Below are 57,671 nucleotides of genomic sequence, written 5' to 3' on the forward strand. Positions count from 1 at the left end.
GTCCACGTGGAAGCATTGCCGCGCTGCAAAGGCAATAGTCATCTCAGTAAAGAAGAGCGGTTAATTTTAAAAGCTTACACAGACCTGCGCCTGTGTAATGTACTTGAATTAACCCAAACTACCGAAAATAAAGCTATTTATATTGATTTTGAAAAGTTACTGGCAAATACGACTGATTTGTTATGGAAATTTGCAGAAGTTATTGCCGATGCTTATTTCAGCCATTCGCAGACTTCGGAGCTGATGATACTCAATACCCCTGAGGATGAACTGTGAAATACCGAATTACTCACAGCACCTTGTATCACTATAGTCAGTCAGTCGGATTATGCCAGAATGAAGTCAAATTACAGCCACGTAATTTCTGGCGTCAGCATTGTCACAACAGCCGTTTTGACATTAAGCCGACACCAATGGATTTTCGCGAGCGAACTGATTTTTTCGGCAATCGCGTGACTTATTTCGCTATCCAGCAGCCTCATTCGCAACTGATCGTTACCGCAATCAGTGAAGTAACCATATTTCCCAGAGAAAACAATCTGGATTTATTTAATCAGTTAACCTGGGAGCAAGTGTGCAGCCTGTTACAAGGAACGCCGCTGCAAATACCATCACAAAGTGAGCAAAGTCCAAGTCAAACTCAAAGCCAGGTACAAATTCAGGATAATAATCTTGAAATACTGGACGCACGGCAATACGTTATTGACTCGCCAATGGTGACCATTATTCCTGAGCTTGCTGACTATGCGCGCAGCTCGTTCCTCCCCAACCGGGCGTTGGTGGATGTTGTGCATGATTTAATGGGGCGCATATACAAAGACTTTACCTACGACCCAACCTTTACCACTATCGCGACACCCTTATCTGAGGTACTCAATTTTCGTCGAGGTGTCTGTCAGGATTTTGCGCATTTGGCTATTGGTTGTTTGCGTGCCTATGGCATCGCTGCGCGTTACATCAGTGGTTATGTTGAAACGCTTCCTGAACCCGGCAAGCAGCGTTTGACAGGTGCTGATGCTTCCCATGCGTGGTTTTCTGTCTATATTCCCGGTACTGGTTGGCTGGATTTTGATCCTACCAATAATACCATTCCGCTGGATCAACATATCACACTGGCCTGGGGCCGTGATTATGCCGATGTAACACCGCTTAAAGGCATTGCTTTTGGTGGCGGGCAACATACATTGTCGGTATCAGTGGACGTGTTAAGGCTGGAATAACCGAGAAACAAGCAATCATAAACTTAAAAAATCACACCACGAAGAATCACGAAGAAAAGATCAAGCCCTGGTCTACGATACTGGTAGGGAGTCGAAGTTGCAAACTACAAACAAAAGGTTTGAAGACTTTAATCACTTTTAAAACGTGAGCAACGTGGTTACAAAACGCGTCATAGTTCAACACGAAAAAAGATCAAGGTAAAAACTTCGTGCCCTTCGTGTCTTCGTGGTGATAATTTTTTAGATTTTTTACACCTAACTAACTTTTAACTTAAAGGCATGACTATGAGTACCATTCATTTTATCGGCGGCGAAAAAGGCGGCGTCGGAAAATCCGTTGTTGCCCGTCTACTGGCACAATACATGATTGATAAAGATATTCCCTTTATCGGTTTTGATACCGATAGATCACATGGCTCGTTACTACGCTTTTACACTGACTATGCATCACCGACTGTTATCGATGATTACCAAAGCCTGGATGCTATTATAGAAACCGCTTCGGCAGAACCTGAGCAGCATATTTTAGTTGATCTTGCTGCACAAACCCATCATCCATTAGGTAAATGGATAGAAGAATCGGGGGTACTGGAATTGTCAGAGGATTTAGGGATCTCGATTTATTATTGGAATGTAATGGACTCAGGTAAAGACTGTGTGGATTTACTGAACAAATTACTCACTCAATATGGCACGCGTCTTAACTATATTTTGGTGCAAAACCAGCTTCGTGATGAACACTTTAACATTCTGGAGTTTTCGGGCGTTAAAGAACGTGCCTTGGCTTTTGATGCCAAAGTTATTACCCTAAAGCGCCTGCATGCACCGGTAATGACCAAGATTGATAGTAACAGCTACAGCTTTTGGGCCGCAAAAAACAAAGATACCGAAAGCCTCAACGCCTTGGGTTTACTTGAAAGACAACGAGTTAAAATCTGGCTAAATCATGCTTATAAAGAAATTGAATCGCTGGGTATTTAAGGTCTTTCATTGCCACAATCAGTTGATAGGCTTAGCCAACCGGATAATACCGAAAAACTGTTTAATTTAGGGTAATCATGAGTCATTTTCGCAGGGTTTATCGATATGAAATTAAGGGTTAGTTGTAATCTTGACTTCCAGATAGTTGAGGCGAGTGTTTTGATTTTAATGCTGCGTCCTTTTAGAGGCTTACAGCAATGGATAAACCATGAGGCCTACACCATAGAACCTGCCATACCAATAATAGAATGCACTGACAACTTTGGCAACTCATGTCAGCATCTGTCAGCACCTGTTGGAGACTTTTTGATCCATACCTCGTCTGAGGTCATGGTAAATGATAATAGTGATATTGCGCCCGGCGCTTATTTTGTTGAAATACAGTATCTTCCCAACGAAGTACTTACCTTTCTGTTACCCAGTCGTTATTGTGAATCCGACCGGTTTGGCGATCTTGCCAGAGACATAATTTGTGACGCCCAGCCAGGTTACGATCAAGTCAGTAAAATTAATGCCTGGGTTCGGGAGTCTATCCAGTATTTACCCGGCTCCAGTGAATTTCCACTATCCGCTGTTGAAGTACATTATCGTGGTTATGGTGTATGCCGCGACCTTGCGCAACTTGCCATAGCGCTCTGTCGCAGTATCAGCATACCGGCGCGACTGGTCGTGGGTTACCTGTATAATTTGCAGCCCATGGATTTACATGCCTGGTTTGAGGCCTACATTGGCAATCAATGGTACACCTTCGACCCAACACAATTTGACTCCAGGGGCGGCAGAGTAATCATTGCTTTTGGGCGCGATGCCGCAGATGTTTCCATATTTCATCAATTTGGCGCAGGCTGTTTATTGAACAACATGGACGTTCGGGTCGATTTACTGGATAATTCATCGATTACAACTTTATAACAACGGCTAAATCTTCATGACTTATTGTATTGCAGCTTCTATAGACGAAGGACTTATTCTTGTTTCTGACTCAAGAACCAATGCCGGTATTGATAATGTCAGCACGCATGGCAAAATGCACGCATTTGATACGCTAAGCGACCGTAAAATTATTTTACTCTGTGCTGGCAACCTGGCGACAACTCAGGCCGTTTTAGAACAATTACATCGTGACAAAATAAAAAATGCCAAAATCAATTTTAATAATGTAGAGAGCCTGTTTGAGGCAGCCGAATATTTGGGCCAGGTTAGCGTTGAAAAACAGAAGCAATATGTCAGTGCACCTGGGCAATCAGCATTTAACCCCTCCGCCAGCTTTATTTTAGCAGGTCAAATTGGCACTGATACCCATGGGGCTTACATGGTTTATGCAGAGGGTAATAGTATAACCAGCTCAGCCAACACACCTTTTCTACAAATAGGCGAAAGTAAATACGGTAAACCCATACTGGATCGATTTCTTAAATTGGGCACCTCAATAGACGAAGCTGCACGTTGCTGCCTGGTGTCTATGGACTCTACCATACGCAGTAATGCCAGCGTCGGCGCACCTGTAGAAATGTTGATTTACCGTAAAAACAGCTTTAGTCTGGAGGAATATTATTGTTTTGACGATGATGATGATTATATGTTGCAGCTTAGACGTAGCTGGGAAACCAAACTACGTGAAGCGATTGCATCACTGCCCTGTCTAGATAAAAAATTGAATAAAAACATGCATGTCGCTCTATAACATCATTGGCTTGATACCAATAAGTGGCTGGTGGCTTAAAACCAGCCATGATCTGTTTTAAAAAACCACAAGCACTTTAGAGAATTAACGATGGGCAAAGCCAGCCGAAAAAAACAGTTACAAAGACAACAAAAACCGTTTGAAAGCGTTAAATTATCGGCAGCTCTGATAGAATTATGTGCAGAATTTGAGCCCGAAAATCTGTCAACCAAGGAATTTGAGAACCTTATTGCTCTGGCAGCAGTCGCATGGAATATTGGGGTATTACCCAAAGAAGAACGTATCGATAAGCTTACTGCATTTATAGATGAAATGCCCGCCATGCGGCAAGAATTGGAAAATGAATTGAGCCCTATAGTCAGTGATTACCCAAAAGATGGTCACCTTTCACCGGCAAAAACAACACTTCACTTTCTGGGTTCGCTGATTCAGCGCAAAGACGAACTATTTCCAAACGACAAGCGGCTTATCGTCAATTTTAATGTCAAAGACAGCCTAAAAGGCCCGCACCTTACCGTGTCATCGGCCCCAATAAAGACTAAAAAATAACACTAAGCCAGCCTGTTTATTTTTTATTAAAAGGTCAATTTAGGGTTATTGACCAAAAGCATGGCTATCGCCTTTCAGAAATTAAACTTTCACACCAAATGCTTGCGTTGCTTAAGCCACATCGTTCCCTGTAGGCATTGCTGTTTTCACCCTGAAAACCAAGGCACGTAAGGCACGGCCCTAAGTTCTTAACTAATTCAGGGCCCTGCCTCTCGCGACTTTACTCCTCGGTAGCCGTCAAAAACCAGTTATCGGCAATTTGAGAATGTAATTCTCCCAATTTGTTTTGTAAACCATCAAGAATACTACGTAGTTGATCTTCTGTGGTTTGCCGGGTATCAATGCCTTGCACATAGGCATCCAGCTCAACAAGTTTCAAAAGCAACGGTATATTATTAGGTAACTTACTGATACAAAGTGATATTTCTGCTATGCAGCAACCTACAGATCTGGGCAAATCTGTATCCAGCAACAGAAAATTAAGAACATCATCGCCTTTAACCCTGCTGCGTATTTGTTGACGGTACATCAATAGAGCACTCAGAGCTTTTAAAACATTCATCCATAAAATAGTCTCGTATTGGCGCATTTCATCACTGCGCGATTCCGATAGTAGCAAGGAAGCCAAATCCAGAATGCGACTGGTCATATCGGCACGCTCAATATTTCTACCTAAAATAATAAACCGATAAGGGTGATTATGGCTCATATAGCCCGACAACAGACCCGTAAATCGCTGACAACCTTTCAGTATCTCATTAAGAAATAATACTCGTTGACGCCTGTTAACAACCGTTTCCAGATTATTTTTTGCAAACAAATACATTTCGTTGACTTGCTCCCAAGCCTCATCCGGCAACAGCTCGCGCGAGGTACGAATGTTCTCCCTCGCCGCACTTAATGACGAAAATAAAGAACCTGTATGACTGGCATCAGCCAACAGAAATCGGGTGATATTACGTTCATTGGCGACATTATTTTTTTCGTAGAATTCTTGTTCCGAGGCACTGATAAGGATCAGTTGTCGCCAACCCATTTCAACACCCTTAGGTAAGTCCATTAATAAATTCATGTGGACGCTAACCAGTCTGGCAATGTTTTCGGTACGTTCCAGATAACGTGCTAGCCAATACAGGCGTTCTGCCGAGCGTGATAACATTAGTTTTCCTCCATATTAATAACCCAAGTATCTTTACTGCCACCACCTTGCGAGGAGTTAACTATCAAGGAACCTTTTTTCAAGGCAACCCGGGTTAACCCGCCGGCTGTTACATAAGTGTTTTCGCCTTGTAAAATAAAGGGACGCAAATCAATATGACGCGGCTCCAACTTACCCTTGCACAATGTTGGTGCGGTTGAAATAGCTAAAGTGGGCTGTGCAATATAGTTGCGCGGATCTTTTTGAATAATTTCCCGAAAATGTGCGACTTCTTTTGCCGTGGCGTGAGGCCCCACCAACATACCATAACCACCCGACTCATTGGCCGGCTTTACTACCAGCTCAGCTAGATGTTCAAGTACATAAGCAAGATCTTCTTTATTACTGCATAAATAAGTCGGTACATTCGGCAGTATCGGCTCTTCATTCAAATAAAAACGTATCATTTCCGGTACATAAGCATAAACGACTTTATCATCGGCAACACCGGCACCCGGTGCATTAGCCAGCGCAACATTACCCGCTTTCCAGGCACGCATCAAGCCTCGAACACCCAGTGTTGAATCTTTGCGGAACACTTCAGGATCAAGAAAATCATCATCTATACGGCGGTAAATAACGTCAACTTTTTCCAGTCCTTGGATAGTGCGCATGTAGACACAATCATCATCATTAACTACCAAGTCGCTACCTTCAACCAATTTCGCGCCTATTTGCTGGGCTAAATAGGCATGTTCAAAATAAGCTGAATTGTAAATGCCAGGGGTCAATACCACACATGTAACTTGTCCATTTTGGTGCGGGGCAATAGACAAGAGCATGTCATGTAAATGGGTGGGGTAATCATCAATGGGTAAAATATGAATATCCTGTAACAGCTCTGGAAACACCCGCTTGGTGATAACCCTATTTTCCATCATGTAGGAAACCCCGGATGGCACCCTTAAATTATCTTCCAACACATACATGATACCATCTTTGTCGCGCACCAAATCAGAGCCACAAATATTGGCCCACACATTATGCCTGGGCTTAACACCGATGCATTCCTTACGAAAATTCTTGGAACTATTAATAATTTCACCAGGCATTTTTCCAGCCTTGATAAAGGCTTGCTCGCCATAAACATCACTGATAAAACAGTTTAAAGCAGTTAACCGTTGTTTTAAGCCTTTTTCTATAATTAGCCATTCTTTACCATCAATAATGCGTGGAATAATATCGAAAGGCCATGCACGATCTATATTACCTTCATCACTGTAAACCGTGAAACTGATACCCATTTCCATAATGGCCAATTCAGCAGCTATTTTCCGTTTATCAATATCCTCTTTTTTAAGCGAATTTAAATATTGACATAACTTATGACTCACTGCGCGCGATTGAAACTCCGAGAACATAAGTTCATCGTAAGCGCTTTCAGTTTTATAGTTTTTCCAGATTGATTTCATAATGCGTCACTATTAATGTTTGGTTTTATAAAAATGAAGCATGAATAGTGCCAAATTTTAAATATACCGGTTATACAATGGTTTTTTATGTTGCCAATAATAAAATTTTATTCTGCATTGATAGTAAAAACCAACACAACGTCATTGATAATATTATCAGCGTTCTTCTTTAGCAAGGGGATTGATATAAAACAAATTACAGCATCTTGTATTTTTGCACGAAAGTAGTGAGCAGTTAGGCTCATAAAACGATACCGACCGAAGCATTTAAAGACTTCAATCCTTTTCAAAACAAGAGTAAAAGTATTACAAACTTAGGTACAACTGAGCTTTAAACTATCCTTAACGCAACAAAATGTGCTTTAACCATTAACACGAAATTTTTACGCTAACGATATTGCTTTTTTCATGAAATTGGCATTCTTTAGTATTTTTTTAAAAGAATAGACTATTTAATTCACTTTTGCATTTAACACTGACAATAGACTTGAACTCTATGAGCCTAGCGGCTGCTTTTAGAATGATGACCGTCATACTGTGCTTTAACAATATGACGTAGAGGCAGGGAGGGACGATAAATTGCTTATTCGGATAAAGAAAAGCCGACTTTAATGGTAACCTGCCAATGCGCAACTTTACCATCGGCTATATGTCCACGGGTTTCGACAACTTCAAACCAACGCATTTCCTGAATAGTTTCCGAGGCTTTACTAATAGCGCTTTCTATCGCTTCCTGAATGCCAACAGTAGACGAACCTGTCAGCTCTATTTTTTTATAAACATGATCAGTCATGAGTTATTCTCGTTGTATATAAAAGGTTAAGTTCCTGCAAACGTTCAGGGGTACCTATATCCATCCAGAAGCCTGCAAATTTTTGTCCTGAAACCCTTTGATTTCCTGTTGCCTGTCTCAATAAAGGTCCCAGCTTACTACTACCGGCGGGTATATTTCTGAATAATTCAGGACGGTATAAACCAATACCACTAAACGTTAGTTTTTTCGTTCCGTTATCAATAATTTTACCGGTATTATCAAGATAAAAATCACCTTCCGGATGATGTTCAGGATTATCGACCAGTACTAAATGCGCCAAATCAACGGCCTGATTTTTAAGTTCTACAAAAGGAAAGTCGGTAGCAATATCGCCATTGACCACCAAAAAAACATCGTCACCCAATAGTGGCAGCGCATTAATAATGCCTCCCGCCGTTTCCAGTCCCTGTTCACCTTCCGGAGAATATTGAATATTGGCACCATAAAGTTTACCGTTACCCAAGTAATCTTCTATTTGTTGACCCAGGTGAGCATGATTAATAATGATGTACTTAAAACCTGCCGATACCAGTTGGTTGATCGTATGTTCAATAATGGTTTTTCCTGCCACCGGAAGTAACGGCTTGGGTGTGTGATCCGTCAATGGACGCATTCTTTCGCCTCGCCCTGCAGCTAAAATCATGGCTTTCATTAGCTTGTCACACCTTCACTTTTACCAGCTTGCTTTGGCGTCGAAGATACAATAGTGTAGGCAGGTAAGATCTGCTTTGTAAGAAAATCACTAAATCCTGAAAGTTCAGGATAATTTGCACAGACAGCCAGCACATAATTTAAAGTACGCGGTATGTCGTTAAGATAGCCGGACTTGCCGTCTCTTAAATGCAAGCGGGAAAAAATACCGATTGCTTTGAGGTGGCGTTGCATTCCCATCAAATCAAACCAACGCTTAAAACATACCGGCATACAAACTATCAGCTTAGCTTGCAATAGCCTGTCATAGTAATCAGTCATCCACTGCTCAACCTGTTGCTGTGGCCATTCAACATAACAATCCCGCAACAACGAGACAAGATCATAAGTTATCGGGCCGATAACTGCGTCCTGAAAATCGATGACTCCTGGAGAATCATCATCTAAAACCATAAGATTGCGCGAGTGGTAATCTCTATGGACACAAATAACCGGTTGCTCCAGTGCAGAATTAACTAAAATAGTCCGCACGGTTTCCCAAAGCGATGCAGGGATCTCAATATCCAGCCATTCATTTAAAAACCAGTCTTCAAAAATACCCAGTTCCCGCTGCAAAAGTGGCTCGTTATAACCCGGTAAATTACAGTCTTGAATAATGGTATGCGACTGCAGCTTAAATAAGGCATCTAAAGCGCTTTGATATAATCTAGTAGCATTATCAGCATTGAGCTGATCTAAAAAACACTGCGAGCCGAAATCCTCAAGCAGTAAAAACCCGTCCGTAAGATTTTGTTGCAAAATAACGGGAACATTGACATGAGAACGCGCCATTAAAGCGGCAATTCTTATAAAGGGCTCAATGTTTTCTTTTTCCGGTGGCGCATCCATGACAATAAATTGTCCCTCGGGTACTTTAATTCTAAAGTACCGTCGAAAACTGGCATCACTGGAGGCAGGTTCGCAGGAAGTAACCGTCAATAACAGGTCATTTTCCAGCCAATCGAGCATGGATATTGTTCTTAAGTCGTCAAGCATCATGATATTTGGTTTAGATTAGTTATAATGCCAAGATAAAGTGCGGTAAAATGCGTGCCATGCATTTTATTCGATTTACGACCCATTACGCTACTAACTTATACCACCTATGCTTCGTCGCTTATTTCTGGTTTTTTTACCCTCATTAACAGCATCTACAAGCTATGCAAACGATGCAGCTTGGAATTGTGAGCAAAATAAAGATAGTAAAGAATGGGTTTGCGTTGGCGAAAAAAAACCGCCAGCCCAAGCCAATGCAGCTGCACCTCCCGTTAAAGTTGAATCAGCCAAAGCGGTTCAACCGGCTTTAATTAAGCCGGTTGAACAAACCTATCCGGCTAAAGTTGTGCCGCCTAAAATCAGTAAACCCATTAAACAAGAAACCGCTGAGTTGATTCAACCAGTAAGCCCTAAACCCGCTCAAGTAACTTCGCCAGTGCCTGGTAAACCGGTTGAAAGGATTCAACAAGCCAAACCGGCAGTTGCTCCGATTAGAGAACCTCTTGCAAATCAATTCGTTAAAAGTACTCAGCCGACACTACCTGCACCTGAAAAGACTGCCATTGCAAACAGTCAATTTTCCGACCGTGAAGTAAGTCATGCAGGATGGAACTGCGATGCCAGCAAAGGCGATGAAGACTGGAACTGTCAGTTGACTGGCCCCAATCCTGAAAACAAAACTCAACTTGCAAAGGCAGAAGAACCGCTATCTAAATTTAGGCTGTTAAATCCGGCGTTTGATCTGGAAAAGGAACAAACCTTTAAAACGCTAACCTCCCAGTTGCCTTATGATCCCTGGGAAAACTGCAATGCTGTGCGAGGCACAAAAACTAATTTTGTATCGGAGTCTGATAAAAGAGAAACGTCGCCGATGAACGTCGAGTCCAATTATTCAGAGATTTTCGATAATGAAATCGGCAGCTACTACGGTAATGTGCAAATGACTCGTGCCGATCAGCATTCTTCGTCTAATAAGGCTAATTATGATAGTGTCTCAAAAGTACTTGATCTACACGGCAACGTCTATTACAGCGAAGATGCCCTGGCATTGCATAGCGAAACAGCCTCGCTTAATCTCGCAGCTGACCAGTCCAAGCTAAGGAATCTGGAGTTTATTTCTCCGACCACACCATTAAGAGGCACGGCAAGCGCTCTTTATCGTGAAAGTAAAACCTTGTCTCAGTACAAAGATGTCGCCTATACCAGTTGTCGCCCCGGCAATCAGGATTGGATTATTCATGCTTCTGACTTGAAGATGAATAAAACTACCGGTAAAGGCGTTGCCAAAAATACCTGGATGGAGTTTAAGGGCGCCCCGGTATTTTATTCGCCTTATTTATCCTTTCCTATTGATAACAGAAGGCTTTCCGGTTTTCTTGCACCCTCCTTTGGAACTACCAAGTATAGTGGCTTTCGTGTGGCCGCACCTTATTATTGGAATATCGCCCCAAATTATGACGCCACCATTACTCCCAGGGAACTGTCCTCAAGAGGCCCTTTATTGGCAGGTAACTTCCGTTATCTGACCGAGCAATCAACGGGCAAAGTTGGGATGGAATTTATGCCTAATGATAGCGTTCTTAATAAAACGAGATATTCGGGTTCCATAAAAAATACTTCTCAAATTTCTGATCATATCAGTTCAAACATGGATGTAAATTATGTTTCTGATCAAACCTATTTCGCCGAATTGGGCAACGCACTCAGCTTTTCCAATTTCAATTATCTTAGAAGTACAGCCGATATCAGATATGATCGCCCAGGCATTAATCTGAGTACCCGGTTTGAGAACTATCAGTCAATTAATACAACCACACCCAATGCGGCCCTGCCTTATCGAAAACTACCCCAAGTTAACCTTAATCTGAATCATTCTTTTCAGTTTATGCCGCTAACTACTACTATGGAAAACGAGTATATCTATTTCCAACAAGCCAGTCTGGTAAATGGTCAACGTATTAACACCAAGCCCTCAGTCAGCATACCATTACAAACATCCAGCGCTTATTTAACCCCCAAACTTTCTTTGCAACACACCCAGTACGCACTGAATAACTTACAGCCAAGTATAAGCTCAACTGACTCTATTTCCCGAACCTTGCCTATTTTTTCTGCCGATAGCGGCCTAAACTTTGAGCGGGGATTTACTATTGCCAATGCACCCTTTTTACATACTCTGGAACCCCGGTTATTTTATTTATATGTCCCTTATAGCAATCAGCAGAACATTCCTGTATTTGATACCGCGCAATATGACTTTCAATACAACTCCATGTTCAGGGAAAACAGCTTTTCCGGCACAGACCGAATACAGGATGCCAACCAAATAACAACGGCGATAACCTCGCGACTGATTGATGATGAATCCGGCCTGGAAAGACTAAAACTAAGTGTTGGCGAGATTTTTTATTTTCGTGATAGAAATGTCACTTTACAGTATGCAAACCAGGCGCCAGTGGTAGGCAGTTCAGTACAAACCAATAGCGTATCGAACCTGGTGACTGAATTGAGTAGCGAATTGACACGCACTATATCAGTTACATCCGGGTTACAATGGAATCCTGTTATAAATGATATTGAAAGAGGCAAGGCAGGAATTCATTATAGAAATGAGTCTAACGAGATCTTTAATCTCGGCTATCTTTACAGAAAAAACCCCTTGATACCCGACGGCACCAATGATATTACTCAAGGTGATGCATCATTTCGTTATCCGATTTATGACAACTGGTATGCCATGGGGCGATTCCAGTATTCATTATTATATAATCAAACTCAGGACGCTTTTTTCGGCGTCGAGAAAGAAAATTGTTGTTGGCGTTTTCGCATCGCGGCACGGCATTACATCAACAATATTGCCAACACCAACTTCAATGGTGTCACTACCAATCAAAATCTGACCTTGGCAGGTACTGCCCAGAACGGCGTGTTTTTTGAAGTCGAATTAAAAGGCTTGTCTGCTATTGGCGACGATATGGATTACTTCTTGCAACAGGAAATTTATGGTTACCGGAAATCTCAAAAATGATTAATCAGAATACAATGAAAAAAACTATTATTTCTTTACTCACTTGCTGGTTTTTATTGGCTGTTTTTTTAGCCCATGCTGAGGTTCTCGGAAAAATAGTCGCCGTTGTTGAAGATGACGTTATTTTGGAGCAAGAACTCGACAAAGAAATATCGACTATCAGACAAAGAATACAAGGCAGTCAGACACAAATGCCACCAGAATCCGTTTTACGTAAACAGGTACTGGAAAAAATGATCATCGACAGGCTTCAGCGGCAACTGGCGGAAAAAGCCGGCATTACCGTTACTGAAGAGATGCTCAACAATTCGGCAGCTGATATTGCCCAACGCAACAGCATGACGCTCCAGCAATTTAGGGAAGAACTGGAACATCAAGGTATGACCTATAAAAGCTTTTTGGATAATATGCGTAATGAAATTATTATCAACCAATTACGTAGTAGAGAAATAGGTGGCCGTATCAAAGTCACTGACAGGGAGGTTGATCATTATATGGAAACTCAGGGGAAAATTGGTGATGAGGCGATTCAGTATCATTTAGGCCATATACTGATTGCCGTTAAAGAAGCTGCATCAGCAACGCAGATACAACAAGCCCAAAGTAAAGCCGATGACCTGGTCAGACAATTGCGTGCAGGGCAGGATTTTGCACAAACCGCCATGAGTGATTCAGAAGATGATAATGCCCTGAAAGGCGGCGATCTGGGTTGGCGTACCCTAAATGATATACCCACCCTTTTTACTGACAAGGTCAGTACAATGCGTGCCGGTGAAGTTGCTGATCCTATTCGCAGTCCTAGTGGCTTTCATATTATTAAAATGCTGGAACTAAAAGGCATGGGTAATCATACGATTACCAAAACCAAGGTTCGCCATATTTTAATAAAAACCAATGAACTAATCGATGATAATGAAGCTAAAAAACGCTTGCTGGCTTTAAAATCACGTATTGCAGACGGTGACGATTTTGCATCCCTGGCACGCGCCCATTCAGATGACAAAGGCTCAGCGATAAAAGGTGGCTCACTTGATTGGGTAAGCCCCGGCGATCTGGTAAAGCCGTTTGAAGAAGCTATGGGGAAACTCGACAGCAATCAAATCAGTGAGCCTGTTCAAACACAATTTGGCTGGCATTTAATCCAGGTTCTTGACCGAGAAAACAAAGACGATAGCATTGAGCATAAGAAAAACCTGGTCAGAGACGCTATTCGTAAACGGAAAATTGAAGAAGAAACCGAGCTTTGGATGCGCCGGCTTAGGGATGAAGCTTATGTGGAAATTGTGCAATAAACTTTATAGTGAGTAACAATCGCAATTATTGACGTACTTTAAGGTGATATCCAAGCACGTCTGCACCATAACAAAATAGTTACAAAACGTTGTATTGCTCATGATTAAAATAGTAAACAATTTATGATCGACATCTTAAGTAACAATGAGCCGCTGAAAAACCGACTACAACAGATTATTAGTAGCCGGAATCTTAACAGCCAACGTGAGTTTATCAGTACGCTGGCAATTGAACTGGAAGTCGATAGCTTGACTTGCGCTGCTGCATTGGTGCATTTAACTCAAGCTATTGAAAATAAGTTACCGCCAGAATTATCGGAAGATAAAAAAACCGACCATCAATTACCGATAAACAATATAGTACCGGGCATTAAAATGGTGCGTTATCGACTGGATGTAGGAAGTAAGCACCATATAAATCTTGAACAACTTAAAAAAGTATTAATTGAAGAATCAGGCGTCGATAAAAACAACATCCATAATGTTAATATTCAAAGCTTGTATACACTGCTGGAACTGCCCGACGAAATGCCTCCCGATATATTTCAGCATTTAAAATTAGTCGAAATTAATCAACATAAACTGGATATAAGGCGTGTAAAAGCGCGTAACAATAAAAAACGTGGAAATAATCATATGCGCCGAGGTCGAAAACGTGATGTCAAAACCGATAATGAACCCTTGGATAAAGTCAATAACAACAAGAACGTTGATTAATTATTATAGCAATTTTCTATGACGCATATATCATCACCACTACCACTGTTGGGTTGGCGAGAATGGGTAGAGTTACCGGAACTTAATATCCCCCATATCAAGGCTAAAATAGACACCGGAGCGCGGTCATCGGCTTTACATGCGTTTGCTATCGACCCCTATCGAAAAGGTGGACAGCGCTGGGTTATGTTTACCATTCATCCCCAACAAAAAAATGTAGAAGTATCGATTGAATGCCACGCCCCAATTAAAGATCGACGCTTGGTGTCAGATTCCGGTGGCCACAAACAACGCCGTTATGTTATAGAAACTCCGATAATTTTGGGACAATCGGTGATTATCGCAGAAATGACGCTGACTAATCGGGATAGTATGCTATTTAGAATGCTGATAGGACGCACGACCATCAATAATCATTTTATTATTGATCCCAATGCCTCTTACTTACAGGGAAATCCTGATCATCACAAAAACCTGTCCGAAACATCCATCTAATTGCTCAACATCAACTTTTTAAAAAACTAACGCCAGGCATTATCCAATAATAATAAGAGTAAATTACCATGAATCTTGACAACAAATTTACCGCCCTACAACTTGCCATCATCAATAACGAAGCCGCCCTTTATACCTGCGCTTGCCCTGTTCATATCAGTATGCAAATTACCAACTTGCGTAAATTATTCGATTATCAAAAAACGTGCATGGAGTTGCCACCAGAAAACGACGTACAAATGCAGGTTCATCAACGCATTGCCGACGTCACCAAACAGGCCCATCAACTGATGGAGCAATGCCTTGAGGATATTTTGGATTTGGAAGGCTGGGATATGAACAAACTTGAAATGCCTGCCGGTATCCGGACACGCATAAAAAAAATTGATGCGACGTAATGCCATTAAGGTTAAGCCGTTCGGCGCTCGACAAGCCCACCACGAACGGCTAAACTCAAACTGTCGCGCCTTAAGTGGGCCGCGACTTTAAGCATTTATTGTCATCAAGCCGTTGTTGTAGAATAAAGCTTGATACGTAGATATCGCTGATAAAAACCAAAATCCTTATCGCTCGTAAATATCTGGACGCTTAAACGCACTGAAACAGCACAGATCAATAAATCAATGTGCGATCCCTGAATACCCTTTTGGCGGCATTCATTATAAAATCTGGCTGCCATAATATAATCTTCATCCAGAATCGGTGTATTCTCAAAATAGTTCAGCTTGGCTTTTAAAGTCTCAAACTTGTTTAAATCACTATAACCTGACAATACTTCTTGTCGAATAGCCCCAATAATCAACACACGTTGGTCGGCTATTAATGTTTCCAGGCTTTTTACCTGCACCTCAAACTCCGGTTTCTTTGAGCGGAGTGCATGTGACCAAATACAGGTATCAACTAATACTTTCAAGAATCTCGCCCCTGCTTATAATCATAATCATGATCGGGATCAAATTGACCAAATAGAGTAACAATCTCTAATTGCTTGCGGCGATTAATAAATTCTTTTAACGCAGTAACAACCGTATCTTCCTTGGTTTTAAAGTGTCCCACGATTAGCGCTTCATTAATTAAATCATCATCAATGGCAAGATTGGTAGTCATGGCAAGTATCCTTTTATAAGTTATACGTTAAAGTTTTCAATTGCTCCAGTAAGAAGTTATGCAGCTTTTGCATTAACTTCTTAGCGAGGCATTTGATCAATATGGATGGAACCATGTGAATTACCCCGACCTAAAGGACGGGGCTTCCAGCTTCACAGGGATAATACTCGGCACAAGGCGTGAGTCACCCCGCTTCAAACGTTTGGTACCACTGTTATTCAAAAAGTTTGCGTTAGGATATGTATCGCTGTTTAGTTAATACATGGTAAAACATAAGTAGGCTACTTGTTAAGTAAATTAATGGTCAAAGGAGAAGCTGGGGTTGCGGATAACCAAATCCAGTGTTCTGGGTATGCTACATAGCCTTTTCTTATCGGGTTTTCATGAATGTAGTTGAGCTTTTGTCGGTAGAATGCCGGGTTTTCAATCTTTTTTGGGGCGTTCGTTTCCATCCAGAAGCGATATTTACCTTCCTCGTCTACAAACAATCTTAAAACCGTAGGTTCTGTGATTTCGAGGTTGCTTTTAAATTTTACCGAAGGTAAAGCATTTAAAATCGCGCAAGAAACCCGCCGTATCTGGTGAGGTGACGATAAGGTGAATGTGGTTCAGCATGAAAACATAACCATTCAATTCCAGCCCTTTATGCTCTTGGCAATAACGCAATGAATCAGCCAGGATTTGCCAGCGGTTGTGACGGTCAAACAAGTAATACCAACGCTGGATGGTCAGTGTTACGTAATAAGTTCCAGCATTCAGATCAGCGGCTACACGGCGTGATGGCATGGCATTGGCTTCCTTTAATTATTTATAACTACTCAGCCCCAATTCTAATTGCTGGATGGGATATTTATCCTGTCTGTAACGTTTGTTGTTATCGGTATGACAAATACGACCAACTACTACAATCCAAACGTTTGAAACGGGGTACATACCCCGTCTCGCTCAGTATTTTGGATTTGGAAGGCTGGGATAAGAAAAAACTTGAAATGCCTGCCGGTATCCGGACACGCATAAAAATTGATGCAACCTGATATCGCCTTAACGCAATTGATCCCACGTACCGCCATACAATGTCGCTAACCGACCTACGCGACTTGCATATTTTTGTCCACGAAAAACACGAAAGACACGAAATAAAAGCAATACATAGGATGGATTGATGAAGAAAGCCCATCATTTACGAGTAACCCCCCCTCATTTCTTAATAAATACTATCAAAATAATTTCCTATCAATTATAAACGTTAATTATGGTAATATAATATAAAAGTATAAAATAAGGTAAGCAATAGATACCTATTTTTAGATTTTACAAATAATTACTAAATGCTTTTTTAGGTATCTACTTTATGTTATGGAACAAAACTGCTTAGGACATGGAACATAAAGATAAATATCCTTAGAAGTACATGCGTGACTTATTATTTGACATCACGCTATTTGCCCTGATGCTGGCCATAATTATGCGAAGCTATTTTATAAGTCCAGTAGGTCGGGTTAGCTATAGCGTAACCCGACATTTTACGCGAATGTGTCGGGTTACGGCTATCGCCTAACCCGACCTACATGACTAATATTTCTCTCAAACTAGCAGCTTCGATATTTCTCGACACCATTCAATTGCATCGGGGCTACTGCTGGTTTTTATCACCTTATTTTTTTAATCTTGATTATATCGAAAGGATTTTGTAAATATGAAACATCCAAATAATATTTTATTGCCTTTTTTTGCTTATGGCATCTTCAAACCGGGACAGTTATGTTATTCACGAATAAGCAATTTTGTCGAGAGTTATACTAAAGATACGGTATCAGGTATCCTAAAAGAAAGAGATGGAATTCCTCTTCTTGTCTTGGGCGACAATTACGACATAAAGGGGTATTTGATTCATTTTTTCGCTGGAAAAGAAGGCAATGCATATGATCAAATAATAGGCATTGAGCCTGATGAGGTGTATTGCTGGAGTACGGTTAAGGTTAATGATTGTGAGGTAAATGTACTTATTGGAAGAAAAGAACAAAAAGGAAGTACAGATCTTGAACATTTCGACGAATGGGATGGGAAGTCTGACCCCTATTTTAATCAAGGATTAGAAGAAGTAGAGGCCATTTTAAACGCAAATTTTAATTCCGAAGATCAATATAAGACTCTATTTCGATTACAAATGGCTTATATGTTACTTTGGTCTGCCATAGAGCGATATGCAGGACTGAAATATCACCTTGGCACCAAGGCTTGTAAAAAGGTGTTTAAAATTGCAAGTGAAGAACGCTTTAAGGATACCCTAAAGGAGATTGTTCAGAACAAGAGAGAGGTTTTCAACACAACGGATTTAGAAAAGTACACGCTTGATCCAAACGATCCGGAAAAATCAATAAAATATTACTACCAAGTTCGGTCAAATGTAATTCATCGAGGAAAGTCGGTAAATGCTGATTTTACAACTATAAAATCTTCATTGACAGAACTACTCTTTATATTCAAAGAGCTTTTAAAAGAATCATTTCGAGAATAAAGCTAAGTTAAGCACCTGCTTTTTATTCACCATATTTTAAGCTGGACTGGATTTGCAATTCATCCCCTAGTATTTAAAGTTACTCATTAAATTACTAAACCCTATTATGCTTCGGATTTATAATCCATATCATACATGCTACTAAAATAGAGGAAAATATAAACCTTCTTTCTCTATTACACTTTCATTACATTTTACTTAATTGAAGCTACTTGCCTAAGTTTAAAACAATTAAAGCCAGATAATACTGGCTTTTTCTTCTTCAAAAATCCTGAGTCGTAAAATATGAAAAAATTATGTGGAATTTTTATTCTGATAGCTATGATTGCTTCCGGTTGCGCCACCTCCGGTAAACTTAATGTTCAGGAAACCCAAAATATTAAAAAAATAGTTTACATTTCAGATCGAAATTCTGAAAGAGAACAACAATATATTGGTTCTGTTGCGAAACTCATGGAAAAATACAATTATCAAATTGTACAAAATAGAGGGAACGGAGAGCTGTTTTTAGATTTCGTAATTGAAGGTGGAGCGATTGTTACGGTTAGGCTTACCTTGCTTAAAGGTAGTGATGAGTTGATAAGTGCTGAGTCAACCAATTATGGATGGGGAACTGTTATCGCCCGACCTATTGCTATTGCAAGCCGTGTCGAAGCTGCATTGGAAATATTTGAAGAAAAACTGAAAGAAATTGATGGTAGATGATTGAAGTAATATGTTTAGTTTTTGGCAAATAATTAAGACCGGATAATATTGGCTTTTTTGCATGATGACTGGCAGAAGACAGGTAGGGTGGGAAAACAATAAACCTATTTCCCCACCCTGATAACTTACGGCACTAATTTTTCAATCGTATTGGAAAAATTGTATAAGCCGATTCTATTGGCTTCGGAGCTGGTGGCGGCGGCTTTAAAGGCATATTTAGTTTCGGCTTTTAGGTTGGTCAACAGGCCTTTGGATTTTGAGAACAGCTTGCTGTTCCAATGTTCGTTATCGGCAGGTGCCGGCAACTCCGAATACAAAACAATATAACCGGAAGCCCGGTCAACAACGCCGATTTCTATGGTGACCTCGCCGGAATTATTGCCCAACAAGACATTAAATGACGGCGGTGCATCCAAAATGCCGACCGGTTCGGGAATTTTTGAAATGATAAAACCGCTACTATCCAGTTTAATCAGGTCACTTTGAGCAATCAGGTTGACATAATTGCCCAGACTCCCCAGCAAGTCTTCCAGATTTAACCGATAGGCATTTTTGGTGGCGGTATCTTGCTTGGTACCATCAAGGCATTTTACCAGGGCGTCGGCATAGACCGTTATGGCCGTCTGAATAGTCGCCAGATTTGGCTCTGGGTTTGGAAAGTAAGCGTTGTTGGTCATTTTATTAACAATTAACTGCGCGGCACTGGGCAGATCATTATCTTTAAGCTTGGAAAAACTGATACGAGCTTTTTGCGTTTTCATAAATTCCCCTGGGTTATCTGAATAACCGGTTCTGGTAGCTTACAAATTGGTTTTTTATCTAACATACTGAAGTCAGGCGCATTGCCTTTAACGTGCATTATAATTGATTATTTGGCGAAGCAAAGCAAATTATCAGTTAAGCGCGTGCGAGGGAGATAAAGCACTTAAAACCGGCTTAACGCATTAAAACCCAAGACTTTCTTGCTCTGCAAGGGAGCCTTACTTATCGGCAATACGGGGTTTCTTGAGTGCTGTGGGATGGGGTTATACTGCTCTGCTGGTGTTCTTAATAATCTGAAAGTTTTTCTTATCTGCCTCAGAGTTTTTCTTGATGATCTCAACGGTTTTCTTATCTGCCTCAGAGTTTTTCTTAATAATCTCAACGGTTTTCTTGTCTGCTCCAGAGCATTGCTTAATCATCCCGGAGCTTTTCTTGTCTGTTCCAGAGCATTTCCGGTCGGAAATATAACCAAAACAACTTGCCCAGCGCCATTGCAATACTGCCCAAGCACATTGCAGTCATGTAGGGTCAACATCAAAATATCGAAGATTTACTCAATAATGTCGGGCATGAAAAGATACGCCCGTCCTAGATAGCTTTTAACTTCCAGAATCAAGATATAGAATCGGCAAATGTTATCAGGGATTTATTTTTAAAATCTCCCCTACCCCCCTCTTTTCAAAGAGGGGTACTGAGAAATTATCCTCTACGAGCTGATTTTCTCTTTTAAGACTAATTTGCTAAGGGCAGGAAGGACAATAAAGGTACAAATCATAATCCAGAAAATACCCATGGTAATTATCAAGCCCATGGTGGCAATACCCTGATGGGGTGAAAAAGCCAGGCCAACAAAACTGGAAGCGGTAGTTAATGCGCCATAAAACATGGCTCTGGCCGTACTGGATTGATAGATGTTCTGCGCTTCAGACAGTGAATGATGCAGCTTTTCAACCATGTGGATGCCGTTATCAACACCGAGTCCCAGCAATAACGGCAAGGCGATAATGTTGGCATAATTAATCGGCGTATTGGTAAGCACGGTACTGGCCATCGTGAATAATCCCGCCAGAATTAATGGCGTCATTACCAACAAGGTATCGGTAACGTTACGTCGTATGGCATACAACAGCAGCGCAATCGTTATTAAGGCAATCGTAATCGCTTTTTTAAAGGCATCAACCACTTCTTTCATCGACTCCCAGTAAATAACCGGTAAATCAGTTGTTTCAGGGGCTACCAGTTGTACGTCGGTAATGAAATGCTCCAGATTATCCAGATCATTCAAATCTTTTTTAGGGAAGATCTGAATACGGTATAAACCTTCCTTGCTTAACCATCTTTCTTTGATATCAGCAGGCAAAGCGTCCAGCGTAATCTCCCGTGCATTTAAACCGGTTAACAACTCATTCATCGCACCGGGCAAGGTACCCAGTAACGTTGTTTGTATTTTTTCGATAAACAGGCGTCGCCCCGGTTCCTGCCGGGTATCAAGCTCAAGCAATATATCCTGTAACTCTGCTTTGAAAGCTTGTAACGCCGCTATTTCATGGGCGTCAGTTTTGGCAGGCAAAATATTATCGATGGTTTTTAACAGCCGGTTAATGGCCGGAATTGGATTGTTATCCGGTTTTAGCGGCGGAAAACCTTGTGATTGCGATCCCAGCATCAAGGCCATATCATCAATCATCGCCAGCTTTTCTTCCTGCCCAGAAGGTACAAAATCAAACAGACTAACGGTTTTATCAACCGATCCTAATGCGCCAAGTTTTTGCTCTATAGCCTTGGCTTTTTGTTCATCAGTGGCCAAAACCGTCAAGGTCATCGGAGTCGTATCCGGATCTTTATTCAAATTTTGAAAAGCGATCACTGATTCAGTATTTGGATCACGCAGATTAATGGGATTAAAATCAGTTTTAACCTTAAATACCAGTACTACCGATATAACAGCAATAAGACCGGTTACTATGGCAATGGGCTTGGCGTAATGCAACGTAAAAGTCGCCAGTTTTTCTGCCAATGTTGTCAAAAAAGGGTGAGTGGTTTGAGGCTCTGACTTTACTGACACCGGAATAAATTTTAACAGCGCAGGCAACACCGTCAAGGTGATTAAAAGACAGATAAACAAACTGGTTCCAGCCAGTAAACCCAGTTCGGACACGCCTTTATAATCAGTCGGCACAAAAGCATAAAGTCCGATGGAAGTCGTACCGGCACATAATAATAAAGAGGGACCGGTGGATACTAACGTACTGCGAATCGCTTTTTCTTTTTGAACATGAAGCAGCAGATTATCCCTATAGCGCAAACAAAAATGAATCGCATATTCAACGCCCAAACCAATATTGGATACGGCAAAAGCAACTGAAATCAAATTCAATTCCTTTACCGAAAAGGCCGCAAAAGCACCACAAAAAACCATCCCTAAAGCCAGAGTAAACAGCGTGGCAATGGTAAACAAAATGGAACGGTAAGCAACCAGTAAAATAAACAAAACCAATATGACCGAGAAAATACAGGCATTAAAAGTACCGCTACTCATCCCCACAATTTCATCGTCTTCAAGACCTACTTCTCCGGTTATCCAAACCTTAACGGCAGGCAATCCGGGTTGTTGGATTTCAGTAATGGCTTTGCGTATCGCGTTAATTGCATTTTCGGCCGGACGAATTTGTGTGTAATCGAGCCTGGGCGCAACATTAATAAAGCCTTTATCAGAGCCCTGCCCGCTTAATTTTTTCTCGGCAATCAAGGATTCCCAAGACAGCAGATTATTTTCACCATTCATGCTTTTATGCAAAGCCAGTGAAACCTTATCAATCAGCGGCGGCAAATCAAGGGGTAATTCCTGATTTTTATTGGCAGAATTTAAGGCATCATCAAAAATTGAAAAAAAGCCGGTCAGATTTGGCTCTTGAGCAATTCGACCTATAAATGCTTGAGCTTGAGACAAATTAGTTGATAACGCCTGTAAATCATCTACGTTGAGATAAAGCAAGCCGTTCTGATGAAAAAAACTATTTTCAGTGGGTATGTATACGGATTCAAAATTGGCTTTATCAGCCCTTAATAAGCGTCCCAGTCTTATAGTCGCGGATTTGGTTAACTCAGGCGTATCCGATTCAACAACCAACAACGCCTTATGCACATCTTGTGAAAAGGCTTTTTCATACTTACGAAGATTTTGCTGAAATGGCGCATCAGGCGCAATCATGTCGGTATTATCGGTATTGATACTTAAATTATTGACGGTATATTGCCAGGCAAAAACAGTAAGCAAGCCAATAATTAGCAGTACAACCAAAGGGTGGCGAAGCGTCCAACTTCCCCAGTAAGAAAGTAAACTGCGACTGTATGTTTTAAGCGACATTATTTTGATCCGGTTCTTCAAGTATTAATGAATGGTAAGCGTGTTCAAAGTGTTCAGGGCATCACTTCGAGATTCGATAAGTTCCTTATCCTGCTGCTGAATGAAAAGCGCAGGAATTTTTGCTGCATTAGCAGCCTGCATACCCTCTTTTTGGCCCAGACAAAGCAAAGCCGTAGACCAGGCATCGGCAATAGTCGGGTCTTCATAAATGACAGTAACGGCAACCAGATCATGTAAAACCGGACGTCCGATACGGGCATCAAGAATATGACCATAGCGCTGTCCGTGATCATCAAAATAATGTCGATAAGTTCCTGAGGTCATCACTGCCATGGGTAAATCTTTAGGCATGGTCATAACTTTTTGCATAACCTGCTCCCCTGGTAAAGGCCTTTCCACGGCAATACGCCAGGCTTGTCCATCCGGCTTGTGTCCTTGTGTTTTTAACTCACCACCAATCTCGACCAAATAGTTGGTGATGCCTTTTTGTTCAAAAACCTTGCTGATACTTTGCACACTATAGCCTTGTGCTATAGACGACAAATCCACTTTTAAATTTGCTTGTTTTTTACGTAAATGAGAGTCGTCCACCACTTCCAGCTTTTCCATGCCAATTTGGTCCAGTGTTTTGCGGATGGCAGGCGCATCAGGAATAGTCAGTTTATCGCCTCGAAACCCCCATAACTCAAATAAGGGTTTGATTGATAAATCATAGCATCCCTGACTGGCCTTACTAACAATCTGTGCTACTCTAACCAAGGAGACAATAACGTTGCCAACCTCTTGGCTATTCGTGTTTTCGGCACTATTAAAGGTCTCTATAACTGAATCGGGGCGATAATTGGACAGTGTTTTGTCAATAATATCGAGCTCGTTTTTAACACTGACTTCAATATCTTTGCTATCTACCGGTAACTCCGACCAATAGCTGATATGATAAGTCGTCCCCTGAGCCGGTCCCTCAAACTTTTCAACGACCGGATCAGTGCAACCTGTCAGTATGACAAAGCATAATATCAAGCCATAATACCGGGACACACTGGAGGGGTTCATTTTAAAACCTTGCGGATTCATTGCCCATTGCTGTTGTTTATTTATCATCACAAAATTTTTACCTGATTATTGCGGCGCAGTTTTTCTATTGTTAAATATTGCATTAGCCACTGTAGTTTATTTTAATCTGACGTCTTCCCCGATTTTTAGGGATAACATAATAGGTGTGGTCATTTATTGCCGGGTGTGAAAATTTTCTGGCACCCAAGCAATAGCACTTTACCCTGTTCAGGGCCCAACTGACCATTTTAAAAAACAGACAAATTGCAACATTATAAGCTCAAATGCACATTAATTTATTTTAAAATGAGCGTGTCATCTATTAAGAAGCAACTATTTGTACTTTATTACTTACAGGCTGATTGATTTTTTGGCTTGTCACATTCTCTTTTAGGCTACAGCCATGAATGATTTATTAGGCAATAAACCGATCCGGCATCTTATTCCAGGCATTCTTTTGGCAGGCTTATTGGTACTGGGATTTATGGTGTTGCAAGAGTTTTTGCTCACACTTGTTTGGGCAATTATTATCGTTTATGTCATGTGGCCGCCTTATCAGTGGTTAAAGCATAAGCTTAAAAACCGGGCCAGCCTTAGTGCAGGAGTCATGACGGCAATTATTGCCACGGTGATTGCTCTGACCATCTACTGGCTGGCAGCCATGTTACAGGATGAGACCAAAATAGCCTATCAAAGCCTGATGGGCAATTTTAACCACCAACCCTATCTGCTTCCTGACTTTATAGTCCGGATACCCTGGCTGGGCAATTATTTACAGGAATGGCTGGATAAATTAACCAATGACCGACTGGAGGTTGCCACGCAACTGGCTGATTGGGCAAAGCAAGGGCTAGGGGGCTTTGCAAAATTCCTTGGCAGTATCGGCCACAACGTTATGAAATTGGGCGTTATTCTCGTCACCGTATTTTTTTGTTTTCGTGACGGCAAGGATATGCTTAAACAATTACAGACAGGGGTGGTTCATTTTCTGGGGAAATATCAGCACATCTACTTACAGGCTGCAGGCAGCACTGTCCGTGCGGTAGTTTATGGCTTGGTCCTTGCCGCACTCGCTCAAGGTACGCTGGCCGGATTGGGCTACGCCATTGCCGGCGTCAAAGCACCGTTACTGTTTGGCGCCATCACCGCGTTGTTGGCCATGATTCCTATGGGAGCAACGCTGGTATGGTTTCCTACCGGCATCACCCTGATTTTTATGGATCAGTTTTGGCCCGGCGTAGGTCTGTTACTTTGGGGGTTTTTAGTCGTCAGTACCGTCGATAATGTGATTCGTCCACTGGTCATCAGTGGCGCCAGCCGGGTACCTTTTCTCGTCGTGTTATTTGGTGTACTTGGCGGGCTTACCACCTTCGGTGCCATAGGCCTTTTTCTCGGACCGGTTATTCTGGCGGTGTTGCTGTCAGTATGGCAGGCATGGCTAAAACTTCAGCAAGAAGAATTGCCCCCAGAGTTGGAAAGCCATCCTGCCTGGTATATTTTATCGGTAAAAGAAGTACTCCATAAACTGACTTCCGATCTGGCCACCGGCTTGACAAAAGTAGCTGCCACAGAACGCTTGCAGGATTACGGACCCAACCAACTTACCGAAAAACCGCCCCGCTCTCTCTGGGTTTTATTATTATCCCAATTTAAAAGTTTTCTTATTCTGGCGTTGATTGCAGCGGCAATTATCGCGGCGATTATTGGGGATTTAAAAGACGGCATCGTTATTTTAGTGGTCGTTATCATTAACGCCTTATTAGGGTTTTATCAGGAATTTCAGGCGGAAAAATCATTAAGTGCGCTAAAAAAGATGCTGGCATTCAAAGCCAAGATACGCCGGGACGGGCGTACTCTGGAAATATCAGCCGACTTGCTTGTGCCTGGCGATATTGTCATTCTCGAAGCCGGCAGCAAAATACCGGCAGACGGTCGTGTTCTTACCGCTCATTCGCTGGAAGTCGATGAGTCGTCGCTGACCGGCGAATCAATTCCTGTTGCCAAACAAAATCATATTCTTGCCAATACTGCTACCCCTCTAGCCGAACGTAACAACATGCTCTATATGAACAACACCGTTACCCGGGGGCGCGCAGAAATGGTGGTAACTGCCACCGGTATGAATACCGAGATCGGCAAGCTTGCAAACCTGTTAACACAAACGGAAGATGGAGCCACACCACTGCAAATCCAGCTCGATAGCTTGGGTAAACGCTTGGTAGTGTTTGCGCTAGTCATCATTGTTATTTTATTTGCCAGCGCGCTATGGCGGGGAGAGCCGTTGATTCAAACGGCGTTTACTGCTATCGCACTCGCTGTAGCGGCCATACCCGAAGGCTTGCCTGCGGTAGTTACCGTTACTTTGGCACTGGGTATGCATCGGATGGCTGGCCAGCGCGCCATTGTCAAGCGCTTGGCTGCGGTAGAAACACTGGGCTGCACTACCGTTATCTGTACTGACAAAACGGGGACGTTAACGGTTAATCAAATGACTGCCCGGTCACTGTTTTATAACAATCAAAGCTATAAAGTTAGTGGAGAAGGTTACAGTCTTACGGGAGAAATTCTACCCCGTCATTCACCCGAAAACATGTCCAATTTATTGCTGCCTCTGGCGCTTTGCAACAACAGCCAGTTACAAGGCAACCAGGTAATCGGTGATCCTATGGAAGGCGCATTACTGGTACTTGCCGCTAAAGGTGGTATTAATAAGGAACAACTCAACAACCAACTGCCCCGGATTGCCGAAATTCCGTTTGATGCCGAACATAAATTTATGGCAACATTTCATCGTGATGGCGATCATATCAAAATATTTATTAAGGGTGCGCCTGAAGTTATCGTAAAACTATGTCAGTCGGTAATTTCGATTGTTGAAGAAGATCAAAAACCAACACCGTTTCAACACAATAAAATATTGAAACAAAATGACATCATGGCCGGCAGCGGCTTACGTGTACTGGGAGTCGCCGTTCGTTCGTTGCCCGCTGATACGGTTGATCTGAATACTGATCTGTTTCAATATATCAAGGAACTTGGCTTTGTCGCACTGGTGGGGCTGATGGATCCGCCCAGAGCTGAAGCACGCGAAGCAATCAAACTCTGCCAACAAGCAGGTATTGCCGTCAAGATGATTACCGGCGACCAGAAAGTGACCGCCTTGGCCATTGCCCAGGAACTGGGGCTGAAAGGTGAAGTGATTGAAGGTACAGACTTAACCAAGATGGATGATGATACTTTGGCTTTGTGTATTAATGCCATTGGTGTTTTTGCCCGCACCGCGCCAGAACAAAAAGTACGGATCATACAAGCGTTAAAAGCCGATGGTCACGTCGTCGCCATGACCGGTGACGGTGTCAATGATGCACCTGCCTTAAAAAATGCCGACATTGGCATCGCCATGGGAATTACCGGTACTGATGTCGCCAGGGAAGCGGCAACGATGATACTGACGGATGATAATTTTGCCACCATAGTCAAGGCGATCAAGGAAGGGCGAGGAATTTACGATAATATGGTTAAATTTGTCCGTTTCCAACTATCCACCAATATCGGCGCTATCCTGACGGTCGCTATTGCCCCGCTACTGGGAATGCCTATCCCGTTTACTGCCGTACAATTGCTGTGGATCAACATTATCATGGATGGCCCACCCGCCATGTCACTGGGCGTTGATCCGGCCCGAACAGCCAGCATGAACGAAGCGCCCCGTGACCCGGATGCCCGTATACTTTCCTTACGCCGCTTTGGTAATCTTTTTGGCTTCGGGTTAACAATGGCCCTGGGCACCCTTGGTGTTTTATATTATGGCTTACAAACCGGAAAAGCTGACCATGCCACAACAATCGCTTTTACTACCTTTGTGCTCTTCCAGATATTTAATGTTTTTAATGCCCGAGCTGAAAAATACACAACCTTTAACCGTAATTTCTTTGCTAATAGAATGCTCTGGCTAGCCATTGCCTCTGTGATCCTGTTGCAAATTCTGGTGATTCATTGGCCACCAGCACAAGCTCTATTCCATACCACGCCATTGACACAACTGGATTGGTTGATTGCGACCGGGGTTGCCTCATCCGTACTTATTATTGAGGAGTTACGCAAGCTGTTAAGACAATTATTATTTCAAAAACAAGCATTAATTTAAAAAACTTATCTATACCTAAAATATAAAATAATGAATAATCTGTTATTGATCATTGTCGCTTTGTTGCTGGTTGCACTCAATGCCTTTTTTGTAGCAGCTGAATTTAGTCTTGTTAAATTACGACAGACACGGATTCGCCAGATCGCCGATACACGCGGTTGGAGCGGTCGCATTTTGGCGACAGTCCACTTAAAACTGGATGCTTATTTGTCAGCCTGCCAGCTCGGCATTACACTCGCGTCTCTAGGCTTGGGCTGGATCGGTGAACCTGCTTTTGCAAGCCTCTTGGAACCTGCTCTTGGCAAACTGGGAGTCACATCGCCGGAACTGATACATGCCATCTCATTTACTTGCGCATTTTCCATCATCTCGTTTCTGCATATCGTTGTTGGTGAACTTGCACCAAAATCAATCGCCATTCGAAATCCTGAACAAATCGGGCTATGGAGCGCAGTACCACTCTATTGTTTTTATTGGCTAATGTATCCAGCTATCTGGTTGCTAAGTTCCAGTTCCAATTTAGTACTACGCCTGTTTGGTTTAGGTAATGTCCATAGCCACGATGCACATTATTCAGCTGACGAACTTAAACTTATTTTGCGTGGCAACGGCCAGGATGATCGATTTACCCGTGACGAATGGAATATTCTGGCAAAAACACTTGATTTTAGTGCCCTGGAAGTCTCTGACCTGATGCGCCCAATTAACGAAATTATTGCTCTGTACCGATCCAAATCTTTGCAGGCAAACCTGAATACTATCTATGACAATCGCTACAGTCGTTATCCTTATTTTGATACTAACGGTATTGATGTACTGGGTGTCATTCATTTAAAAGATTTATTTTTTGCCAAGCAAAATAATCAAAAAATTGAAGACTTGCATCAATACCTGAGACCGATTCAATATATCTCTCATGACACACCGGCTCTGGAATTATTTCGTTACTTTAGAATGGGCGCGGCACATTTTGCCGTCATCGGACAAAAAGGACAAAAACCCCAAGGCTTTATAACGCTGGATAATTTGTTAAGTGCCATGGTCGGCGAGATACGTGACGAGTTTCGTCAAAACAATAATGACTGGAATCGGCTTGAGGATGGCACCCTTATCGTCAAAGGTAGTTTACCGATATTCTCGCTGGAACGGATTTTGGGAATCGATATTGAAAATGAAGAACTTGAGCTGGAAGATGAAGTGTCAATCGGTGGTCTCATTATGTCAAGACTTCAGGATATTCCGGTAGAAGGTCAGAAAATTGAATTCAATCAATTTGATATTGTAGTACAAAAAATGAACGGACCAAAAACGCTTTTTGTGCATATCTACCCTAATAAAACCGAGGATTTTTAGACGTGACGGCTAACTGGAACAGCATCATCCAATTTAGGGCAGACATCATAATCTGCCTCTGCAATCAATTTTATGACCGATATTTTCCGGAAGCAGTTAACAGTAAATCGTACTATAAAAAATGACGGCATGCAGTATCAGCGACAATCAGCGCAGGCTTTTACAGACTATTTATTGACAGACCATATCACAATGATAGCGCTTAAAAACATGAAGATAACAACCTTACAAACTTAAAAATGATAGAATACGCAACCTAATTAGCAGTATATGCAGTATATGTAGAGAGCATCAAGCTTTCTATCGCTATACGCCCTATATCAATGAGCATAAGATGTTACAGAGAGCTCTTTAGGGTAAAAAACAGCTGGGTACTTTTGACAGAGCCATTGCTGAACATCTGCACATTGTTTGCACATTTGCTTCAAATTGCTTGCACTTTTCATCGTTAAAGTAAGTATCAAAACAGGGCATCACTACCCTGCACCACACCATAACTAATGAGAAATCAAACGTCACCAAAAAAATCATAGTCCACGATGAAGCCGTGAAGATAGTTGCATAAACATGTCACTCATCAAATACCAATGAGGCTACCTGAACAAAGATGAAAGCGCCTTATTGACGAACGCAGATTAGTTAAAAATATCGTCATAACAACCAAACCTACAGCAACCAAAAGACCGGATTCAATATTTTGCACAACCCTATTTATAACGGCATGATTTTAGTCTGTATAGCTTAAATAAACCGCATTTTTAAGATAATACAATTCCAACCTATTTAATAAAGCGTGAAACTGGACTACTGATGATACCGGCAGAAAACAAAGAAACAACGACAGGAAAATTTCACTGGAAAACAGCGACAGCAGTAATCTTGCTGATCGCCATAGCGGCTTATCTTTTTAGTCATGCCGGTACTCAACCGGGCAATAATGACAAAAAATCAGGCAAATTTGCTGATCCGGTTGTCGCAGTCGCTGCGGTAAAAGCCACTCAAGGCGATTTTCCTGTTTATCTGAACGGCTTGGGAACCATTACGGCGCTACGCACAGTCACGATAAGGTCGCGTGTTGATGGCGAACTTATTCGTGTTACTTTCAAGGAAGGCCAAATAGTAAAAGAGGGTGATCTCCTGGCTGAAATCGACCCGCGCGCTTTTCAGGTACAACTTATGCAAGTCGAAGGCCAGTTGCAACGCGATGAAGCCCTGTTAAATAATGCCCGGATTGATCTTGTTCGCTACAAAACCCTGTTGGAGCAAGATTCCATCGCCGCGCAACAATCGGTCACCCAGGAATCAGTGGTCAAACAATACCAGGGCACGGTAGCAATAGACCGTGGACTGCTCGCAGATGCCAAGCTTCAATTAAGCTACACAAAAATCACCGCACCCATAAGCGGACGTCTGGGCTTACGTTTGGTAGATCAGGGCAATATGGTTAAGGCTTCCGACACCAACGGACTCGCTGTCATCACACAAATTCATCCTATTGCCGTTGTCTTTACCTTACCGGAAGATAACTTGCCGTCCGTCATGAAACAATTTCACTCCAATAACAATAGCTTGGCTATTGAAGCCTATGACCGTAAAGGCCAGATAAAGCTTGGGCAAGGACAGCTTTTCGCCGTAGACAACCAAATTGACATAAATACAGGAACCGTAAAGCTTAAAGGTCAGTTTACCAATGAAGACAATGCTTTTTTTTCAAACCAGTTTGTTAATATCAAAATGGATATGGGTACGTTGCACTCGGTAACCATCATACCGACTGCGGCTATTCAACGGGGAGTGATGGGAACCTTCGCTTATGTCGTTAAAGCTGATCAAACCGTCAGTATTAAACCATTAAAGCTGGGGCCTATAGAGGGTGAAAAAGTTGCCGTACTTGAAGGACTTCAAGCTGATGAACTGGTCGTTGTCGATGGTGCCGATAAACTACGTGAAAATATGCTGATTAAACTGATCACTCCTGAAGCAACTGCGGCTGTTGACCAAGAGCCGCTCCTCCCCGATAAAAAAGACCATCGCAACAAAAATCGAAAAAGCGGTAATGACGAGTGATTACTCTTCCCGTTAAAACTGCCTTACACCTCGACCAGGCTACCCAATAATGAATCCTTCACGCACTTTCATCCTGCGTCCGGTCGCCACTTCGTTAATAATGCTCGCACTGCTACTGGTCGGAATAGTTGCTTACCGTGAACTGCCTATTTCAGCCCTGCCTCAGGTCGACTATCCGACGATTCAGGTCGCCACCTTATATCCGGGCGCGAGTCAGGAAGTAATGACATCGTTAATTACCGGGCCTTTGGAGCGCCAACTTGGCCAGTTACCCGGCTTAAACCAGATGTCTTCTTCAAGCTCGGGTGGCGCCTCTGTTATCACCCTTCAGTTCAACCTGAATTTAAGTCTTGATATTGCAGAACAAGAAGTACAGGCAGCCATCAACGCCGCCAATAATTACTTGCCTGCTGATCTGCCGATGCCGCCGATCTACAGTAAAATAAATCCCGCTGACGCACCGATACTGACACTGGCAGTCAGTTCAAAAACACTGCCTTTACCCAAAGTAGAAGATCTGGTGGACACCCGTCTGGCGCAAAAACTATCGCAGTTATCAGGGGTCGGACTGGTCACTATCAGTGGTGGCCAAAGACCGGCTGTTCGCATCCAGGCAAATCCTGCTGCAATGGTAGCTTACGGAATAAGTCTCGAAGATCTGCGGTTGGCAATAGCCAACGCCAACGTTAATCAACCCAAAGGCATGTTCGATGGGCCGACCCGATCAGCTATTATTGATGCCAATGATCAACTTCAATCAGCCGCAGAATATCGGTCTCTTATTATTGCTTACCGTAATGGCAGGCCGGTGCGCTTGGCAGATATCGCCGATGCCAGTGACGATGCGGAAAACGTAAGACTCGCTGCCTGGGCAAACGGCAGTTCGGCAGTTATTGTCAATATTCAACGTCAACCCGGCACCAATGTTATTGCTGTTGTCGACCGCATTAAGCAATTGCTGCCTAAATTACAAGAAGCACTACCAAACAGCCTTGATGTTACGCTATTAACTGATCGCACAACCACGATTCGTGCCTCGGTTGAAGACGTACAAATGGAACTACTCATTGCGCTGGCACTTGTGGTGCTGGTTATTTACCTGTTTCTGCGTAATGCTTCTGCGACCGCCATCCCGGGTATTGTCGTACCACTGTCGTTAATCGGCACTTTTGCATTTATGTATCTGGCTGACTTTAGCATCAACAACCTGACCCTTATGGCATTGACCATTGCTGCCGGTTTCGTGGTTGACGATGCCATTGTTGTTATCGAAAATATTACCCGCTACATTGAAAAAGGCGAATCACCTTTAAATGCCGCACTCAAAGGTTCTGAACAAATTGCCTTTACTATTATCTCGCTGACTTTTTCACTGATTGCCGTACTGATACCGTTATTATTCATGGGCGATATAGTCGGACGTCTGTTTCGCGAATTTGCCATCACTCTCGCCGTAGCCATCCTGCTCTCCGCTTTTATTTCCTTGACCCTCACGCCGATGATGTGTGCGAAAATGCTGCATCCTCTCTCTGAAGAACCTAAAGGCTGGTTTTATCTTGCCAGTGGACGATTTTTCGATAGAACGACGGCAGGCTACGCCAGAATGCTCGACCGGGTTCTGGAGCATCAGGTGGCAACGCTAATTATAGCCGTTACCACTCTGGCACTTACCGTGCTGCTGTACATTGTGGTACCTAAAGGTTTCTTTCCTATCCAGGATACCGGGGTTATTCAGGGTATCTCGGAAGCACCTCAATCCATTTCATTTTCAGCCATGGCTGAACACCAACAAGCCTTGGGCAAAGTTATCCTGAAAGACCCTGCAGTCGAAAGCATTGCTTCCTTTATTGGCGTCGATGCGACCAATCCCACACTCAATAGTGGGCGGATCATGATCACACTGAAACCGCTGGCCAAAAGAAAAATGAATGCCACGGAAGTTATTAACAGACTACAACCTGCGCTTGACGAGGTACAAGGCATTAAACTATACATGCAGCCGGTGCAAGATCTGACTATTGAAAATCGTGTTAGTCGTAGTCAGTATCAATTTACGCTGGAATCAGCCAATCGTGATGAGTTAAGTCACTGGACAGAAGTTCTCGTAAAAGAATTATCCCAACAACCACAATTTGCCAATGTGACCAATAACCTTCAGGAAGAAGGCCTACAAGCGTTTGTCGATATAGATCGCAGCACTGCCAGTCGCATGGGCGTCAGTATTGCGGCTATTGATAATGCACTCTATGATGCCTATGGACAGCGCCTGGTTTCCACTATTTTTACTCAGTCCAACCAGTACCGCGTGGTTCTTGAAGTAAAACCCGAATATCGGCAGGGTCTGGATGATCTAAAAAATAGTTGGGTCGCCTCCTCTGATGGAATGCAGATACCACTATCAACGATAGCTACCGTATCAGAAAAATCAGCACCGCTGGTTACTCATCATTTGGGGCAATTTCCTGCCACCACGATTTCTTTTAACCTCGCTCCCGGCGCTTTTCTCGGTGAAACTATTGAGGCCATCGAAACAGCCAAACAAAAAATTGCCCTACCTGCCAGCATAGTCGCCAATTATCAGGGAGCTACGCTGGCTTTTAGCACCTCGTTGTCAAATACGCTATGGCTGATTCTCGCCGCACTGGTAACCGTATATATTGTCTTGGGTGTGCTCTATGAGAGTTACATACATCCGGTCACAATCCTGTCAACGTTACCTTCAGCCGGTGTTGGTGCCTTGCTTGCACTGATGCTGTCAGGTAATGATCTGGGGATAATTTCAATCATCGGTATTATTCTGCTCATCGGCATCGTCAAGAAAAATGCCATCATGATGATAGATTTTGCCCTTGTTGCGGAACGCAAACAAGGTATGTCGCCCAAGGATGCCATCTATCAAGCCTGTCTTTTACGCTTTCGACCCATCATGATGACCACAATGGCCGCATTACTAAGCGCCCTCCCCCTAATGTTGGGCACCGGAGTGGGATCAGAACTGCGCCATCCACTGGGCATCACGATGGTCGGCGGGTTGATCTTAAGCCAGCTGCTAACACTGTTTACGACTCCGGTCATTTATCTCGCTTTTGACAAACTGGGGCGGCGAATATCGAAAAGTGATGATACGAAACAAACCAGCTTTGTTACTGACCAGGATTTGCCGTGAACCTATCGGCTTATTTCATCTATCGTCCGGTTGCAACCACGCTGCTGACGCTGGCAGTTACTTTAGTAGGTCTGATCGCTTTTTACCAATTACCGGTCGCACCATTACCCCAAGTTGATTTCCCTACCATATCGGTACAGGCATCCTTACCAGGAGCCAGTCCGGAAACCATGAGTTCTTCGGTGGCAACCCCGCTTGAGCGTGCTCTTGGGAATATCGCCGGTGTCACCGAAATGACTTCCGCCAGCTCTGCCGGCACCACCAGCATTATCTTACAGTTTGATCTGAATCGCGATATTGATGGCGCTGCACGTGATGTACAGGCAGCAATCAACGCGGCAAACAACCTGCTGCCCAGTAATATGCCCGCTCGCCCCAGTTACCGCAAGATCAACCCGGCTGACTCGCCGATTATGATTATGGCGTTAACCTCGGAAACCATGACCCGAGGCCAGCTCTACGATGCTGCCTCAACCACTCTTTCACAAAAAATAGCGCAAATTGAAGGTATAGGACAAGTAAACATAGGTGGCAGCTCACTGCCAGCGGTCAGGGTTGAGCTAAACCCGGTTGCCCTGACCAAATATGGGATCGGTTTCGAAGACGTACGCACGGCAATCGTAGGAACCAATGCCAATATACCCAAAGGTGCCCTGGAAGATGCCACGCGAAACTGGCTAATCTACGCCAATGATCAAGCCAAAACAGCAAACGATTATCTGCCGCTCATCGTCACTTATCGCAATGGTGCTGCCGTACATCTCGCAGATCTTGGTCAGGTTATCGATTCTGTTGAAGATTCTAGGACTGCGGGACTCAAGGATGGTAAGCCATCGGTATTATTGATCATTAGTAAACAATCCGGCGCCAACATCATCGAAACCGTCGATAAAATAAAGTTACTGCTACCTCAATTACAGGCATCCATTCCCAACACCATTGATCTTTCAGTGGTTCAAGACCGGTCCAAAACTATCCGCGCCTCTCTTAATGAAGTTGAACTTAGCCTTTTAATTGCGGTAATTTTGGTCATTCTGGTGGTGTTTATATTCCTGGGAGACCTACGCTCCTCAATGATTCCTGTGATTACCGTACCGGTATCCCTGATTGGCACTTTCGGCGTGATGTATTTATGTAACTACAGCTTGGATAACCTGTCACTGATGGCACTCACCATCGCTACCGGCTTTGTCGTTGATGATGCCATCGTGGTTTTGGAAAATACCAAGCGCCATATAGAGCTTGGAGTTCCGCCAAGGGAAGCGGCTTTAAAAGGTGCCGGTGAAGTCAGCTTTACCGTGTTAACCATGAGTTTATCGCTTATTGCAGTGTTCATTCCCATTTTATTGATGGGCGGTATAGTTGGACGTCTTTTTCAGGAATTTGCGATTACACTTTCGGCAGCAGTGATGGTTTCACTGGTTATCTCGCTGACGACTACCCCCATGCTTTGCGCACTATGGCTAAGACCAACAGAAATTCGGTCACGGGGCCGGTTTCATGGTTTCGCCAATCAACTGGGCAATCGTCTATTGGCAAGCTACAAAAGCTCCCTGCACTGGGCATTACGCCACGGCCCCTTGGTCATGTTATTACTGTTGTGTACGGTAGGCTTAAATGTCTACCTTTATATGATTGTTCCTAAAGGCTTCTTCCCTATTCAGGATACCGGCAGATTATCAGGGAATATAAAGGCAGACCAGAGTATTTCATCTGCGGCCATGCAGAAAAAACTGGCTGAATTTGTCGATATTATGCGTAAAGATTCCGAAATTGAGACCGTCATCGGTTTTACCGGGGGCTCTCGAGGCATGAACAGTGGACAAATGTTTGCAACGCTTAAACCACTGGAAGAACGTAAACTAAGCATCGATGAACTGATGGCGCGACTGCGCAGTAACATGGAAAATGTACCAGGAGCTCGCTTGATACTACAACCGCCTCAGGATCTTCGTATCGGTGGACGCGGATCATCTGCCCTGTATGAATACACGCTACAAGCCGATAACTTGATTGAGCTTCGAACCTGGGTACCCCGTATCGTCAAAGCCTTGTCTAAACGCCCCGAACTATTGGATGTAAATACCAACCAGGAAGATAAAGGCCAACAAATCGCTCTCAAGATAGATCGAGACCTGACAGCTAAACTTGGCGTCAGTCAGACCTTGATCAATGCCACGTTAAACAATGCCTTCGGACAACGGCAGGTTTCCGTCATCTACAATCCGCTTAATCAATATCGTGTTATTTTGGAAGTCGCACCTGAATATTCACAAAGCCCGGAAACCTTAAAAAACCTCTATGTCAGCGTTCCACCCAGCCTCGAGAATCCATCTGGCGGACAGGTACCACTGTCTGCTTTTGCAAGCTATAGTGTCACCAACACGCCGTTGGCCGTCAATCATCAAGGCCAGTTTCCTGCAGGCACCCTGTCTTTCAATCTTGCTCCCGGCATATCACTGTCAACGGCAACCCAACTGATAGCTGAAACCATGAATGACCTGGGAGTTCCTGCTTCGGTACATGGCAGTTTTCAAGGTACCGCCAAGGCATTTAAAGAGTCTCTTAGCAATCAACCGTGGTTGATTCTGGCGGCTTTAGCCTCAATTTATATCGTTCTGGGTGTTTTATACGAAAGCTATGTGCATCCACTGACTATTATTTCTACCTTGCCATCTGCAGGAGTTGGAGCAATTTTGGCACTGTTTGTTTGCCAAACCGACTTTAGTATCATTGCCATGATTGGGGTTATTTTACTGATCGGCATTGTTAAAAAGAACGCCATCATGATGATAGATTTTGCTTTACATGCACAACGCACACAAGACATGAGCGCTGAAGATGCTATTTTCAGTGCCTGTTTAATGCGTTTTCGACCCATTATGATGACGACTTTTGCAGCCTTATTCGCGGCGGTACCGCTTGCCCTTGGAACCGGTTACGGTGCCGAATTACGCCGTCCTTTAGGTATCGCTATCGTCGGCGGATTACTGTTCAGCCAACTACTCACGCTTTACACGACCCCCGTTATTTATCTTTACCTGGACCGCTTTCAATCCTGGTGCCGCCGTACCTTTCGCCCTGACACTGCAAAGCCGCTATCAAACCGGGTAGATCCGCTATGAGTAAAGCGACTCATTCAGGTAAATTTTGTTCTTCCATCCTAGGGCGTACTATCTGTGCCAGCTTACTCATCCAAGACATGTACATGACAAGCCCTACAGCGAATATCTTTGATAACAGGACTGGTTAAAAATTACTTATGATTATCTACTCATTACGGTTATTAACCGTTAGCTGTTTTTTACTATCCACTGCCTGTACTGTAGGCCCGGATTACCGAAGGCCCAGCAGTGCTACTGCCATCAATTTCAAAGAAATTAAAGGCTGGAAGATAGCGCAGCCAAGCGACAATAAAATTCCTGGTAAATGGTGGGAAATATTCAAAGACCCATATCTGAACACTCTGGAAGAGCAGGTTAATATTGGTAACCAGTCTATCGCCAAAGCCGAAGCACAATATAGACTGGCACAATCCTTGGTGCAGAGTGCAAGCGCCGCCTATTTTCCTACTGCGACGGGTGCTGCAACAGTCAACCGTTTTAGAGCTGCCAGTGGCCAAAACGTCGCGGTTTCGGGCGTCAAGTATCTGTTCGGAGCTGCATTGAGCGCCGCATGGGAACCGGATTTATGGGGCAGTGTAAGGCGACAGGTCGAATCCAGTGAAACCAATGCCCAAGCCAGTGCAGCCACCTTGCAGGCATTACGCTTGTCAACCCAAACAACACTAGCCCAAAATTACTTTCTGTTACGAGCACTTGATGCACAAACAAAACTGATTAATGATACGGTTATAACCTATGAAAAAACCCTTAAGATTACCCAAAACCGTTACGCAGCAGGCATAGCGGCAAAATCGGAAATCGTCCAGGCCGAAACCCAGCTTGAATCAGCCAGGGCACAGGCGATCAATCTCGGTGTTCAAAGAGCACAACTTGAACACGCCATAGCCATGTTAATGGGTAAAACTCCATCCGAACTCACCATCGTAATTGCGCCTCTAAACTCACTATTACCACCAATTCCGGTTAGTATCCCGTCACAACTGTTGGAACGCAGGCCTGACATTGCCGCCGCTGAACGCCTCGCAGCCTCTGCCAATGCACAGATAGGCGTGGCCAAAGCCGCTTATTTCCCAAGCCTCAGTCTTGCCGCTTCCAATGGTCAACAATCCTCTACGCTGGAAAACTTACTGACTGCAGGAGCACGTTATTGGGCACTGGGGCCTGCAGCGGTTGCAATCCCTTTGTTTGATGGTGGCGCACGCGGCGCGCAAATGCAACAAGCCATTGATAATTACGATGTCAACGTAGCGGCTTATCGCCAGACTGTTCTGGTAGGCTTTCAGGAAGTTGAAGATAATCTGGCGGCACTGCGTATACTGGAACAGCAAATGCAGGTCCAGAACAAAGCAGCAGATGCTGCCAACAAGGCTGTTCTGTTAACGACCAACCAATATAAAGCAGGAACTGTCAGTTATCTTAATGTCATGATTGATCAGGCAATTGCTCTTACCAATGAAAAAACATTGGTTGACCTTCAAGGCCAACGCTTAAGTACGGCTGTGCTTTTGGTGAAATCTCTCGGAGGTGGTTGGAATACTTCGGAGCTGCCCAGCCAGGATGAAGTCGGTGGTGAAGTCAAATGGTCCCAGTTTCTTCCTATTCCGATAAATTGATACTCGTGATTGAACATTATTTTTGTTGGTAATTAATAACTAATCATAAATTCCGTAAACATGACCTCGCGAAATACAACTGCAAGCCACTAAGATAGATAATTATTCCACAGACATTATTTATCGAATGGGAACATTTGAATGCAGCTTGTAAACATGGTAGCACGAAACCCAATTCATTAAAGGTGCACGACCGTAAGAGACGCATATCAGTTGTTGGCACTTTGCAAATAATACAAAGTAAGCATTAAGACGTAACGCTTACTTTGTGATTAATTTGCACAAATAGAGACTGTCTTTATTTACCGATAAGCTCTTAACTCTTTAATAATTGCCAATAGTTGATTAAAATAAAACAAAGAAAAACGCTACTTGTTGCATCTCAACAAAATAAAAGAACAACAGTTTCAAATTTTGGCGACTTTTCGCTCGGCACGAGGAAAAAGATGAAAACGCCCTCCTCCTTGGATGGTAAGAAGCTCACCAAACCTTCATTACTGATCTTATCCATTCATTATCTGACCCGGTAATCCAACCGTCTACAGCAAACTTAAGAGAGTTTTTTATGATTAAAATCAAGCTGTTATTGTGTGCAATAATCGTCTGTTTTGGTGCGCCTTCTTATGCATTACAAGAAACGACATTCAAACCAAACGAGATTGCTTGCCTCAAAAAAGAAGATTATGAAAAACTGCTTAAATATGTCGGTGACCATAATGACAAAGCTTTTGCTGAAATCATGGACAGCGGCGATAAATGCCTTGTAGTAAAAAGCGGAACCAGTGTAACTATTCTTGATGGTGAAGAAGCCAAAGCTAACGGTATTATTCCCTTTCAGTTCAAAGGAAATACCGAGCGTTTTTGGGCTCAACGGGAAGCCTTTATTGACTAGGAGGTTGTCCGAGAATAGGAACCGTAGCGAGGGAAAGCTATTTTGAGTCAGATTTTTTGGTCATTTGAGGCAAATAGTTGTTCTATTAAACGAAAATGAACGGAAAATATGGTCGAAATAGCTTTTCCGCAGTAGGTTTTCTATTCTCGGACAGCCTCCTAAACAACGTGCCACCACGGGAAACATTAGGTTTACAGCTTTGCCACCAAACTTTAGCACCTGATTTTTTCAGATTGCTTTTCCTGTCAGTCGACAGGATTACGCATCGTAACAAACTCTTCAGCGGCAGTGGGATGAATCCCTATCGTCGAATCAAAAATTGCTTTGGTAGCGCCGGCGCGAATCGCAACGGCCATGCCCTGAATTATTTCACCGGCATCAGACCCGACCATATGAATGCCAAGTACTTTATCAGTGCTTCGCCTGACAATCATTTTCATCAGAGTCTTCTCGTCAAGCCCGGAAAGCGTATGCTTCATGGGTTTAAAAACGGATTTATAAACATCAATATCCGGATAACGATTTTTCGCCTCGTTTTCAGTTAACCCCACGGTGCCAATATTAGGCTGGCTAAAAACGGCGGTAGGAATATTATCATAATCAACCGGTGTCGATTGATCGGTATAAAGCCCGTTAACCAATGCCATTGCTTCAGCTGTGGCAACAGGTGTCAGGTTAATCCGATTAGTCACATCACCCAAGGCAAAAAGTGAAGGGATGTTGGTTTGATAATCCTCGTTAACTTTTATTGCGCCTTTCGCATCGAGTTCGACACCCAGTGTTTCAAGCCCTAAACCGTCAATGTTGGGTTTCCTGCCGGTAGCATATAAAATAAGATCAAACTCAAGTTGCTCATTTTCATCGGTACAGGCAAGAAAACTGGTACCGATTTTTTCAATGGAACTGATTTGCGTATTAAACAAAATCTCGATGCCTTTTTTCTGCATTTCCTCGGCAACAAAACCCCGGACATCTTCATCAAATCCGCGGAGCAATTTATCGCCACGATAACACAGCGTTGTTGCAACGCCCATACCGTGCATAATACCGGCAAATTCAACGGCAATATAACCGCCGCCGACAATCAAAATCCGCTTCGGAAGCGTTGATAATGCGAACATTTCATTGGAAGTTACTACCCATTCCTTGCCGGGAATATCCGGCACTGAAGGCCAGCCACCGGTAGCAATCAAGATGCGTTCGCAACTGATTTTCCGCTCACCGATACTTATGGTATGCGCATCAAGCAGATGGGCTTGACCTTCCATCAGGGTAACACCGGAATTATTGAGTAAACCTTCGTAAACACCTTGTAGCCGGGTAATCTCTTGATTTTTCTGGGCCAGCAAATGCGACCAATCAAATTCCGGCGTATTTAACGACCATCCAAAGCCTTTTGCGGCAATAAAGTCTTCACGAAAATGCGACGCGTAAACGAATAATTTCTTGGGGACGCAACCGACATTAACACAAGTTCCACCGAGGTAACGGTTTTCGGCAATAGCAACGCGAACACCCAATCCGGCAGCGGTTCGTGCAGCTCTAACACCTCCAGAACCGGCTCCAATAACAAACAGGTCAACATCATAATGGGTCATTTGAACTCTCTTGGATCAAAAATTAGCGAAAAAAAAACCGGGTGGATCAACTCACACCCGGTTGGCATTAGATAAAAATTATTGCTTTAAATAAGCAAGCATGGTGTCAGCATCACTGACAGTAAACGGGTCGTCAGGACAATTATCGGTTTGTCCGGGTTCACTAAACAGTTTGACGATAGTTTTATCGTCAACCAGCATGGAATAACGCCATGAACGATAACCAAAGCCTACGTTTTCTTTTTTAACCAGCATACCCATGGCCTGGGTAAAATCCCCATTACCATCAGGCAGCATTTTTACATGCTTAACACCTAAATGTTTACCCCATTGGAACATGGTAAATGCATCATTAACACTTAAACAATAAACTTCATCGATACCTTGATCGATAATTTCCTGATATTTTGCATCGTAACCCGGTACATGCGTGCTTGAACAAGTCGGTGTAAAGGCACCAGGCAGACAGAATATAACGATTTTTTTGCCTTTAAAAACATCATCGGTACTAACATCTTGCCAACGAAAAGGGTTATCGCCACCTAAACTTTCATCACGGACACGCGTTTTAAAAACAACATTGGGTACAGTTGAAGCCATTTTATTTCTCCGGTTTTCAATTAATGGGCGATAGGTTTATCGGTAAATAAATAATCATGTAACTCTTTATCCAGCTTGGTATCTTTTCTACGAATCCATTCCAGTATCATCGCCGCATGTTCTTTCTCTTCATCGCGATTATGTGCAAGGATAGCTTTTAATTCATTATCTTTACAAGCATCCACTCGTTGGTTGTACCAGTCGATTGCTTCAAGCTCTTCCATTAACGAAGTAATGGCACGATGCATATCCCGTGTTTCGTCAGATAATTCATTAATCGGTTCGTGATAACCTTCATTTGCCATAGTTATATTCTCTATTTTAAAGGTGAAAAATTGTTAGTCATGAGTTAAGTGCAAAATGCTGTTTCTGATCACTGGTTGTAGATTCTACACACGAAACCAAACTTGGTCTGTGCGTTAAAGAACATAGTGGAAATTAGTTCACGATTAAAAAAAATCACAACAATACTCTTTCTATACCGCCACTTCCTGCCTGCTTGATATAATTTTTCATCCAATTTTTACCCAACACATGTCGGGCAATTTCCACAACAATATAATCCACATCCAGTTGCTCCTCGCCATCCTCAAAGCGTTGTAAACCTTGTACGCAAGATGGACAGGACGTTAGCATCTTAATCGGTCCATCGAAGCCATCGGCGCGTACCTTGCCGGTATCGTTCTTTAACTCGACGGCTTTGCTGTAACGTACTTGCGTTGAAATGTCCGGGCGCGCAACCGCCAAAGTCCCGGATTCGCCGCAGCAACGTTCAGATTTAAGCACCTCGGCACCGATCAAGGCATTAACTGTCTTCATCGGATCTTGCTGCTTCATCGGACTGTGGCAAGGATCATGATACAAATAACGGGTGCCATTAACACCCTCCAGCTTGACGCCTTTTTCCAGTAAATATTCATGAATATCGAGCATACGGCAGCCAGGGAAAATTTTGTCAAATTCATAATCCAGTAACTGATCAAAACACGTTCCACAACTAACCACAACGGTTTTAATGTCCAGATAATTTAAGGTATTGGCAACCCGATGAAAGAGCACCCGATTATCAGTAGATATTTTCTCTGCCTTATCAAACTGGCCGGCGGCACGCTGAGGATAACCGCAACACAAATAACCTGGCGGCAATACTGTCTGTACGCCTATCTCGTATAGCATGGCTTGGGTAGCCAGACCTACCTGAGAAAATAAACGCTCAGAACCGCAACCCGGAAAATAAAACACTGCTTCGGAATCGGCACGGGTTTTATTTCTATCCCGGATGATAGGCACAATTTGATCGCTCTCAATACCCAACAGCGCCCTTGCCGTTTTGGACGGTACGTTATCAGGCATTTTCCGGTTGGTAAAATGGATAACAAATTCACGCATTGGCGGCTTGCCAGTTGATGACGGCGGCTGTGCAAGCTGCGCCTTACCCCAAGGCCTGAGCAAAAAATTACCTATCCGCTGGGCTTTATAAGACCATTCAATCAGCAACTTACGCATAAACTTAATGCTGTTGGGACGACCGGTTGATAAAAATGCAATCGCCGCCGTTTTAACCGGGTTAAAACTCTGTTTACCCATTTTGCGCAGCAGATTACGCATATTCATGGACACGTCGCCAAAATCGATATCAACCGGACACGGATTAAAACACTTGTGACACACGGTGCAATGATCCGCTACATCCTCAAATTCTTTCCAATGGGTAATGGAAATACCGCGCCGGGTTTGTTCTTCGTAAAGAAAGGCTTCTATCAATAGTGACGTGGCCAGGATTTTATTGCGCGGCGAATATAACAAGTTGGCGCGTGGCACATGCGTGGCACAAACGGGTTTGCACTTTCCGCAACGCAAGCAATCTTTGATGGAATCCGAAATTGCACCAATATCGCTTTGTTGCAGAATCAAGGATTCATAACCCATCAAACTAAACGAAGTTGTGTAAGCTGCCTCCATACCGGCACCGGGCATCAGTTTTCCGCGATTGAAGCGGCCTTCAGGATCGACACGCTGTTTGTAATCGTGAAAACTGGCCAACTCTTCAGTGCTTAGAAATTCATATTTGGTAATGCCGATACCATGCTCGCCTGAAATCACGCCACCCAGAGAACGCGCCAACTCCATGATCCGCGCCACAGCAATATTGGCTTCCTGAAGCATCTCGTAATGATCGGAGTTGACCGGTAAATTGGTATGGACGTTACCGTCCCCGGCATGCATGTGCAATGCCACAAACACGCGGCCACGCAAAACCTCTTTGTGTACGGCATCAATCCGCTCAATAACCGGTCGAAAATTATCACCCTCGAAAATATTTTTTAACAACGGCTGCAATTCCTGCTTCCAGGATACGCGTAACGAATGATCCTGCAAACGATGAAACAGGGTTGGCTGCGCAGCGCGATTGGTTAACTCGCCAACAGTAATACCATGTTCCTTGCAAGCCGCATCTGCCTGTTGCAAAGGCAAATCGAGATTGTCATACTGCCACTGCCAGCGTTCGCGCACTTGCTCAATAATCGTTAGCGCGTGCTCTCGGCGGTCACCGATCAGGTCAATTTTGTCAACGCCGTTTTCATAAGAACGTAACGGTAATTCACCTTCCAGAAAGTCGCTTAACGCATGACACAAGCGTAATTTATTACGCAGTGATAATTCGATATTGATACGTTCGATACCATCGCAGTAATCGCCCATGCGCGGCAAGGGAATCACGACATCTTCATTGATTTTAAAGGCGTTGGTATGTTTGGCGATAGCGGCAGTCCGCGCCCGATCCAGCCAGAAAGTTTGGCGGGTTTCAGGACTGACTGCAATAAACCCTTCGGCATCACGCGCATTACATAAACGCACCACTTCGGAAGCCGCCAAAGCCACTTGTTTGTCATTGTCGCCTACAATATCGCCAATCAGCACCATTTTTGGCCGACCATGATTCTTGGCTTTACTGGCATAACCGACTGCTTTTACATAGCGCTCATCCAGATGTTCAAGACCGGCCAACATCACCCGCAGCTCGCCATTTTTAGGCAAGGCTGCCAGATAATCCCGAATCTCGACGATGCTCGGCACTGCTTCACGAACCTGACCGTAAAATTCCAGACAAAAAGTGCGCGTAAAAGACGGCATTTTGTGCAAAATCCAGCACGCCGAGGTAATAATACCGTCGCAGCCTTCTTTTTGAATACCTGGCAAACCACCCAAAAACTTGTCGGTAACGTCCTTGCCCAGTTCACCCTTACGAAAATTTGCACCAGGAATGACTAATCGCTCTTCGGAGAGCAAATTTTTTCTTTTAGCGTCAAAACGTTTCAATAAAAAGGTAACTTGGTCCTGATCGTGGATCTTGCCCAAATTATGATTGAATCGCTCAACATCCAGCCAGTTACCATCCGGCGTCACCATCCGCCAGGACAGTAGATTATCCAATGCCGTTCCCCAAAGCACCGCCTTTTTGCCACCGGCGTTCATCGCCACATTACCGCCCACACAAGACGCATCTGCCGAAGTAGGGTCACAGGCAAAGACCAGACCTGCAATATCAGCCACATCCATAACACGCCGGGTCACTACACCGGCACCGGTATTAATCGTTGCATAAGTCTGCTCAACACCCGGCAAACTTGTCTCCTGCTCCACAAGACCTATATCAATCAGCTTTTCAGTATTAATCACGGCAGAATAAAGCGTCAGCGGTACTGCGCCACCGGTATAACCGGTACCGCCGCCACGCGGAATAATGGTGAGCCCCAATTTGATACAATCGCGCACCAAATGGCCAACTTCTTCTTCAGTACAAGGATATAAAACGACAAAGGGATATTCCACGCGCCAGTCAGTAGCATCGGTAACGTGAGAGACACGGGCAAAACCATCGAAACAGATATTGTCTTTACGGGTATGTTTGGCCAGTAAAGCCAAGGCTTTCTGGCGCATTTCTTGAGTGCGTTTAAAATCCGCTTCAAAGGCATTAACAGCCTGATGTGCAGCGTCAATCAACAAGTTAACCCGACGTGTCCGGTCAGGATGCTCGCTTTCATCTTCGGCATCGCGTTTTTGCATCTGTTTAAGACGATGACGTAATGCTGTTAGCAAGGCTTTCCGGCGTTTACGGTTATCCAGCAAATCGTCTTCAAGATAAGGATTACGCTGAACCGCCCAAATATCTCCCAGTACCTCAAAAAGCATTTTTGCAGAACGACCGGTTACCCGTTCGCCACGCAGCGATTCCAGAATGAGCCAGTTCTCTTCACCCAACAGGCGAATAACAATTTCGCGGTCTGAAAAAGAGGTGTAATTATAAGGAATTTCGCGTAGCCGCGCTGGCGACGCATCGGAAAACAAGGGGGGGAATGTTGAATTCACTGATATCCTGCGCTTTGACGTGATTGACAAAGCTCATTGTAACACTCACGGAAGTGAGCGAAAATACCAAAAATTGTGTGGACTTCATTATATTGAAATTACTAGCAAATAAAGACTATTGCTTACGTTCCCTGGCAAAAAATGAAGCCATTTAGCAGGAGAGATACCCAAAAAAATTTTTAAAGCTCAATCTGCAACTAGCTGTATAATTCACACGGTTGTAATATAACTGTAACATACATCAGCTTAATTCATGCCATAATTGAAGTAATCAACATTCGTTTTAATATTTTATACAAATGAAAAGAGTAAATAAGTCTGATTTGGAAGAAGCATTAGCTCTGTGTAAAGGAGCTTTTATATCAGCTGCCGGATTCAGCATGGTTATTAATTTGTTGCAGCTTGTTCCAACTATTTACATGCTGCAATTATATGATCGAGTAGTACCTACCGGAAATCGATCAACCCTGTTAATGTTAACCTTGATAGTAATCGTACTATTTTTGACGATGGGCGCCTTGGAATGGGTACGTTCACAGATACTGGTCAGGGTTAGCTCACGATTGGAAACACTACTTAATGAAAGATTGTTTCAGGTCGCTTATAAACAATCACTCTATACAGGTGGACAACGAGCAAGCTCGCAACCCCTCGATGACTTGACATCCTTAAGGCAATTTATGACTGGCAACGGCCTGTTTGCTTTTTTTGATGTGCCTTGGATGCCTGTCTACATTGCCGTTATGTTTATTTTTCATCCTTTATACGGGTGGGCAGCTATAGGCACTTCGATAATACTGGTTATCGTCGCCATCATTCAGGAAAAGTCTACCGGTAAATTATTGGGCGAAGCCAATAATTTGGCGATGACAGGCCGTGGTCTGGTCAATAAAAACCTCAGAAATGCTGAAGTTATTGAGTCCATGGGGATGTTGCGAAATATTCAACTGCGATGGCTTGAAGGTACAAAACAAGTTTTAGTATTACAGGCAACAGCAAGTTCTCGCGCCGGTTTAATTAGCGGCATATCAAAAGTTATTCGACTGTCATCACAATCCTTAATTTTAGGCCTGGGTGCCTATTTAGTGATAGAGAATGAAATAACACCCGGCTTAATGATCGGCGGTTCCATTCTGTTAGGCCGCGCGCTTGCACCTATCGATTTGTTGATTGGTACCTGGAAAGGTTTTATTACTGCGCGTGGGCAATACCATCGCCTTAATGAATTATTGCTTCAGATACCGGCCGAAACCGAGAAAATGACCTTACCAGCACCAGAAGGTACTTTCCAGATAGAAGCTGCCGTAGTCATTCCTCCTGGAGCAAAAACACCGGTTTTAAAAGGCATTACCTTAGGCATTGCAAAAGGTGATGTAATTGGCGTAATTGGTCCCAGCGGAGCGGGGAAATCTACTTTTGCCCGCGCCTTATTGGGTATCTGGCCGACCGCGAACGGGAAAATTCGTCTGGATGGCGCGGACGTTTTTGCCTGGAGTCGTGATGAATTAGGTCCTTATATTGGCTACTTGCCACAAGATATAGAGCTATTTGAAGGCACCATCAGTGAAAACATTGCGCGTTTTGGTGATATAGATTCGGAAAAAGTGATTACTGCCGCCAAAATGGCCGATGTGCATGACCTGATTTTACGTTTACCGGAAGGCTATGACACACTGATAGGCGCAAGCGGCGGTAACTTATCCGGTGGTCAACGCCAGCGTATCGGTTTGGCCAGAGCACTTTACGGTGATCCTGTCGTAGTGGTGCTGGACGAACCAAACTCAAATCTGGATGAGCAAGGCGAGTTTGCCTTGGGAAATGCGATCCAGCGTTTAAAGCATAAAAGAGCCACTGTTATTGTTATTACTCATCGAAATAATGTCCTGGCAAATGTAGACAAGCTGCTCATCTTAAATGACGGACTTGTTTCTATTTATGGGCCCAAGGACGAGGTCATGGCGCATTTTCAACAGCAACAAATGGCGACATCACCGACACAGGCTCCTCAGGCAGCCGGCACCCTAACTACTCGGGCATAATCAGACATGAAAGAACGGCTTGCACAAGTAACTACAGTTACAGGAATCCCGCTATTGACTGACGACCGGTCAATTCGTACTATTGGCGTTGTTATCCTCATTGCTACCTTCGGTATTTTGGGGACATGGGGTTATCTGGCTCCCATAGATAGCGCAGCCTTGGCACCTGGCTATGTCACCGTAAAATCTCATAGAAAAACCGTACAACATCTGGATGGTGGCATAGTCAGTCAATTAATGGCAAAAGATGGTGATGTCGTCAAGGCCGGCGATGTATTACTAATACTTGATGGTACCGAAGTTAAAGCACAACTGGAAATCATTCGCGGCCAACACATCACCTTGTCAGCGCAAATAGCCCGGCTTATGGCAGAAAGAGACCAACAGAATCAAATTAATTTCCCTGATGAGCTGCACGACCTGTCTGACCCCCATATTGCTCAGGCAACACATGGAGAAAGCCAACTATTTAGTGCCCGAAAAAGCGCGCTACAAGGTGAAATATCGGTTTTAAACCAAAGAATAAGCCAGTTGGGATCAAAAATAAAGGGTCTGCAAGGCCAACGTAGTAGTAAAGAAGCCTTAATGATCTCTTATGGTGATGAAGTTCATGATCTAAAAGAATTATTGGCCGAAGGATTTGCCGACAAACAAAGACTGCGGGATATTGAACGTAATCATGCACAAGTTACCGGAGAAGTTGCCGCCTTAAGCTCTGAAATTGCAGGCAATGAAATCCAGATTGGCGAAACAAAATTACAAATTTTACAGCTACAAAAAAAGTTCCAGGAAGAAGTTGCACTTAAACTCGGTGAAGTGCAAGCGGAGTTATATGACGTTGCCCAACGTCTGGTGGCAACCAGAGACAAAGTAGCCAGAACGGTTATCATTGCACCTGCCAATGGTCGTGTATTGGGCTTATCCGTCCATAACGTGGGCGGTGTCATTTCACCCGGTAAACCCATACTCGATATTGTCCCGCAGCAAGAAGAATTAATCATTGATGCTCAAGTATCACCGATGGATATAGACAGAGTCAGAGCAGGATTACTCGCAGAAGTCAGGTTTAGTGCCTTTAAACAGGCCTTAACACCAAAAATGCAAGGTAAAGTCATTAATTTATCAGCAGACCGGTTAACTGATGAAAAAACCGAACAACCTTATTATCTGGCGCAAATTGAATTAACCCCGGACAGCTTTCAAAAATTGGGAGATCTTGAATTACTACCAGGAATGCCCGCAGAAGTACTGATCAATACCGGTGAAAGAACGGTCTTTGAATACCTGATGCAGCCCATTACTAATGCTTTTGCCCGCGCATTTATAGAAGATTGAGGCCTCATGAAAAAACTACCACTACTCATCGCTTGTCTGACTATCCTGTACACAGGTGTTGGTAAAGCTGAAGACTTACTTACTATCTATCAACAAGCATTAGACGCTGATCCGCAGTTACAAACGGCGTCATTAAAAGTTGAAATAGGTGCTGCACAAAAAGGTCAAGCTCTGGGTCAAATGCTGCCACAAATAAGCGCCAATACAAATTGGTCGAAAAACAGTCAAGCTTCAGGCGTCTCTGGCGTGCCAAGTAGCGCTTGTTCAAACCCACCCTGCACATCTAATTATAACGGTACCCGTTATACGGTTTCATTGACACAAACGGTGCTTGATTTTGCCAAGTTTTGGGACTGGCGACGTGCGCAGGAAATTGAAAACCAATACGCTTCAGAAAATATTGAAGCACAGCACGCCCTGATGTTTAATGTAGTCGAAAAGTATTTTGATGTGCTTGAAGCTGAAGACCAGTTACATTATCTTCAGGCAGAAAGTGAAAGCACCTTAAAACAACTGGAACAGGTCCAAAAACAGTATGCCAAGCAACTTGTTTTAGTCACTGACTTATACGAAGTAGAAGCCCGAATAGATCAGATAAAAGCCACTGAAATTGAAGCGGAAACGCTATTGGCCACAGCTCGGGAAAGTTTAAAAGAATTAACCAATACCGAACCGGTAGCACTCTATCAATTGCGTGATGAAATAGACTACAAAAAACTGGATGGTGCACTTAAAGATTGGATTGAAGTCGCTAAAAGTGAGAACCCTACTCTGGCAGCCCAACTCAGTGCCATAGCAGCGGCAAGTGACAATGTAGCCGTACAAAAATCAAGATATTTACCTGTGGTTGACATGCAACTAAATTATAATGCTACCAACACCGGGTATCAAAGCATCAATTTGGGCAGTAACTATGAAACCCAAGTAGCCGCAATAAACGTTAACATTCCTTTATTTACCGGAGGGACAACGACCAACCGTATGTTTGAGGCTCAACATAAATTGTCTATCAGCAAATATGAAAATGAAGCCAAAATTCGTACCTTAATTAAAGAAACCAGCGATTCTTTTTTAAGTTCCAATGCCAGTGTCAGACGAATTAGTGCAACCCGTAAAGCGCTAGAATCCGCTATTAAATCCAGACAGGCAATGGAAAGTGGTTTTGGTTATGGTGTTCAAACCATCACTGATGTATTAAATGCCCAACAAGGTGAATTTAAATCCAAAAGAGATTTATCACAGGCAAAATACAGCTATATAAAAAACAGGATGCGTTTTATGACAGCTGTCGGCTTAATAAGCCAGGAAAATATGATCGAAGTTAATAATTGGTTGCAAGTCATGCCAAAACAATCAAAAATAAATTCAAATTAAAAGTACCTTTAATAGCATACAGATTCTATAGCTATATATATTCTATGATAAATGGCTACGCAAAAAATTGGTCAACTTTAACCATTCGTTCTGAGCAAATTTAACTTCTGCAAGACATTGGAGCTGGTTTTTTACTCAGGAAACATTTTTAAATCAAATTCTTTTTAGTCTTTGAAGTAACCCGCTAAAGCCTTCAGTACGTATAACCCTGTAAATTTTAAGATAGACAGCAGGGCTCAGCAATTGCCGAAAAATCCGGGAAACACTCGTTTTCACTTCCAAATGAATGCCATTAGCATCAATTGCTGTCTTAAGAATCCCAACTTGATAGGTTTCCGGCTTCAATAAGGCTACATCTTCTGCCCTTGAAATAGCCAGTTTATTAACAACAGATTGCCAGGCATCACCCGCCACATCCAATGAAAATGATTGGTTAACATATTCAATTGCCTTTTGAGCCAGCAGATTTCTTAACTCAAACGAGTCACCCAGCTTTAATATCGCCGTAACCCAACTGTCAGTATCATTGTTAACCAAAACGCCTGTTTCACCGTTAATAACATAGTCGGAATAAGGCGGGACATTGGAACATATTACGGGCATACCAGCCAAGGCATAATCAAAAAATTTAATAGGACTTTTGCAGGAACTAAATACAGAATTATCTAAAGGAATCAGTCCAACAGGATTGATTAAACCACTTAATAATTTTTTAAAATCAGTGTGGCTAACTAAATCAGATCTGGTGATTTTAATACCATAACTTTCCAGATAATCTCCTGGCGGTCCAATCACAAAAATCTCATAATTAGCGGAATAGTTTGCTTGTATTTTTAGCAATGCCGGTGCCAAAAAGTCAACTAATACTCGATCCGAAGAGGCGACTACCAAGGTTATCTTGTTAGTTAATTGGCTTGAGTGTTTTGCCAACGGCAAACCGAATGACTCCGTACAATTAGGTATGCAGCAAACCAGAGGGTTCATCTCCAAAAATTTATCGGCTAAGCGCTGGGTTGTGGTGGTGACTAAATCGGCTTTAGTAATAACCTCTAAATAAGTGTTCAACGTATCGGAACTCATTTTGTGATGCGCTAAAAAATCAGGAATTTCAGTTAGCAAATCATCCAGCTCAAAAACACATTTTTTGCCATGTTTCTGCAAAACAGACATCAGATTTAATATATATTCACCGCCTGAGCGTTGAAATACAAAGACATCCCCCCAATAAAGATCATCAAGCCTGATTTCGTTGTAATCTCTATATCTGATACCCCCATTGTATCGATTTTTCCAATTATCCAAAGGATTCTTAATGCGTATATCATACAAGGACAAATCTTTATTGGGGACATAAGCAACAATTCTTACTGCATTTTCGCGCCTTGGTTCTGCAAGAAATATATTCTGAAATACCATGGCGTCAGGTTCATCAGAAACCAGATTACTGACCAGATCAATATATTTTTGATTCAAATTTAAATTACATAATTGACCAACCAACTCAATCGGCAAATGAACCTGACCAATACGTTCAATGTCATAATGCGCTTGTTCAAATAATAGCCTGGCACTGTCTTTGGTAAAAAAACGCAGGTGCGTTCTATCCAATATTCCTAAATCCGAATATTCCCAACGCCCTTCCAGCAACAGTACTCTGATAGCGGCATGGGCAACATTGGGCAAAGAAGCAATAATGAAACCATTTTTATTTAAATGTTTATGGCAAATTTCAAGAACTTCATTTGGATCTGCAATATGCTCTAAAACATCACCAAAAAAAATGGCATCAAATTTTTCATCGTTATACTCGGTAAAATAATCTTTAATACTACCGTTATAAACAAAATCCAATACCTCACGCGCCTTTTTGGCGGCCTTTGGATTCATTTCAACACCGATAACCGTGTGACCTAAAGTTTTAAAATATCCCCCTAAATACCCTTCGGAACAACCCACATCAAGAATTGTTAAGCATTCACTATTATTGGATTTTTCCAGAAAGAAATCGATCGCAATGGTATGTGAATTATTTTTGTTAGTGGTATCAATAGTCGATATGTAAGTCATGATATTGGATTAAATTTGCACCAGTTATAACTAGGAGGCTGTCCGAGAATAGAGAATCTACTGCGGAAAAACCATTTCGGCCAGATCTTCCGCCCATTTTCGTTAAATAGAACAACTATTCGCCTCAAATGACCAAAAAATCTGACTCAAAATGGCTTTCCCTCGCTACGACTCCTATTCTCGGACAGCCTCCTAGAAGGATTTAAAAAGTCGTCAGAAAAAACTTATCTTGTAAGGAAATAACCATTATTAATAATCATCTGCCAGTTAAATCCTGTAATTTTCTTATACATCGGAAAATAATGCCCGCTTTATTAGCTTCAATGACCTGATTAAGGGATTGAACCACTTCGCCGCATTGATTTAACTGCGTAGTAATCTCATAAAGCTTTTTGTGTAAATCATAATTTTCATGGCGCAGGCTGGCTATATCTTGCTCCTTCTCTTGGATTATGACTTTGTTTGAAATTAATTTATCCCTTAGCATCGCCAGTTTTATGTCAAAATCAGTATTATTTTGATAAGCCGGCGTAGAAAAAATATTTTCATTTTGATTCTGTAACTTTATTGCCTGCTCCATAACCGGCTTTTCACCTTCAAGAACAATACTATCGTCAGAACCTCTTATCGTTAATTTCCCAATAATATTAGCCCAAACGGGCTTTTTTTTAATAATACACAGGGAATTAATTAATTCTATGGAATGGATTTGATTAAGGAAATCGACATTAATCACTAACGGATCCAATCCTGATTGGATTAGGAAATTTCCCATATACTGGTTAATTGACATACCGTTCTGCCAATGCTGGTGGTTAACAATATCAATTAATTTTTTTATAAAAGCAATTGAAGAATACGAATCAAAAAGACCGCCTTCATAATTTGCCCAATAACTACAATGCAAATCTTCGATGATATACACCCCATCGATAGTTAACTTGGGGAAATACGACAAAAACGCTTTAATAATATCAGCAGATTTATGAGAGCCATCATCAAAAACAAAATCAAAAGTAGCTGTTTGCCCAGTAATTTTCTCTAGCACATCTTGTTGACAACAATCACCAATAATCACTTTAACTCTATCATCAGAATAAATAAGACTTTGACATTTTTGGTCAATATCAACACCCACAATACGCTGGGCATTTCTAAAGTATTGACTCCAAACCTCTAAAGACCCACCGTTCTGAACACCTATCTCCAAAATATTAACAGGCCTGTCTTGATACTCGGCGAGGACACGGTCATATTCTTTTAAATACAACTCCCATTTGAGCGATACTTTGCCAGAACTCTCTTGATAAAGTTCGGTAAGGTTTTTTTTAATGGTCATTATTTATTATTAACTTGATGGATTTAAACTTTATACTAACCGATCCCTTTTCTTTCAGGAGCCATTTGTCGGACAACTTGCCAGTGTATTTTACGTATTAAAGTATTAGCTTATTCATTAATTACTGCCAGCTCCACTCGCTCAAACGAAAGTCCAATTATCCCGTAGCGAACTTTACTGGATAAAACCGTAATTATCAGTGCATCATGCATCCAATGATGCTGTATATGCTCATGAATATCACCATCCGCAACAGAGACCATAACAGCATACTGCCCATTAGGAAGCATGGGTAATTTAAATTCAAAGATACCCTCGAATAACCTACCTGCTGCTATCGGGGCAGGCTTAAGATGCGTAAAAGCCAGGGTGTTTTCGCCGAATAAATCCTGCCCCAAACGATCCCGCACTAAAAACCCCAGAATCGGGTTTTGCAAGGATTTACTCGCTTTGGCGTGTACGGTCATGCGAACGTGCTCACCACCTTCAAAGACACCTTCCTGACCAGGCGACAGTCGTGTAAGCGAAACAGCAACGATAGCCGCCTGGCCACTTTTCCAGCCACTCGCTGCATCAACATTGTCTCTTACTGTAGCAACAACACCATAGTCGATTATCTGTGCAGCTTCTTTATCTGAATCGGTTGCATCATCAATTACACGAGGTTCTATTGAGGTCAGCACTGACTCCTCACCGTAGATCTCCTGCAACGTATACTGCAAGTAGGCTTCAGAAACGCGCTTTGCCGTACCGATAGCTTCCATTCTACCATTATTAAGCCAGATGCCGGACTCGCACAGGCTCTGCACCGAGGCGGTATCGTGACTGACAAAAATCAGCGAACCATGTTCCTGAAAATGGCGAATAAAACGCATACATTTTTGTATAAACACGGCATCACCGACCGCCAGCGCTTCATCCACCACCAAAATATCGGCATCCACATGGGCAATAACAGCAAAAGCCAGCCGTACCATCATACCACTGGAATAAGTTTTCACCGGTTGCTCGATAAATTCACCGATATCAGCAAAAGCAACAATATCAGCGAAACGTGCGTCAATTTCTTGATTGCTTAAACCCAGCACAGAGGCATTCATATACACATTCTCGCGCCCGGTAAATTCAGGATTAAAACCGGAACCGAGCTCCAATAAAGCCGCCACCCGCCCTTTGGTTTGAACGCTACCACTGGTTGGGTTGAGCGTACCGCAGATCATTTGCAGCAAGGTGGATTTACCACTACCATTGCGCCCGATAATACCAACGGTTTCACCTTTTTTGACTTCAAAAGAAAGGTCTTTAAGCGCCCAAAATTCACGAAAATATTGTTTTGGCGCTTGCCCTGCCAAACGTTGCAAACGCGGTAGCACAAACTGCTTCAGCCGGTCACGCGGATTATCATAAATTTGGTAGCATTTACTGAGTTGTTCAACTTTTATGGCGATGTCAGTCATGACTAATTGTTGCTTCCCTGAAAACTTTATAGTTTTTCACCTCCCCCTTAATAAAGGGGGTATTGAGAGGGATTTATCTTATAAAATCTCCCCTAACCCCTCTTTTTCAAAGAGGGCGACTGAACGATTACGAAAATTGAAACTTTTTGGTTACCGTCTTATGTATTGAAACAATTTCTAATGATTGGGATTTACACGCAATTAACAAATATCTTACCGGCATGTAATTATTAAACCCCCTCGCTTTGCTCCCCTTTGAAAAAGGAGTATTAAGGGGATTTTACAGTATTATCCTCAATTGCAATGACTTAAATCTTTTGAATAATGACTGCAATAAATAAAGATACGGTACCTTGTCGGCTTTGTCTAAAAACCCCACTGATGTTCAATAGTCTTACCCGATCTTTAAATGATTTGGCCGTTCTGGCAAGTTTGAAATAATGTAATGTTTCAACAGCTTCGGTACTCATTAAATGACGAATTCGATCCAAAGCTAAAATATTAATATCATTCCAATTTTTAAATCTGCCTTTTAAAACC

The 57,671-nt window shown here is 42.9% G+C and carries 43 protein-coding genes (2 of these 43 only partly in view); 23 read left to right on the forward strand and 20 right to left on the reverse strand.

The genetic code is table 11. The annotated features are described in order from the left end of the window. From KKZ03_RS19645 to KKZ03_RS19670, 6 genes are all read left to right on the forward strand, one after another. Positions 1-276, forward strand: partial view of a circularly permuted type 2 ATP-grasp protein gene (locus KKZ03_RS19645; protein WP_243218442.1) — the 3' portion only. 2,295 nt of this gene lie to the left of the window's left edge; the window shows 276 of its 2,571 coding nt (coding positions 2,296-2,571); its start codon lies off the left edge, out of view; it ends in the stop codon at positions 274-276. Next, positions 273-1,220, forward strand: a complete 948-nt coding sequence (locus KKZ03_RS19650; RefSeq protein WP_243218443.1) for a transglutaminase family protein — start codon at positions 273-275, stop codon at positions 1,218-1,220. The genes KKZ03_RS19645 and KKZ03_RS19650 overlap by 4 nt, the downstream gene beginning before the upstream one ends. Positions 1,221-1,505: 285 nt before the next feature. Then, positions 1,506-2,201, forward strand: a complete 696-nt coding sequence (locus KKZ03_RS19655; protein WP_243218444.1) for a mobilization protein — start codon at positions 1,506-1,508, stop codon at positions 2,199-2,201. A 105-nt stretch (positions 2,202-2,306) separates the two neighbouring features. Then, the gene (locus KKZ03_RS19660; RefSeq protein WP_243218445.1) at positions 2,307-3,113 is read left to right on the forward strand and encodes a transglutaminase family protein; all 807 of its coding nucleotides are present in this window, start codon (positions 2,307-2,309) and stop codon (positions 3,111-3,113) included. A 16-nt stretch (positions 3,114-3,129) separates the two neighbouring features. Further along, positions 3,130-3,885, forward strand: a complete 756-nt coding sequence (locus KKZ03_RS19665) for a peptidase (protein ID WP_243218446.1) — start codon at positions 3,130-3,132, stop codon at positions 3,883-3,885. A 90-nt stretch (positions 3,886-3,975) separates the two neighbouring features. Then, on the forward strand, positions 3,976-4,434 hold the full coding sequence (locus KKZ03_RS19670; protein ID WP_243218447.1) for a hypothetical protein: 459 nt from the start codon (positions 3,976-3,978) through the stop codon (positions 4,432-4,434). Positions 4,435-4,654: 220 nt separating this feature from the next. Here the strand turns inward: KKZ03_RS19670 and KKZ03_RS19675 are convergent, their stop codons facing one another. From KKZ03_RS19675 to KKZ03_RS19695, 5 genes are all read right to left on the reverse strand, one after another. Next, entirely contained in the window at positions 4,655-5,593 is a 939-nt protein-coding gene (locus KKZ03_RS19675; RefSeq protein WP_243218448.1) for an alpha-E domain-containing protein, read from the reverse strand. Beyond that, positions 5,593-7,044 carry a circularly permuted type 2 ATP-grasp protein gene (locus KKZ03_RS19680; protein WP_243218449.1) on the reverse strand — a complete coding sequence of 484 codons (1,452 nt, stop codon included), beginning with the start codon at positions 7,042-7,044 and terminating at the stop codon, positions 5,593-5,595. Before KKZ03_RS19680 ends, KKZ03_RS19675 begins: the two co-directional genes overlap by 1 nt. Positions 7,045-7,627: 583 nt before the next feature. Next, complete coding sequence (locus KKZ03_RS19685; protein WP_243218450.1) at positions 7,628-7,837, reverse strand: dodecin; 210 nt, start codon at positions 7,835-7,837, stop codon at positions 7,628-7,630. Then, on the reverse strand, positions 7,830-8,510 hold the full coding sequence (gene murU, locus KKZ03_RS19690) for an N-acetylmuramate alpha-1-phosphate uridylyltransferase MurU (protein ID WP_243218451.1): 681 nt from the start codon (positions 8,508-8,510) through the stop codon (positions 7,830-7,832). The genes KKZ03_RS19685 and murU overlap by 8 nt, the downstream gene beginning before the upstream one ends. After that, positions 8,510-9,547 (reverse strand): aminoglycoside phosphotransferase family protein, encoded by a 1,038-nt coding sequence (locus KKZ03_RS19695; protein ID WP_243218452.1) that lies wholly within the window; start codon positions 9,545-9,547, stop codon positions 8,510-8,512. The genes murU and KKZ03_RS19695 overlap by 1 nt, the downstream gene beginning before the upstream one ends. A 106-nt stretch (positions 9,548-9,653) precedes the next feature. On the opposite strand from KKZ03_RS19695, the gene lptD reads away from it, so the two are divergent. The 5 genes from lptD to KKZ03_RS19720 all read left to right on the forward strand — a co-directional run bounded on the left by lptD (position 9,654) and on the right by KKZ03_RS19720 (position 15,474). After that, positions 9,654-12,572, forward strand: coding sequence for an LPS-assembly protein LptD (gene lptD, locus KKZ03_RS19700; RefSeq protein WP_243218453.1), 2,919 nt, complete (start codon positions 9,654-9,656; stop codon positions 12,570-12,572). Between the two features lie 14 nt (positions 12,573-12,586). Then, entirely contained in the window at positions 12,587-13,864 is a 1,278-nt protein-coding gene (locus KKZ03_RS19705) for a peptidylprolyl isomerase (protein ID WP_243218454.1), read from the forward strand. Positions 13,865-13,987: 123 nt separating this feature from the next. Further along, positions 13,988-14,581: a DbpA RNA binding domain-containing protein gene (locus tag KKZ03_RS19710; RefSeq protein WP_243218455.1), complete on the forward strand. Its 594-nt coding sequence runs from the start codon at positions 13,988-13,990 to the stop codon at positions 14,579-14,581. A gap of 18 nt (positions 14,582-14,599) precedes the next feature. Further along, positions 14,600-15,076: an ATP-dependent zinc protease gene (locus KKZ03_RS19715; protein ID WP_243218456.1), complete on the forward strand. Its 477-nt coding sequence runs from the start codon at positions 14,600-14,602 to the stop codon at positions 15,074-15,076. Positions 15,077-15,144: 68 nt separating this feature from the next. Next, positions 15,145-15,474 (forward strand): hypothetical protein, encoded by a 330-nt coding sequence (locus tag KKZ03_RS19720; protein ID WP_243218457.1) that lies wholly within the window; start codon positions 15,145-15,147, stop codon positions 15,472-15,474. A gap of 104 nt (positions 15,475-15,578) precedes the next feature. Here the strand turns inward: KKZ03_RS19720 and KKZ03_RS19725 are convergent, their stop codons facing one another. From KKZ03_RS19725 to KKZ03_RS19735, 3 genes are all read right to left on the reverse strand, one after another. Continuing rightward, complete coding sequence (locus KKZ03_RS19725) at positions 15,579-15,989, reverse strand: PIN domain-containing protein (RefSeq protein WP_243218458.1); 411 nt, start codon at positions 15,987-15,989, stop codon at positions 15,579-15,581. Further along, positions 15,986-16,183, reverse strand: a complete 198-nt coding sequence (locus KKZ03_RS19730) for a type II toxin-antitoxin system VapB family antitoxin (RefSeq protein ID WP_243218459.1) — start codon at positions 16,181-16,183, stop codon at positions 15,986-15,988. Before KKZ03_RS19730 ends, KKZ03_RS19725 begins: the two co-directional genes overlap by 4 nt. A gap of 525 nt (positions 16,184-16,708) precedes the next feature. Next, positions 16,709-16,969 (reverse strand): transposase, encoded by a 261-nt coding sequence (locus KKZ03_RS19735; protein WP_243218460.1) that lies wholly within the window; start codon positions 16,967-16,969, stop codon positions 16,709-16,711. A 910-nt stretch (positions 16,970-17,879) separates the two neighbouring features. On the opposite strand from KKZ03_RS19735, the gene KKZ03_RS19740 reads away from it, so the two are divergent. Both KKZ03_RS19740 and KKZ03_RS19745 read left to right on the forward strand, forming a co-directional pair. Then, the gene (locus tag KKZ03_RS19740) at positions 17,880-18,701 is read left to right on the forward strand and encodes a hypothetical protein (protein ID WP_243218461.1); all 822 of its coding nucleotides are present in this window, start codon (positions 17,880-17,882) and stop codon (positions 18,699-18,701) included. A 285-nt stretch (positions 18,702-18,986) separates the two neighbouring features. Beyond that, complete coding sequence (locus tag KKZ03_RS19745; RefSeq protein WP_243218462.1) at positions 18,987-19,406, forward strand: hypothetical protein; 420 nt, start codon at positions 18,987-18,989, stop codon at positions 19,404-19,406. A gap of 125 nt (positions 19,407-19,531) precedes the next feature. On the opposite strand, the gene KKZ03_RS19750 is transcribed toward KKZ03_RS19745, so the two are convergent. The 4 genes from KKZ03_RS19750 to KKZ03_RS19765 form a co-directional block, all read right to left on the reverse strand. Further along, positions 19,532-20,167, reverse strand: coding sequence for a hypothetical protein (locus KKZ03_RS19750; RefSeq protein ID WP_243218463.1), 636 nt, complete (start codon positions 20,165-20,167; stop codon positions 19,532-19,534). 264 nt (positions 20,168-20,431) lie between these two features. Further along, positions 20,432-20,587, reverse strand: coding sequence for a hypothetical protein (locus KKZ03_RS19755; protein ID WP_243218464.1), 156 nt, complete (start codon positions 20,585-20,587; stop codon positions 20,432-20,434). A 287-nt stretch (positions 20,588-20,874) separates the two neighbouring features. Further along, entirely contained in the window at positions 20,875-23,535 is a 2,661-nt protein-coding gene (locus tag KKZ03_RS19760) for an MMPL family transporter (RefSeq protein ID WP_243218465.1), read from the reverse strand. 24 nt (positions 23,536-23,559) lie between these two features. Further along, positions 23,560-24,636, reverse strand: coding sequence for an FAD:protein FMN transferase (locus tag KKZ03_RS19765; RefSeq protein WP_243221688.1), 1,077 nt, complete (start codon positions 24,634-24,636; stop codon positions 23,560-23,562). Positions 24,637-24,991: 355 nt separating this feature from the next. Here KKZ03_RS19765 and KKZ03_RS19770 point away from each other — a divergent pair, with 355 nt between their 5' ends. The 7 genes from KKZ03_RS19770 (at position 24,992) to KKZ03_RS19800 (ending at position 40,951) form a co-directional block, all read left to right on the forward strand. Beyond that, entirely contained in the window at positions 24,992-28,735 is a 3,744-nt protein-coding gene (locus KKZ03_RS19770; RefSeq protein WP_243218466.1) for a calcium-translocating P-type ATPase, PMCA-type, read from the forward strand. 30 nt (positions 28,736-28,765) lie between these two features. Next, a complete protein-coding gene (locus KKZ03_RS19775; RefSeq protein ID WP_243218467.1) occupies positions 28,766-30,088 on the forward strand; it encodes a hemolysin family protein in 1,323 nt (440 codons plus the stop codon). 810 nt (positions 30,089-30,898) lie between these two features. Beyond that, positions 30,899-32,155 carry an MdtA/MuxA family multidrug efflux RND transporter periplasmic adaptor subunit gene (locus KKZ03_RS19780; protein WP_243218468.1) on the forward strand — a complete coding sequence of 419 codons (1,257 nt, stop codon included), beginning with the start codon at positions 30,899-30,901 and terminating at the stop codon, positions 32,153-32,155. Between the two features lie 49 nt (positions 32,156-32,204). Next, the gene (locus tag KKZ03_RS19785) at positions 32,205-35,321 is read left to right on the forward strand and encodes an MdtB/MuxB family multidrug efflux RND transporter permease subunit (RefSeq protein WP_243218469.1); all 3,117 of its coding nucleotides are present in this window, start codon (positions 32,205-32,207) and stop codon (positions 35,319-35,321) included. Beyond that, positions 35,318-38,446: a multidrug efflux RND transporter permease subunit gene (locus KKZ03_RS19790; RefSeq protein WP_243218470.1), complete on the forward strand. Its 3,129-nt coding sequence runs from the start codon at positions 35,318-35,320 to the stop codon at positions 38,444-38,446. The genes KKZ03_RS19785 and KKZ03_RS19790 overlap by 4 nt, the downstream gene beginning before the upstream one ends. 137 nt (positions 38,447-38,583) lie before the next feature. After that, complete coding sequence (locus tag KKZ03_RS19795; protein WP_243218471.1) at positions 38,584-40,059, forward strand: efflux transporter outer membrane subunit; 1,476 nt, start codon at positions 38,584-38,586, stop codon at positions 40,057-40,059. Between the two features lie 565 nt (positions 40,060-40,624). Further along, positions 40,625-40,951: a hypothetical protein gene (locus tag KKZ03_RS19800; protein WP_243218472.1), complete on the forward strand. Its 327-nt coding sequence runs from the start codon at positions 40,625-40,627 to the stop codon at positions 40,949-40,951. 245 nt (positions 40,952-41,196) lie between these two features. Here KKZ03_RS19800 and gor read toward each other — a convergent pair whose 3' ends face one another. The 4 genes from gor to KKZ03_RS19820 all read right to left on the reverse strand — a co-directional run bounded on the left by gor (position 41,197) and on the right by KKZ03_RS19820 (position 47,520). After that, positions 41,197-42,549: a glutathione-disulfide reductase gene (gene gor, locus KKZ03_RS19805; protein WP_243218473.1), complete on the reverse strand. Its 1,353-nt coding sequence runs from the start codon at positions 42,547-42,549 to the stop codon at positions 41,197-41,199. A 78-nt stretch (positions 42,550-42,627) separates the two neighbouring features. Next, a complete protein-coding gene (locus tag KKZ03_RS19810; protein WP_243218474.1) occupies positions 42,628-43,149 on the reverse strand; it encodes a peroxiredoxin in 522 nt (173 codons plus the stop codon). A 20-nt stretch (positions 43,150-43,169) separates the two neighbouring features. Then, the gene (locus tag KKZ03_RS19815) at positions 43,170-43,454 is read right to left on the reverse strand and encodes an encapsulin-associated ferritin-like protein (protein WP_243218475.1); all 285 of its coding nucleotides are present in this window, start codon (positions 43,452-43,454) and stop codon (positions 43,170-43,172) included. Positions 43,455-43,608: 154 nt separating this feature from the next. Further along, a complete protein-coding gene (locus KKZ03_RS19820) occupies positions 43,609-47,520 on the reverse strand; it encodes a DUF3683 domain-containing protein (protein ID WP_243218476.1) in 3,912 nt (1,303 codons plus the stop codon). A 299-nt stretch (positions 47,521-47,819) separates the two neighbouring features. Here KKZ03_RS19820 and KKZ03_RS19825 point away from each other — a divergent pair, with 299 nt between their 5' ends. The 3 genes from KKZ03_RS19825 to KKZ03_RS19835 are packed head-to-tail and all read left to right on the forward strand — an operon-like array spanning position 47,820 to position 52,268. Next, positions 47,820-49,559: a type I secretion system permease/ATPase gene (locus KKZ03_RS19825; protein ID WP_243218477.1), complete on the forward strand. Its 1,740-nt coding sequence runs from the start codon at positions 47,820-47,822 to the stop codon at positions 49,557-49,559. A gap of 6 nt (positions 49,560-49,565) precedes the next feature. Continuing rightward, a complete protein-coding gene (locus KKZ03_RS19830) occupies positions 49,566-50,894 on the forward strand; it encodes an HlyD family type I secretion periplasmic adaptor subunit (RefSeq protein ID WP_243218478.1) in 1,329 nt (442 codons plus the stop codon). 6 nt (positions 50,895-50,900) lie between these two features. Beyond that, positions 50,901-52,268, forward strand: a complete 1,368-nt coding sequence (locus KKZ03_RS19835) for a TolC family outer membrane protein (protein WP_243218479.1) — start codon at positions 50,901-50,903, stop codon at positions 52,266-52,268. 153 nt (positions 52,269-52,421) lie between these two features. Here the strand turns inward: KKZ03_RS19835 and KKZ03_RS19840 are convergent, their stop codons facing one another. The 4 genes from KKZ03_RS19840 to KKZ03_RS19855 all read right to left on the reverse strand — a co-directional run. Next, the gene (locus KKZ03_RS19840; RefSeq protein ID WP_243218480.1) at positions 52,422-54,335 is read right to left on the reverse strand and encodes a methyltransferase domain-containing protein; all 1,914 of its coding nucleotides are present in this window, start codon (positions 54,333-54,335) and stop codon (positions 52,422-52,424) included. Positions 54,336-54,591: 256 nt separating this feature from the next. Continuing rightward, positions 54,592-55,674 carry a class I SAM-dependent methyltransferase gene (locus tag KKZ03_RS19845; protein WP_243218481.1) on the reverse strand — a complete coding sequence of 361 codons (1,083 nt, stop codon included), beginning with the start codon at positions 55,672-55,674 and terminating at the stop codon, positions 54,592-54,594. Positions 55,675-55,784: 110 nt separating this feature from the next. After that, entirely contained in the window at positions 55,785-57,131 is a 1,347-nt protein-coding gene (locus KKZ03_RS19850; protein WP_243218482.1) for an ABC transporter ATP-binding protein, read from the reverse strand. A gap of 308 nt (positions 57,132-57,439) precedes the next feature. After that, on the reverse strand, positions 57,440-57,671 hold the 3' end of the coding sequence (locus KKZ03_RS19855) for a glycosyltransferase family 2 protein (RefSeq protein ID WP_243218483.1). Its footprint extends 725 nt past the window's final position; only the last 232 of its 957 coding nucleotides appear in the window; the start codon falls outside the window, past its right edge; the stop codon is at positions 57,440-57,442.

Origin of the sequence: Methylobacter sp. S3L5C (genome assembly GCF_022788635.1) — a bacterium.
In the GTDB taxonomy this organism is placed as follows: domain Bacteria; phylum Pseudomonadota; class Gammaproteobacteria; order Methylococcales; family Methylomonadaceae; genus Methylobacter_C.

What these genes read in the sequence shown, in the direction of transcription:
- KKZ03_RS19660 (WP_243218445.1), top strand. Translation starts at nt 2,307, where the DNA reads ATGAAATTAAGGGTTAGTTGTAATCTTGACTTCCAGATAGTTGAGGCG.
- KKZ03_RS19780 (WP_243218468.1), top strand. Translation starts at nt 30,899, where the DNA reads ATGATACCGGCAGAAAACAAAGAAACAACGACAGGAAAATTTCACTGG.
- gor (WP_243218473.1), bottom strand. Translation starts at nt 42,549, where the DNA reads ATGACCCATTATGATGTTGACCTGTTTGTTATTGGAGCCGGTTCTGGA.
- KKZ03_RS19810 (WP_243218474.1), bottom strand. Translation starts at nt 43,149, where the DNA reads ATGGCTTCAACTGTACCCAATGTTGTTTTTAAAACGCGTGTCCGTGAT.
- KKZ03_RS19740 (WP_243218461.1), top strand. Translation starts at nt 17,880, where the DNA reads ATGAAACATCCAAATAATATTTTATTGCCTTTTTTTGCTTATGGCATC.
- KKZ03_RS19680 (WP_243218449.1), bottom strand. Translation starts at nt 7,044, where the DNA reads ATGAAATCAATCTGGAAAAACTATAAAACTGAAAGCGCTTACGATGAA.
- KKZ03_RS19715 (WP_243218456.1), top strand. Translation starts at nt 14,600, where the DNA reads ATGACGCATATATCATCACCACTACCACTGTTGGGTTGGCGAGAATGG.
- KKZ03_RS19710 (WP_243218455.1), top strand. Translation starts at nt 13,988, where the DNA reads ATGATCGACATCTTAAGTAACAATGAGCCGCTGAAAAACCGACTACAA.
- KKZ03_RS19830 (WP_243218478.1), top strand. Translation starts at nt 49,566, where the DNA reads ATGAAAGAACGGCTTGCACAAGTAACTACAGTTACAGGAATCCCGCTA.
- KKZ03_RS19845 (WP_243218481.1), bottom strand. Translation starts at nt 55,674, where the DNA reads ATGACCATTAAAAAAAACCTTACCGAACTTTATCAAGAGAGTTCTGGC.
- KKZ03_RS19675 (WP_243218448.1), bottom strand. Translation starts at nt 5,593, where the DNA reads ATGTTATCACGCTCGGCAGAACGCCTGTATTGGCTAGCACGTTATCTG.
- lptD (WP_243218453.1), top strand. Translation starts at nt 9,654, where the DNA reads ATGCTTCGTCGCTTATTTCTGGTTTTTTTACCCTCATTAACAGCATCT.
- KKZ03_RS19765 (WP_243221688.1), bottom strand. Translation starts at nt 24,636, where the DNA reads ATGATAAATAAACAACAGCAATGGGCAATGAATCCGCAAGGTTTTAAA.
- KKZ03_RS19775 (WP_243218467.1), top strand. Translation starts at nt 28,766, where the DNA reads ATGAATAATCTGTTATTGATCATTGTCGCTTTGTTGCTGGTTGCACTC.
- KKZ03_RS19785 (WP_243218469.1), top strand. Translation starts at nt 32,205, where the DNA reads ATGAATCCTTCACGCACTTTCATCCTGCGTCCGGTCGCCACTTCGTTA.
- KKZ03_RS19770 (WP_243218466.1), top strand. Translation starts at nt 24,992, where the DNA reads ATGAATGATTTATTAGGCAATAAACCGATCCGGCATCTTATTCCAGGC.
- KKZ03_RS19720 (WP_243218457.1), top strand. Translation starts at nt 15,145, where the DNA reads ATGAATCTTGACAACAAATTTACCGCCCTACAACTTGCCATCATCAAT.
- KKZ03_RS19750 (WP_243218463.1), bottom strand. Translation starts at nt 20,167, where the DNA reads ATGAAAACGCAAAAAGCTCGTATCAGTTTTTCCAAGCTTAAAGATAAT.
- KKZ03_RS19850 (WP_243218482.1), bottom strand. Translation starts at nt 57,131, where the DNA reads ATGACTGACATCGCCATAAAAGTTGAACAACTCAGTAAATGCTACCAA.
- KKZ03_RS19835 (WP_243218479.1), top strand. Translation starts at nt 50,901, where the DNA reads ATGAAAAAACTACCACTACTCATCGCTTGTCTGACTATCCTGTACACA.
- KKZ03_RS19825 (WP_243218477.1), top strand. Translation starts at nt 47,820, where the DNA reads ATGAAAAGAGTAAATAAGTCTGATTTGGAAGAAGCATTAGCTCTGTGT.
- KKZ03_RS19745 (WP_243218462.1), top strand. Translation starts at nt 18,987, where the DNA reads ATGAAAAAATTATGTGGAATTTTTATTCTGATAGCTATGATTGCTTCC.
- KKZ03_RS19730 (WP_243218459.1), bottom strand. Translation starts at nt 16,183, where the DNA reads ATGACTACCAATCTTGCCATTGATGATGATTTAATTAATGAAGCGCTA.
- KKZ03_RS19685 (WP_243218450.1), bottom strand. Translation starts at nt 7,837, where the DNA reads ATGACTGATCATGTTTATAAAAAAATAGAGCTGACAGGTTCGTCTACT.
- KKZ03_RS19815 (WP_243218475.1), bottom strand. Translation starts at nt 43,454, where the DNA reads ATGGCAAATGAAGGTTATCACGAACCGATTAATGAATTATCTGACGAA.
- KKZ03_RS19840 (WP_243218480.1), bottom strand. Translation starts at nt 54,335, where the DNA reads ATGACTTACATATCGACTATTGATACCACTAACAAAAATAATTCACAT.
- KKZ03_RS19800 (WP_243218472.1), top strand. Translation starts at nt 40,625, where the DNA reads ATGATTAAAATCAAGCTGTTATTGTGTGCAATAATCGTCTGTTTTGGT.
- KKZ03_RS19670 (WP_243218447.1), top strand. Translation starts at nt 3,976, where the DNA reads ATGGGCAAAGCCAGCCGAAAAAAACAGTTACAAAGACAACAAAAACCG.
- KKZ03_RS19695 (WP_243218452.1), bottom strand. Translation starts at nt 9,547, where the DNA reads ATGATGCTTGACGACTTAAGAACAATATCCATGCTCGATTGGCTGGAA.
- KKZ03_RS19755 (WP_243218464.1), bottom strand. Translation starts at nt 20,587, where the DNA reads ATGATTAAGCAATGCTCTGGAGCAGACAAGAAAACCGTTGAGATTATT.
- KKZ03_RS19665 (WP_243218446.1), top strand. Translation starts at nt 3,130, where the DNA reads ATGACTTATTGTATTGCAGCTTCTATAGACGAAGGACTTATTCTTGTT.
- KKZ03_RS19735 (WP_243218460.1), bottom strand. Translation starts at nt 16,969, where the DNA reads ATGCCATCACGCCGTGTAGCCGCTGATCTGAATGCTGGAACTTATTAC.
- KKZ03_RS19760 (WP_243218465.1), bottom strand. Translation starts at nt 23,535, where the DNA reads ATGTCGCTTAAAACATACAGTCGCAGTTTACTTTCTTACTGGGGAAGT.
- KKZ03_RS19795 (WP_243218471.1), top strand. Translation starts at nt 38,584, where the DNA reads ATGATTATCTACTCATTACGGTTATTAACCGTTAGCTGTTTTTTACTA.
- KKZ03_RS19655 (WP_243218444.1), top strand. Translation starts at nt 1,506, where the DNA reads ATGAGTACCATTCATTTTATCGGCGGCGAAAAAGGCGGCGTCGGAAAA.
- murU (WP_243218451.1), bottom strand. Translation starts at nt 8,510, where the DNA reads ATGAAAGCCATGATTTTAGCTGCAGGGCGAGGCGAAAGAATGCGTCCA.
- KKZ03_RS19705 (WP_243218454.1), top strand. Translation starts at nt 12,587, where the DNA reads ATGAAAAAAACTATTATTTCTTTACTCACTTGCTGGTTTTTATTGGCT.